The organism is Treponema bryantii NK4A124, assembly GCF_000421345.1.
Lineage (GTDB): Bacteria > Spirochaetota > Spirochaetia > Treponematales > Treponemataceae > Treponema_D > Treponema_D bryantii_B.
Window position 1 is genome coordinate 1 of sequence record NZ_ATWV01000008.1, and the last position, 57,671, is coordinate 57,671.

The following is a 57,671-nucleotide window of genomic DNA, read 5'->3' on the forward strand; positions in this document are numbered from 1 at the left end:
GCGTTAGTTGTTATGATTAAATAATCCGAGAAAAAGTTGTACTCTGAGTTGACGGACTTGGAGAGCCGGTGGAAGGCAGGCATTGCCTAGGGAGATTAAAAAACTCGTGCGTTAGTTTTGTCAAAGCCGGCCATCGTATAACAAAGAGCGGCCTGGGGCAGGACCCCCAGTACCGCGAATAGGAGAACGGTGTTCAACGCACTCGGATTGCTCTCCAGTCCTCATTTTATATCAAAGGAGGACACTTATGGAAGTGGCAGGAAACGCAGCAGGATTAGACTTGGGGAAGAAGACCTATGAGATGTGTCTTATAGGTCCCAACGGAAAGGTAACAAGAACAGGCGGAAAAACTGATTTTGAAGGCTTAGATAATCTGTGTAAAAAACTGAACAAAGATGATGTCGTTGCCATCGAAGCCTGTAATCTAGCTTTTAGAATTGAACGCATAATCAGAAACAAAGTTGGTTGCCGAGTAATAATTCTAAATCCAGGTAGACTTGCTATAATCTTTATGAGTACAAGAAAAACTGATAAAGAGGATTCTATGAAGCTGGCAAAATATTTGCGAAGCCATGATGAAAATGAGATGCCGATTGTTACACCTCCAAGTGACGAAGAATGGGCAAGAAGAAAACTCTTGAGCGAATATCGTTCTTTAAAATCACTAAGAACAAAAGAAATAAACCGTCTGCACGCAATCTTTGAGCACAACGGTTATACACAGTTTAAGCGAAAAGATATGTGTGTGCCTAAAAATAGAGATAATATTCTTCCCCTTCTCAAAGGGTATGAAAAAGAGGAAGCAGAAAGACTTGTAGAACGACTTATTCTGATAGAAAAGCAACTAGAGTTGCTGAATCAGAAAATAAATGAAGAGACAAAGTCAGATGAGAAAGTCCAGCGGCTTATGACAGTTCCTGGAGTAGGACCTATAACAGCTTTGTCTTATGTAGCTTATATTGGTGATGTAAACAGATTTGAAAATGCACATCAAGTAAGCAATTTTATAGGATTTGTTCCAAAAGTAGATCGGTCGTGTACGATAAACCGATTGGGACATATAACGAAACAGGGAAATCCGATTTTAAGATCTTTACTGGTACAAGCAGCGTGGTCAGCTACGCGGTCAAAATCAGGCGGAGCCTTAAAAGATAAATATAATTACATGGCAGTTACACGTGGTATTGGAAAAGGAAAATCTATAGTTACTGTTGCCAGAAAAATGGGGGAACTTCTTTATACACTTTTGAAAAATAATCAGGTTTATGAGCCTAGAATATCAATAACTCCTGATGCATACATTTCAAAACTTGCTGAAGAAGCTCTAATTTCGTGAAAAAGAGGGCTGGAGAATAAAAGAATCATAATTCTTTGTTGACAAAAATCATAGGAAAGGCAATGATTCGTGTCTGGTCTGCAATATCATTAATGATTTTAACAATTTCCCAGATGCCGCTGATTTTTTCACCCAGCTCACGGATTCCAGAAATTGTAGAAACGTTGGCATCTGTAATTTCTGTCATCTTATCCAGATTAGACTGCAGGGTTTCAAAGCCGGCATTTACATTGCTTTCTGTACCCTCTGCAACTGTAGTTACATCTGCAATTTTATCTACGATTGTACGAGTCTGGCGGTCTGTATCTTCCATGGTAGCAAGAATCTCTTTTACACCGGTAGACTGCTCAAGCGAAGTTGAAGCTGTACTCTGAGAAATTGCAGTAAGCTCATTCATAGGCTCTACCATTGTCTGGCCGATTCTTCTTATATCATCAAGAATAGAACGGAAGAGAAGAACGATCTGATTGATAAGATAAAGATTATAAGAAACCTCAGACTCAAAATCAGTTGGTACAAGACTTACTGTAAAAATATCATTCTTGATTATGTGAATCATAGAAGTCTGCAGCTTATCAGAAGAAATAAGAATACTTCTAAGGAAAGAATAAACAGAAGCAATTCCTACTGCCGCATTAATTATAAGAACGATGGCAATACGAGGCAGTTGCATTTTTCTAAGCCCCATTCCCTGATGGTCTGCCGGCAAAAAGCCTACTGTAGAAGGAACATTATTGTAGTAATAAACTACAAAAAGAAGAATCGCAATCACAAAGCCCCAGATTACAGGAACTGTACAGTAAAGTGAGAAAGTTTTCTGATAAGATACACCAAAATATTTTTTCTTATTCAGAATTTTTGAATCGATTCCTTCTTCTACAAGCATGCATTCATATTCATTACAGATTGCCCGGGTATTGGCAAGAGCAAGAAGTCCTGCCACATAAGCACCAAGAACACAGCTGAAAAGACTTACAGCGTTAATGCTTGTATTTACCTTATAAATAAAGTGATAAGCAGCGGCAAGCATAACGGCACAAATTGCAAAATAAGCAAAGGCTTCTATTGCTTTTCTCATAGGACACTTGTGCAGTGAAAGAAAAAGTCTTGTGCGTTCCTCTGTAGTAGTACTTTCATTTTCCCAGCGTTCTACTTCTTTGGAAACGTTTGCAAATAAAATATGATTAGTAATTGGAGAAACACAGAACTGGGCAAATAAAACTCCAAGAATTACAATAATAATCAGTGGATAATGAGTTGAAACTTTAAGATTCAAAATAAATACTGTATACAAAAGTAAAACTATTCCACAAAGGACATCAGGAAGATGACTTGCTCTGAGAATTCTTCTTTCCAGTGATAAATACTTTTCGTTCTGTTTCATTATTGTACCTCTTTTGACATTGTCATGGCTTCTACGATTGCATCAACTGCAGCCTGTGCGCTTTCATCTTCACCGGTATAATCTTCAAGATCTTCAGGCTGAAGATTTTTAAGGTTAGTAGAGATAAGACAGAGATTCTGAGCAGAATCGCTGATTTTCTGAGTTGAACCAGAGAAACTTTCTGCGGCTTCTGAAATCTGTCGCAGAGTAATTACTATCTGTGCGAAAGAAGCTGTCTGCTGCTCGATAATCTTTTTGATATCCTCAGAAGCATAATTCATTGTTTCAGAAGATATCTTAAGTTCCTCAAACCTTGTTTTCAAATCATTTATAATCTGGTTTCCATCCAGAATCTTTTCACTTCCGTTCTGAGAAGCTGCAAGAAGTTCATCAGAAGAATGCTGAATTTCAATAATTCGTTTACGGATTTCTTCTGTAGACTGAATTGTATTATTTGTAAGGCGGCGGATTTCGTTTGCTACCAGAGCAAAGTTTTCACCAACATCGCCGGCACTTGAGGCTTCAAGCTCTGCATTAAAGGCAATAATGTTTGTCTGGTCTGCAATGCCATTGATGATTCTTGCAATATCCGAAATACCTGAAACCTTTTCTGTAAGAACCTTAATACCTTCTACGGTTACATCGTTAGCACGTCTGATTTCTTCAAGCTTATGCATATTCTGCTTGAGGATATCAAAACCTTCATTGATATTATCTGTAGTACGGCTTGCAACAAGTGAAACCTCACCTATCTTTTCGGCAATGCTCTTTGAAAGTGTATCAGACTCTTCCATAGCAGAAAGCAGCTCTTTTACTCCGGAATTCTGTTCAAGAGAAGTAACTGCCGTTTCGCGGGAAATAACAGAAAGCTCATTGCTGGATTCTACAACCGACATACTTATGCGCTGACTTTCCTTTAAGATTTTCTGCAGAATTTCTACGATTGTATTAATGAGATAAACATTAAACATAAACTCGTTCGAAAGGTCTGTATTTGCAGCCTTTACCTTATGCAGGTTTTCTTTATTAATTCCGGACATCAAATCGTGCATATTGTTTATAGAGCGCATCATACGCTTAAAGAGAGATGTAGAAAAAAGATAATAAAGAATAATGCTTAAAGAGCCTACCAATATGAGTCTAAAGAAAACAATGTTTGAACTTGTATAGGAGGTGTAGGTTCTCCATGCAAGAACAAAAATAAGGGCTCCAAGAATCAGAATAGGAGCAAAGATATGAAGTATAGTTATAACGGTTGAAGTAAGTCCAAAGTAATGTCTCTTTTCAACCTCTTCCCGTGCAATACCTTTTCTCACAATTGCAGAGGCATGCTTTGAACAGATTTTCTGAGAGACATCTGTAACTGCATATACCGAAACAAAGTAAGCCCCTACATACAACATACAAGAACTTAGAATTACTGAATTTAAATTAAGGGCACCTATGTTTTTATAAAAGGCAAGCCAGACAGCTCCGGTAGTCATAAAAAGAGCAAAAACAACGCCACCGATTCTTCCCGGCATAATCATAAGCTGCTTCATAAGTCTGGTACGTTCTTTTTCTGTAGTTTCATACAGATAAAAAGAAGTAACATCTTCTGTTATTCCCTGTGTTATCAGCATATTTAACATACCAAGAAATAAGAGATGCAGGCCAATACAAATAACAAGGCCCAGGATAATGATTTGCGTATACTTCGCTAAACGCGTATTTTCCCAGGCAATTGCAATACAGCCAGCCATTGTCAGTATTTCTGCAAGCACCACTGGAAATACCAGTTTTGAAAAGACTTCATTGCCAAAATGAACGTCTTTTTCCGAAGCCTTTTTTAAGTTGATAAACTTTTCTTTTAGACTCATATTAACTCCTATTTTGATGTGAGTGTAATCGCACCATCCCAATTATCCGGTTTATTTACTGCAAATTCTCTGCAGCGTTCAAGCATAAGTTTCGCAGTTTTATCCTGAGGCAAAAGTTTTACAGATGTCTCAAAATAAGGAATTGCAAGACTAAATGCTCCTTCGTTATATGACTTAAAGCCCTTTTCGTATGCCTCAACAAAGTCTGCAGGCAAAGGCTTTTCATCTACCCTGTAAATGAATACAGCTTCTTTTTTACCCTTTACTTTTACTGAATCCAGAAGCAGAAGATTCAATGAATCATCTTCCCCTATCTCTTCACGAACAGCACCAGAAATTACAATCTTGGCACCGTAAATCTTGGTAAGTCCTTCCAGACGGGAAGCAAGGTTTACTGTATCACCGATTACTGTATAGTTTGTTTTATCGGCACTACCAATCTGTCCAACAATTACTTCTCCGTAATGAATACCAATACCAATATCAAGCTTTATTCCTTCCGGGAACTTAAGCTTTTCACATGGAATTTCAGCCAGCTGTGCATACATTTCTGTTGCTGCCTGCACCGCCCTCTTTGCATTATCGTTATAGCTGATTGGTGCACCAAAGAGAACCATAATTGCATCGCCGATAAACTTATCTACAGTTCCGCCGTATTTTTTTACAATATCTACCATGTGGGTAAAATATGTATTCAAAAAGTTTACGACATCTTCCGCTTTATTTATTTCACTTATGGAAGTAAAGTTTCGGATATCGCACATAAGTACAACGACATTTCTTTTTTCGTTATTATTGTTCAGCTCTCTTTCTTCATCTGAATTCAAAAAGTCGTTAATAACTTCTTCCGGTACAAATTTTGAAAAGGCTGTACGCAGTTTTGATTCCTGCAGGGCAAGCTCCGACCGCTGCAAAGACTCCTGCAATATATCTGCAAGAGAAGGCAGAATAAACTCTATGGAAGACTGCACCTTGTAATTAAAAATCTTTTTGCGGCAGGAAGCCAGATGCAAGGTTCCGACAAAACCGTTTTTATTTTTTATTGTAAAGGCACGGTAAGACTCAAACTTTTTGTCTGAAGGAGCAGAAAGAACTATATTTTCGTAATTTTTTTCTTCATAAGTAATTGTATGATTTTTCTTTGCCTGCTGCTCGTATTCAACCTTACAGATATTCCAGAATTCATCAACTACAGGAACTTCAAAAAACTCTGTACCAGTCATAAAGACTTTTGCCGGCTGATTGTCCAGAATAAGGGCCGCAATATCATAAGAGCAGGCACTGTAAATTAAAACAAAAATCTGTTCTACAAGAGTATTCAGATCTTTTACATCATCATAAAGCCTTATGATATTTTTTGTCATATTCAGGAAGAAGCTGCTTTTCTGCAGGGCCTGTACCATCCATGATGCGAGAACCTCTTCCTGGACTTCTTTTTCAGAAACTGCTTCTTTCTTAGAAGACTCTATATCTTTTTCAAAAAATTCTTCAGATGTAACATATTTATAATCAATAAGTTCTTCTGCAGTTTTTACCAGATAATCTATATTCTCATTATTTATCAGTACAACCCGATTTGCTTCCATTGAGCTGATCCAGAAATCAAAAACAGAATCATCTGCAGAAATAAGAATAAATGGAATTGCATCTCTGTTTGAACCAGTTTTCAAGATTTTGCATAATTCAATTCCACCAATCTTTGCAAGGTTATTATCTGAAATAATGAGATTTGGAGACTGGACAATAACTTTCTTCAACAAAGTATAGCCGTCTTCAAAAAGTTCAACCTCAAAGCCCTTTTCTGCAAGAGCCGAAGTTATCATCTTTGCGAGAATCTTTGAAGGCTCTGCCAGATAAATCAAAGGCTTTACAGATACTTCTGCTGATGCAGTTGCTGCGGCTGTTGACGTGACAGAGTTTTTTTCTTTTTTACTTTTACTCATGCAGCAGCTCCTTTACCTTTGCAGTAAGGCTTTCTCGTTCAAAGTCAGATTTAACGATATAGCCCTGGGCACCAAGATTTCTTGCCTTTTCCAGAGTATCGCTTTCGAATACAGAGGAAACCATAATAACCGGAATATTTTTAAGTTCATCTTTGTGACGCATATTATGAAGAAGAACAAAACCGTCCATACGAGGCATCTTTACATCAGTTACAACCAGGTCAAACTTGTACTGCTTCATTTTTTCAAGGGCATCAATTCCATCTACTGCAGTTGAAACATTATAGTTTTCTGCCTCAAGAATAATCTGCTCAATATGACGGGTTGTATGCGAATCATCTACAATGAGAATAGAATGAATCTTTGGCATCTTGTGAACTTCAAGATTTTTAATTTCATAAACATTAACAACCCTGAAGCGGCGGATAGTATCAGGAATATTCAAAACCGGAATAATACGGTAGTTTTCATCAAATACAACTCCCTGAAGTGCATTGAAGTCCTTGAGCAGAGGAGGAACCGGTTTAATTACAACTGTTCCGTAATGCAGAATCTTATCCACCATAATTCCTATTTTCTTATTCAGATATTCAAGAATTACTACAGAAATTTCGGTCTTTGTATTAATCTGCTTTTTGGAATTAGGATTGATGATGTCAAAGTCAAAGAGAGGAACCAGCTCGTTGTGAACATTCAGAACAGGTCCATGCTGCAGCTGTAAAAAGTCATTTCTGTTTACAGTAAGAATCTCTTTGATATAGTGAGAAAGAATAAGATATGAGTTGTCAGAAACCGTTACAAAAAGACCGTCCTGGGTTGCAAGAGAAGCAGGAAGAGAAAGTTCAAAAGTTGTTCCCTTGTTGAGTTCGGTATAAACGGTAATCTTTCCTTTAAGTTTATCCATTTCGGTGCGGACAACATCCAGACCTATTCCGCGGCCGGAAAGTTCTGTCTGTTCATCTTTTGTAGAAAAGCCGGATGTAAAAATAAACTGCAGTAAATCTGTATCGTCTGCCGAAAGAATTTCTGCTTCCCGATCCGGGAAGAGTCGCAGTGCCTTGGCACGGATTTTTTCATAATCGATACCGTGTCCATCATCCTTTACGTTTACAAAAATGCGGTTAGAAACCTGGCTTACAGAAATAGAAATTGTTCCCTTTTCAGGCTTACCAAGCTTTTTACGTTCTTCTTTTGTTTCAATTCCATGATCAATTGAGTTACGAACCAGGTGAATGAGAATTGCCGGAAGCTTTTCGAGAATGAATTTATCAATTGTAATTTCTGACTGAGGAATATCGAAGTCTATATTCTTACCGGTCTTAAGAGCTTCGGCAACAATTGAGCGCTTTATAGGACGCAGAATCATGTCGAAAGGAAGCATTCGAAGGGCGATGATATTTTTCTGAATATCTACACTCTGATTTTCGAGTACAGAAATATTTTCTGAAAGCTCCTGGAACTCCTGGAATTCTGAAGCTTCGCTTTTATCCTTTAAGACTTCAATTTCGTTCTTAAGCTTTATCTGTCGCATTATAAGCTTATCGAGAGACTGAAGGATTGAATCAATCTGGGAAATCTGAACCTTGATGGTCTGGGAATCGTGGAAGAAATCTGAATTTTCTTCCTGGATTTTATCATCCTGATTTTTTTCTTCTTCATCAGCGGCAGCCTTATCCTCTTCAGACATTTCTTTGTCAGAAGTAAAATCAGTAATAAAGTTTTCATCTTCCAGAGCCTGATCTATATTTTTAAGCACATCTTCGTACTGTTCAAAAGTACCGTCGCTGCCATCTTCTATATCATCTATAACCTTATGAATAAGGTTTGTTACGCCCATTAAAAGCTGAATTAATTTATTTGAAATTTCTGTCTGATTATTCTGAACATTTTTAAAAACTGTTTCCAGATGATTTATGACCTTTTCAATCTGGACATATTCCATCATGCGGGAAGAGCCTTTGAGGGTATGCAGAAGTCTCAGAATTTCATTGAGGCACTGGCCATTACGTTTTTCTTTTGTTGCCTGAATTGCAACATCATCAAGAGAGTCTAATATCTCGCGAGCTTCGGAAATGTAATCTGTCTTGAACAAGTTTTTATCCAGATTCATTTATCGTCCTCCTCCCGTAGAAAATGTTTCGCAAAGCGAATATATGTATGACGGACTAAATTCGTCCAGAGTAAAATCATAAGGCACACTTCCTGCCTGTCCCTGCTTTCCAAAATCAGCAATAAGAGACTTACATTTTGAAAAGCAGTTCTGAGCAGTTTCGTCCCGTCCCATATCACGCAGCACCATTCCATGATAGAAAAAGGCCGGCCAGAAATCCGGGCAAATACTTTCGGCAGAAGCAAAAAGAGTTTCGGCAGCAGCACGATTGTCTGCATGATATTCTACATAGCCCTGCATAAAATAGGCATACTTTTTTGTATCGGCTCCGCTGATTGCCTGGACAAGAGTTCGGGCTTTGTCAAAATCACCTCGGTTTATTTCTGTGCAAACTTCTTCATAAGTTTTTTTAGCATCAAAGGCTGGTGCAGCGACAGAGATTTTTTCCGGCTCCTGAGGTTTTCTTTCTTCGGTGAATTTCTGAAGCTTTACCTTCTCTACTTCCAGACGCAGCTTTTCTTTTTTCTTTGCATGTTCTTTTTCTTTAAGGCTGACTTCTGAAGGAGTAACAACTGCATTAGATTTTGAAGACGCCGAATCTTTTACAAAATAGTAAACACTTTCGTAATTTGTTTTATAAAGTTCTTTTGGAATTACAGTATGATCAATTGAACCAATCTCGTTCATTGAAAATAAAAGCATTCCCTGATTTTTTAAGCGCTGCGTTATTTTCTTTGTAACATTAATTCTTGTTTCTTTATCAAAATAAATAAAGACATTACGCATAAAAATAATGTCTGCATTTTCAAAGAAAGGCAGTGAAGAAAGCTCGCTCTGAATCAGATTAAACTTAAAGGCGTGAATGCTGTTTATAAAATCCTTATGAAAAAGCAGACTACCTTCTGTTTTTGTATAATATGGTTCCAGGAGTTTATGATATTTTTTTCCATCACTTCGAAGCGAAAAATCTGAATAGTGGCCGGCCTTAAAAAAAGCAAGGGCATCATCATCAATATCAGATGCATAAATTGTGAGATTTACATTCATGGAACGGGCAAGAGCTAAAAGCGAAAGCGGCTCCTCTCCTGTTGAACAGCAGCAGGTCCAGATTGTAAGATTCTTTCCTGCGAACTTTGGAAATACTTCCTTCTTCAAAAAGTCGAACTGTTTTTCTTCCCGGAAAAAGTAAGTTTCGTTAACAGTAACAAGATTAATTACTGCATCAAAGTCCGGAGTATGCGGCGCAAGATTCCTGCAGAATTCCTCCGGTCTCATACCGCGTGCTTTTGCCTCTTTTTCAATATGAGCTTGTAAAGCAGGCAGCTGCGACTCCGCCACATATATTCCAGAATAGACGAGTATCTTGGACTTTATCTGCTCAAGCAGTTCGTTGACCACTCTCTCCATCAACTAGCTCCTCTCCACTCCCATAAGATTCCATAAACGTTCAGAAATCTGCTGTAAAGGAAGAACCTCGCAGGAACCTCCGTTTTCATAAGCAGCTTTAGGCATTCCATAAATTACACTTGTTGCTTCATCCTGTGTAATTGTATAGGCTCCAAGATTTTTAAGATGAAGACATTCCTTTGCTCCGTCTGCTCCCATACCTGTAAGCACAACTGCGATACAATTTTTTCCCAGAACCTTTGCAGCACTTTCAAACATTTTATCTACTGCAGGGCGAAGGAAATTTACCGGAGCATCATGATTAAGCACCATTCTAAAACCATCATCAAGAGACAGGGCAAAAGTAAGATGTTCATCTGACGGTGCAAAATAAACGTGACCTTCAACAGGCTTGGCATTATTGCGGGCAAGCTCTACAGGAACTTTTGATTCGCTGGCCAGCCAGTCAATAAGGTTCTTATCAAAAAATGAATCTATATGCTGGGTAATAAAAATCGGGAGAGGAAAATTGCGGCCTATTCCCTTTAAAAATTCCAGGAGGGCGCCGGGACCGCCTGTTGAAACACCGACAAGAACTGCCTTATAGTTATGGACAGGCAGATCCTTTGGAAGAGGCTTTAAGGCTGGCGCAGAGGAAACTTCTTCGAGCCCTATATTTACCGGTAAAGACGGATGATTTTCAAATAGAACATTGCATTTCATATCTAAAATGCACTGTTCAAGCCTATGAGAATATTCCGTAATTTTTTCAGAAGAAAAATTCATAAAATCAGGCAATTCACGGAATATTACATTTTTAGAAGACAGATGTCTTTCGTCGCCCTTCTCATGAAAAATAATTGTTGGAATCTCAGTAGTGCTGCAGTAATCAGAAAGTGTACTGATTCTGTCTGCATCAAAAAAAGTCTGAGTTGCAATTATTACATCCGGCTTTAACTTTTCTGAAGCAGGCTTTAGTTCATTGTAAGAAATTACCTCTCCTGCCCAGTCGAGTTTTTTTGTTTTTAAAATTATTTCTTTGAGAGTAGAGCGAAAAATTGCAGAAGAATCGGCTACAAGAATATGAATCATAATTCCTCCAGAAAGCAGTCATTCATATAAGAAATAGTTTGTTTTACATCCATCAGGATTCTAAGCCGGTCCTCTTTAAAGCAACAGGCAAGAAAGCCAAGTTTCTGGAACTGTTCAGAATAAAAATCAGAAAAAAGTCCGAACTCATCTAAAGAAATTGAGCACACCTTGCATTCCTGTGTAGTTACAATTGAAATATGATTTAAGCCGTCATCTTTTAAAGCTATCATAGTTTTAATATCAGCTTCTCTTGGTATCTGTATAAACTGAGAAGCAATTTCATCAAAGTCAAAAATACCGGAATCCTGATCTCTGAGCAAAGAAAGATTCAGGTCTTTTACACCAACACTCGAAGAAACATAAGCATTTGGAATGAGAAAATCTACTTGAGAATATGAAATGCAAATAAACTTTTCAGGCTGCTGCAATTTCTTTTCCCACTTTTTCAATAATTGTCTGAACCTTAAGAACGAAGACACTCTGACCGTCTACATTAAGAGTTCCTTCGTAGTAATCAGAAAGCTCTGCTTCCGAAAAGTGAATTACATCTTTTTCGGTTGCAGTAAAAAAGTCTTTTACATCTGTAATTCTAAGACATGAATGGCTTTCATCATTAAGAACGATAAATAGAAATGATTCCTGCGGTTTATTACCTTCCAGTACCGCAGAATCAATTACTACATAAGGATCACCGTATCGGTTCAAAACGCCATTAACATAAGGTGGAACAAAAGGCAGCGGGAATACTGTTGCATCACGCAAGATTTCTTTTACCTGATCGGCAGGAATTGCAAACTGTTTTTCGCCAATGGTAAAAAGCAGCCAGGTTGATTTTTTTTCTTTAACTTTTTCTGATGTCTTTCCAGACTTTTCACTTTTAATAAGCGATAAAATTTCTTCATCCATAATGTTACTATTATACAGTACAAAACAAGGTATCGGCAAGAAAAAAAAGACCCCGAAACAAGTTCGGGGTGACGGCAAGAAAAATATGGATTGCTTCGCTACGCTCGCAATGACGTAGCATTGTCATTGCGAGGAGCCCGACAGGGCGACGTGGCAATCTACTTTACTTCGACCTTTTTCAAATGCCAGATGTCACGAACGTAGTCTTCAATTGTACGGTCGCTTGAGAACTTGCCTGCGTTGGCAATGTTCTTCAATGCCATCTTAGCCCAGCCCTTCTTATCCTGATAAGCCTCTGCAATGCGCTCGCGGGCCTTGCAGTAAGAATCGAAGTCTGCCAGAACGTAGTAAACATCCGGGCGCTGACCTTCTACGCCGTAAATCAAAGAGTCGTGAAGCTCCTTGAAAAGCTGATGGGTCGGGTCATAAGTTCCGTCAACCAGCTGCTCAACAACCTTTGCAAGAGCAGGATTACGGTCCAGATATTCCTGTGGGTTATAAGAGTGCTCTGCTTCCATCTTCTTGATTTCTTCTGTAAGAAGACCGAATACAAAGCCATTTTCTTTTCCAGCCTCTTCAAAAATCTCGATGTTAGCACCGTCCATTGTACCGAGGGTCAAAGCACCGTTGAGCATGAACTTCATGTTTGAAGTTCCCGAAGCTTCAAGACCTGCTGTAGAAATCTGCTCAGAAACATCAGCTGCAGGGAAGATTTTTTCTGCAACAGAAACGCGGTAGTTTTCTACGAATACAACACGAATCTTTCCGCGGACACGGCGGTCGTTGTTGATTCTCTCTGCAACAGTATTAATCAGCTTGATGATAGACTTTGCACGGCGGTAACCTGAAGCAGCCTTTGCACCAAAGATGAAAGTGCGAGCCGGTGGGTTATAACTTGGATCTTCAACCAGGCGGTTGTAAAGGTACATTACGTGGAGAATGTTCAAAAGCTGTCTCTTATACTCGTGAAGACGCTTAACCTGAACATCGAAAATACTTTCAGGGTCAAGGAACTCATTCTGTGCGTGCTTGAGGTAGTCTGCAAGAGCTTCCTTATTTTCTTTCTTAATGCGGATAAGCTCGTCGATTGATGCTTCGTCGTCGAGGAACTTTTCCAGTCCCTTAAGCTTTGAAAGATCCTTTTCCCAGCCGTGACCAATGCGGTCTGTAATGAACTTTGAAAGCTTAGGGTTTGCGTTCAAAAGCCAGCGGCGCTGAGTAATACCGTTTGTCTTGTTGTTGAACTTCTGTGGGTAAAGAGCATACCAGTCTTTGAGCTCGGCAGTCTTCAAAAGCTCTGTGTGAAGCTCTGCAACACCGTTTACGCTGAAGCAGGCGTGAATAGCCATCCAGGCCATGTAAACCATGTTGTTATGGATGATTGCCATGTGCTCGTGCTTGTAGTAGTCGTTAGGGAATTTCTGGCGAAGCTCAATTACAAGGCGGCGGTTGATTTCTTCAACAATCTGATATACGCGTGGGAGAAGTCCCTGAAAGATTTCGATTGGCCACTTTTCGAGAGCCTCCGCAAGAATTGTGTGGTTTGTATAAGCGAATGTATGAGTTACTACATCCCATGCTTCGTCCCAGCTTACATTGTATTCATCAATCAAAATACGCATAAGCTCAGGAATTGCAACTACCGGGTGAGTATCGTTGAGCTGAATTACATGAAGGTCTGCAAACTTAGAAAAGTCTGTTCCGTGGTCTGCAACGTAATGGCGAACCAGGTCCTGCAAAGAAGCAGAAGAGAAGAAGTACTGCTGCTTGAGGCGGAGAGCCTTTCCGCTAGGGCCGTTGTCGTTAGGATAGAGAACGCGGCTGATATTTTCTGCGCTGTTCTGACGCTCTACGGCACGGTTGTAATCCATGCTGTTGAAGAGCTGAAGGTCAAAACCATTTGGTGATGATGCCTGCCACAAGCGCAAAGTATTTACAGTCTTTGTATCAAAACCGATGATTGGCATATCGTAAGGAGTAGCGGTTACCTCTTCTGCGTTTTCAATAAAAAAGCGAGGGTTTCCTTCCGGAGTTTTCCCGTAAGCGATGTTTCCGCCAAACTTTACTGTTACGGCAAGGTCTGAACGTTTAATTTCCCAAGGGTCGCGGTGCTGCAGCCAGTTATCAGGATATTCAACCTGATATCCGTCTTCAATACGCTGCTCGAACATACCGTATTCATAGCGGATTCCGTATCCGTGTCCAGGATAGTCGAGAGTTGCGAGAGAATCGAGGAAGCAGGCTGCAAGGCGGCCAAGACCACCGTTACCAAGACCAGCATCAGGCTCTTCATCTTCAATCATATTGAAGTCTATGTTCATTTCTTTAAGAACTTCGATTACAGATTCTTTAATTCCACAGTTGATGAGGTTATTGCTGAGGGCACGTCCCATCAAAAATTCTGCAGAAAGATAGTAAAGCTGTTTTGTAGGCTTCTTATCATATTCGTTACGAGTTGCCATCCAGTTAGGCATGATTAACTCAAGGGCAGAAGCAGAAACCGCATCAAAAAGGTCGTGCTTGTTAGCCTGCGAAATGTCCTTTCCGTACTGACGGCGAAGTCGGGCAGAAAGATTTGCCTTAAATTGTTCCTTATCAAATTCCATAAAATCAACCTCCGGAATTTATTTGCTCATTAAAATCACGGTAGCCCCGGAAATCAAAACATAGCGTTTCTGTTCCCTAAGGAGCTCCTCTTTTCCTTTTTCTAATATATCATCAGGACTCTCAAAGGCCGTATCCGCAACGCGGTGCCATTTTTTGTTTCCTGCTAATGACGGTAAAGTAATTGTAAGGTCATACTGGTCCAGATTTGTTGCAACATAAAAATCGCTGTCAATTTCAAGACCGCTCAGCTTAAAGGCAAGGAAGTGATTCATCTTTGCCCAGTCCGGAACCTTAGCATTAATATCATACCACAATATCTCAGGGATTGCATTTGTCTCGTAGGTATCGCGGAAAAATTTGATTCTGCTGAAAATATTATGAGATTTACGAAGTTCTATCAACTGCGAAGTAAAGCGGATCAAGCCTTTGTTACGCTCTGCCAGATTCCAGTTGAACCAGCTGAGAGGTGTGTCCTGGCAGTAGGCGTTGTTGTTGCCGTTTTGTGTACGGCGCATTTCATCGCCGCCCAGCAGCATTGGAACGCCCTGAGAAAGAAAAAGATAAACCAGGAAATTTTTGATTGTGCGCAGGCGGGCCTGTTCGATTTTTGGATTTGTGCACTCCCCTTCAAAGCCGTTGTTGTAGCTGTAATTGTCGTCGGAGCCGTCGCGGTTGCACTCGCCGTTTTCCTCGTTGTGCTTGCAGTTGTAGCTGACAAGGTCGTTGAGGGTAAAGCCGTCGTGAGCCGTAATGAAGTTTATAGAAGAAAGCGGCCCTCGTCCGTCGTGGTTGTAGCAGTCTGAGCTTCCGCTTACACGGGTTGCCGCTGCCGTAGAAAGATGCTCGTCTCCACGGAGGAAGCGGCGAATGTCGTCGCGGAAGCGGCCGTTCCATTCGCTCCAGCGGTTGTTAGGGCCGCCCGGGAAGCCGCCAAGCTGATAGAGGCCGGCACAGTCCCATGGCTCTGCAATCAGTTTTGTCTTCGACAAAATCGGGTCGTCATTAATTGCGGCAGTAAGAAGAGGCATGTCGTTAGAAATCGGAGCCCCGTTCTGAGCACGTGTTAAAATAGAAGCAAGGTCAAAACGGAAGCCGTCTACATGCATTTCTAAAACCCAGTAGCGAAGACTGTCCAGAATAAAGGCAGCAGTAACAGGATTATTACAGTTCATGCTGTTTCCGCAGCCGCTGAAGTTCATATAGTAATTTTTGTCGCTGGCAGGAAGAGAGTAATAGACATCATTCTGGAGACCGCGGAACTCAAAAGTGTAACCGCGCTCGTTACCTTCTGCCGTATGGTTGTAAACGACATCAAGAATAACTTCGATGCCAGCCTTGTGTAGAGTCTTTACCATCTGCTTAAACTCGCGCACAGGGCCCCCCGGTGAGCGGTCTGCGGCATAACTTGTTTTTGGCGCAAAGAATCCGATTGTACTGTAGCCCCAGTAATTTACCAGAGTCTCTCCGGTACGCGGATTCGTATTGGCATTTTCATTTTCATCAAATTCAAAAACCGGAAGAAGCTCTACTGCGGTAACACCGAGGTCGCGCAAATAGTCAGCCTTTTCTTCAAAGCCACGGTAGGTACCAGCAATCTCCCGTGCCACGCCCGAAGTCTCCGAAGCAGTAAAACCCTTTACGTGAGTTTCATAAATTACAGTCTGCTCGAGCGGGCGGTTCAGTGGCTTATCGCCTTCCCAGTCAAAGCCGTCGTCATCAACAACAACGCACTTTGGAAAATCAGAAAGATCCTGAAGCTCGCCGCCCATATTGCCGTCAAAGCCCTGCTTCCACTGCTTATTGTAAGAGCGGAAAACTGAGCCCGGCGTAAAGGCCTTTGCGTAAGGGTCAAAAAGATATTTATTGGAATTAAAACGAAGTCCCTTTGGCGGAACATAAGGCCCATCCACCTTGTAAAGATAGAGAGCCCCCGCTCCAAGTCCTTCTATATATATGTGCCAGATGTCGCCGGTCCTGTTGGCATGCGGGTCAAAATCCACCTCCTTCGCCGGCTTCTGATCGTATTCACTGTCAAAAAGCACAAGGCTCACTTTGGTTGCATCGCGGCTATAAATAGAAAAATTAACACCGCCCCCAGTAAGCACCGCGCCAAAGCCCATAGGCTTTCCGTTATGAACCTTTATATCAGTCATAGTTCTAATATTTTAACACAGGAATAACAGAATTTCTATAAATAAATTCGCAAGATTGGAGATTTTATTCCGGGCCCGGCATTAAAGTCCAAGGCGCCTTCCGCAGCTCCCTTACGGTCGGCCTCCTCGCCCCCGCCGCTCCGCGGCGGTGTCTGCGGTGGCTGCCTCCGGCACTGCTCCACGCTTGGGGCGCATCACCGGCTCATAAAATCAAAAAATACATATTAACCACAGATTTTCCCTCAGTTAATATGTATTTTTTCCGTCGTCCACCCTCATCCTTCCGAATAAATACATATTTAAAGGCAAAAAAACACTGGTTAATATGTAATTTTCTTGCTCGAAAAACTTTTTAAATCCTTTTCTAATCTGTTTTTCACAAAAAAATACATATTTAAATGCCAGTTTTCACTAGTTAATATGTATTTTCGCTTTTTAGAACTCGCGGATGGCACAGACTTGCCAGCCATTTGTGTCTCTATTCCATGAAGCGGTCGTTGCAGAAACTCCTGTCATTGGATTAAATGTTGGTGACATTCCTCCACCTGTATTAGATGTCCAGTAATAAGTCTGTACTATTTCTGCTCCACCAATTGCTTCCAAAGCATTGTTAACAGTGTATTTTTCTACACAAATCATAGCACCTTCCGCTAATGTTGGAAGATACCAGCCACTTGCAAATACTCCTGAATAATTATATTGATTTCCATATCCGTTTACCCATTCCCAGGCCGGATAATTACCTGCAACATCTGTATCATCACCACCATTTTCTGCAAGGAAGTCTTTTAATATCTGCCAGTTGTTCGAGCCATTTATATTACCAGAGAAAGTTGTACCACTACTATCAATTTCATTACCATTACTACAAGACCCCTCAAGATCAGAAATTGTCTTTCCTTCAAATACATTCGAAACTGGAGTACAGGCATTTGAAGTTCCAAGACACCAGTACTTTCCATAAGTCTGTTTTAATCCGACACCAAGAGTCCTTTCTCCAAGCTTACCATTTTCAGTGCCTTTATAGAAAATTACACAAACCGCGTTTGACTTCTGGGAATCAGTAAAGGTAAGGCCGCTGGTATACCCAACCGCTGAGCCATCATTGAATACAATATCACCTACTGCATCAGGTGCAGATTTTTTAACACGAAGTTTTCCGCCACCGTCCAGCATGTAGTTTGTTGTTACACTATCTACTACTTTTGGCTTTATTGTAAACTTACTAAGTATTTCATCAAAACTTGTTCCGGCACCATTTGAAACAGAAATAATCTGATCTCCTTCATAATAAGCAAGTGATGAAGATCCTGTGCTGGAATCCACACTATAAAAGGCGATTCTTGCAACTGTGCCACTTGTAGTAAGCGGACCAGAAACTGTTACTACTGTTGGAATTGTCTTTCTTGTTCCGTCGATATAAATAACCGTTACTTCATTATCATCTTCAACTTGAACATTTCCACTGATTTTGAAAAGGCCTGTTGAGGATGCCGGACCACCGAATGTGTTACCGCTATAAGTATAACTGATCATTACTCCACTTGCTTTTCCATTAAGTGAAGTATTGCCGCCAATAACGCCCCCCTGCATATCAAAGGTTGCAGAACTGCCTATGCGAACACCTCCACAACCACAACCATTATTTGATTTTATTTCTCCACCCTTCATGGTAAAAGTGCCGGCCTCAATATCTACTCCACCAACACCATATTCAACCATATTTTGATAATAACCGGTTTCATTCCCACTGATTTGGCCACCATTCATTTCGACTGTTCCCTTAGAATAAACTCCGCCGGCGCCAGATTTATCTCCAGTACAGTCTGTAATGCTGGCATTATCATTCATAGTTAGTTTTCCATAACTGTCTACATCAACTCCGCCTGCACTGTAACGGTTATTGGTATTATTAATCATACTTCCTGTACAAGCTGTTATTAGAGAATTGCCGTTCATTGTAACAATTCCGCTACGCATGTCTGTTCCAATAACATAAACGCCGCCACCTATATTAGCAGTACAAGACTCAATTGCCGCATAGTCATTCATAGTCAAAGTAGCGTTTGCAGCACTTGATCCGCTTTCACAAACAATATAAAGACCGCCACCGTAGCTTCCAACTCCGTAGGCATTAGATTGGGCAATACCTGTGCAGCCCGAAATTTTGGAATGGCCATTCATTGTTACAGAACCGCTGTATACATAAACTCCGGCACCGTACTTCGACTGGCAATTATAGATTTTTGCATTATCATACATTTCAAGACTGCCTTTTCCAACGTATACACCGCCGCCCTGACCATCACCTATAGCAGTCTTGCAGTCATAAATTTTTGAATCATCCTTCATAACAAGACTTGCGCTGACACCCTGCACATAAACTGTATGTCCGGAGGTCTGCTTAAAGCCGCTGATTTCAGAACTGCCCTTCATAACAATTGAGCCCGAAACATACACTCCATACGAACCAGTACCTTCTGCGGCGGTACATTTGATTTTTGAATTACCGTCTAATGTGAGAGTTCCTGCATGAATGTTTGCACCAATGTTTCCATTTGCCATAACAGTAATATTTTTGAGACAAATATCCTGGTAGCTTTCTAAAGGATAGCCGGCAACTCCATCACCTGTAATTTTACTTTCCACCTCGCCACCATCTCCTTCAATCATAAGATGGGCTGCAGGAATGTTCTGTATAATAAGGTTTTCTGCAAAGGTACCGCTTGTAATGATTTTATAGTTTTCCTCGGAATTATCCAGACTCGTGATATAAGCAAGTGCATCGGCAATTGTAGCAAAAGGAGCTTCTTCCGAACCATCACAAAGTTCATCGGCACCTAAAGTGCGGGCTGTAGCATAAATATCAACATAAATTATTTCAGGTTCTGAATCACTTTTCTCCAGCTTCAACGCAAGCTGGTTTTCGCCTGCAACCACTGTAATTACTTCTGATTTACCAGTATAAAGAGTGACTTTTGAATCTGCTTCGTTTTTATAAATTTCTGCTTCTGCCCATAGTTCACTTCCTACAGGAATGTCTTCAAAAGAAAATCTTTTTTCTTTACCCAGCAGAATTGTTTTACTGTCTTCAAAACCGCCCTTAAGTGCAATATCGAAATAGAAATTTTCGTCTTCTAACGCAAGAGCATCTCGCGAAGTATTTGGAAGAATTTGTCTGCTCTCTCTTGTATTGAGCTTGTTTGTGAAATTATCAGGAATCTCAAAAACTACACTGGCAGTATTCTCTTTATCAAAATCAAAAAAAGAGCAGCCTGCAAATAAGAAAAGTGAAATAACAAGAAAAAGACAGAATCTACCTAATTGATTGATTGATTGATTGATTGATTGATTGATTGATTGATTGATTGATTGGCGCATTCATAAAACTCCCCAGACTCTTCATTTCAACCATATTATAACATATTATCATTTAATTAAAAACACAGTTGCGGGGAAAAAATTCTACTGTTATAATTATACAAATATGAGCGATGAAATTAAATCGAACGAAAACCAGCCTCTCCGCACAGCTGTTGTGGCAATCATTGGCCGCCCGTCTGCAGGTAAATCAACCTTTTTAAATACTGCCTGCCAGGAGCCGGTGAGCATTGTTTCGCCAATTCCGCAGACAACCCGCAACGCAATTAAGGGAATTGTAAATACATCTTTTGGCCAGCTGATTTTTATTGATACCCCCGGCTATCATGATTCTGAAAAGAAATTAAACCTTCGCCTTCGCAATGTTACAGAAAGCCAGCTGGAAGGAATTGATTGTGTTCTATATATAATCGACTCTACCCGTGCCCTTGGAGAAGAAGAGGTTCACACCGCTGCCCTGCTTAAAGACTTGCAGGCTAAAACTGTTGTTGCAATCAACAAGTGCGACCTTCCTGCCAGCAAGCCCCTCCCTATTCGCCAGTTTATAAGCGAGCAGCTGCCTCAGGTTCCTGCCAGCCGTATTCTGGAAATGTCTGCCGAAAAAGACACCGGCATCAACGAGGTTCTCAAGGCCCTTTACGATATTTCTCCGGAAGGAGAGCCTGTTTACGACGAAGAGCTTTACACAGATCAGGACCTCACCTTCCGCGTTTGCGAGGTAATCCGTGGAGAAGCAATCAACCGCCTGCAGGACGAAATTCCCCACGCAGTTTATGTTGAGGTTGCAGATGTTGAACACCGCAACGAGGGCAAAAAACTCTGGATTCGTGCCTTCCTCTGTGTTGAGAGGGAAAGCCAGAAGGGAATTGTAATCGGTAAGGGTGCTTCAAAAATCAAGGAAATAAGAACTGCTGCCGTGCGCAAGCTTTCTGAAATTTATATACAGAAGATTGACCTGGACTTGCAGGTTAAAGTTGATAAGAACTGGCGTCAGAGGGATTACACTCTCAACCGCCTGATTCCTTCGCAAAAGTAACGAAAGAGAGGAGCTTTATAGATAATTTAATATGCTGTCTTTAGAGAAAGGTATGAACCAGGTCCACCATGTTCTTAATGCCGACCAGATGGCGAATATCGCTTTGAGAATGCTTGCCTGCATAAACAGGGAAGTTGTTCTTCACAGCGTAAGGACAGCATATCTCGCTTACAAAACCGTATGCGTACATCCGATGAATAAGCAATGTATACCGGAAAAGCTGGTCATGCTTGCAATCTTCCATACAATCGGATTTTTCCGCGAAGACATTCATTTTAATTATTTTCCGCATGATGCAAACATCGACTACTTTGCAAATGAAAAATCTGTAGAAAGCAAATATGTTTTTGCCTGCTACTATCTTGAATACATGACCCCGCTCAAAGGCGATGCGGTAGGCCTCCAGAATTTTTTACAGCCCTATAATAAAGATTTGCGGCAGTACGTTTATCAGGAAGAATACAAAGACGTAATTTACCTCTGCGCAAGAATCAGCGATTATGTAATGAAAAATCCTGACAAGCCCCTTCCTTCTGATTTAAACGAACTTGCTCCCGGTCATTTTGATCCTGAATATGTAGCAGCTTTTTCTGAGGCTAACAAAAATAATGTGCTTACTGATACTATTAAAATAGGAACTCATTTTGATGAAATTACAAAGCTGGTTTCCACAATTCAGCTTTCTCCTGCAGAAAACAAAATGCTTGAAAAGATGCTGATTCACCTGCTGGATTTTAAGAGCACTTCGACGATGAAGCATTCCATCAATACTTCCAGTTATGCACTCTCACTCGGTCTGAGAATGAACCTCACTGACCATGAATTAACGGTTCTCTATAACAGCGCTTTCCTTCATGACATAGGTAAAATGGCAACTCCGCAGCGCATTCTGGAATCTCCCGGAAAGCTTTCGCCGGAAGACATGGGTATTATGCACCATCATGTAAATCATTCTAAACGCATTCTCAGCGGATTTGTAGATGATGAAATCCTGGAAACAGTTTACCGGCATCACGAAAAGCTTAACGGTCAGGGCTACCCCCATCATGTAGAAGGAAAAGACCTTACGCTGATACAGAGGATTCTCACGGTTGCAGACATCACAAGTGCCCTCAACGACAGCCGCAGCTATAAGGGTGAGTTCTCTAAAGATAAAACCATTTCCATTATCAAAGATATGACAGACAAAGGCGAGCTCGACCCTAGAATTACAAAATTTGTAATTGAAGATTTTGATGAGCTGGTAAAAGAGCAGCAGTTTTTCCAGAGCATGCTTGCAGTTGATTTCAGTAAGGTTATCATCAATTATAATAATTATATTTATGAAGATGTTGATATGTGGGTGGAAAACCTTATGAATGCCACGACAACTTATAACGAAAATACAGAAGATATTGATGACATTGAAGAACTGGAAGATTTAGAAGAGTTGTAACATACCGTCACCCCGAACTTGATTCAGGATGACAAAAAAAGCCCTTTTCATTATATTATATAGTATGCAAATAACTTACAAAACTCAGGGCGTGTGCGCACGCTCCATTACTTTTGATAAGGACGAGAGTGGTAAAATCACAAACATCAGCTTTGAAGGCGGCTGCAACGGCAACCTCAAGGCAATTTCAAAGCTCTGCGAAGGCATGACAGCAGACGAAATTGCAGCTAAGCTTAAGGGCAACACCTGCGGCTTTAAGAGCACAAGCTGCGCCGACCAACTGGCTATTGCGGTGAGTAAATAATTTTTAGAGGATATATATGGCACTTGAATGTGGTATTGTTGGACTTCCAAACGTTGGAAAGTCTACTATTTTTTCGGCTTTGACTGCGGCCCCTGCTGCGGCAGAGAATTTTCCTTTCTGTACAATCGACCCTAACATCGGTATTGTTGATTTGCCGGATGAACGCCTGGACTTTCTGGCTTCGATTCACAATCCAAAAAAGAAGACACCTGCAAGCGTAAAGTTTGTTGATATTGCGGGTCTCATTAAGGGTGCAAGCAACGGCGAAGGTCTTGGAAACAAGTTCCTTGCAAACATCCGCGAGTGTTCGGTTATAGCCCATGTTGTACGCTGTTTTGATAATCCTGATATTATGCACGTTCGCGACAATGCAAACGAGGCCGCTCCGATTGACCCGGAAAGCGATATTCTTACTATTAACTGGGAGCTCTGTCAGGCAGACTTGAACACAATCGAAGCCCGCCAGGACAAGGTTACCCGCGCAATCCGCTCACTCGGAAAAGAAGAAGAAAAGAAGTACGCACCTTGGATTTCTGCCGTTGCAAAAATCAAGCCTCTTCTTCAGGACGGAAAATGTGCCCGCACCGCAGACCTCACAGACGACGAGCGCGCTGCCCTTTACGACATGTTCCTTCTTACAATGAAGCCAACAATTTACGTAGCAAATGTTGATGAAGATTCTATTGAAGCACAGACTAACAAATATGTTGAAGTTGTTAAAAAATATGCCGACGAAGAGCACAGTGAGGTTGTTGTAATCTGCGGAAAGTTTGAGGCAGACCTTGCAGAAATTACAGACCCGGCTGACCGCAAGGACTTTATGGACAGCGTTGGTCTTAAAGAAAGCGGACTTGCTACCCTCGCCCGCAAAACTTATCACCTTATGGGCCTCCGCACCTTCTTTACAGGCGGACCAGATGAGTGCCGTGCCTGGACAATTCACGCAGGCGACAAAGCTCCACGCGCCGCCGGTGTAATCCACACAGATTTTGAGAAGGGCTTTATCAAGGCCGAAGCCTATACCATCGATGACCTCCGCCAGTACAAGGACGAAGCTGCAATCAAGGCAGCCGGCAAGTACCGCCAGGAAGGTAAGGAATACGTGGTTCAGGACGGAGATGTTCTCTTCTTTAAGTTCAATGTCTGATCATGCTGACACGCAGGCGTGCAGCATATCTGGAACATATCAGGACGCTGCGCGCCTGATAAATTAATTTCGTGTCGACAAACTCGCTTCGCTCGTTTGCGACACAAATCATAGACTAACAAAAAAAAGCTTGCTTCGCTCGCTTTTTTTATCGGAGATCCTATGAGAATCAAATCAAATCTTTTCAAATCACTTACAATTTTAATTCTTTCAACCACAATCACTTTCACAACTTTTGCACAATCAAAAAAAATCAACACTTCCCTTTCTGCAATGGATCTTGCAAAGCAGATGGAATGCGGCTGGAACCTTGGAAACTCACTGGATGCCCGTGACAACTGGTCTGCACAATCAAAGAAGTTTCCTTTTAATCAGGGAGTAGGTTCTGAAGCCGTATGGGGCGAAGAGATTACCACAAAAGCAATTATCGAAACCGGAATCAAAAACGGCTACAAAACAATCCGCCTTCCGGTAACCTGGTGTAATCACTTAGTAGATACTAACTACACAATCGATCCAAAGTGGATGGCCCGCGTAAAAGAAATTGTAGACTGGTCTATCGATGCAGGCTACTACGTAATTCTGAACGAACATCATTCTGTTCACGATGACATGAGTAATCCTCTTAAGCACTGCGAAGGCTACATTGTCCACACAGGCGACGAAAAAGAATCAAAGGCATTTTTACAGGCAATCTGGAAGCAGATTTCAGAAACCTTCAACGACAACTATGATGAACATTTGATTTTTGAAACAATGAATGAGCCAAGAAACTCTGCTCACGAACACTGTTGGAATCCACAGCCAAAAAGCTGTAAAGAATGCAAGGCTGATGTTCAACTGCTAAATGAATTAAACCAGCTGATTCTGGACACAATTCGTGCAAGCGGAGGAAATAATGCAAACCGCTTTGTAATGATACCGGGAATGGGGACAAGCATTTCTACCGCGCTTGCAGATTATTTTGTTTTACCAAAAGATTCTGCAAATGACAGACTGCTTGTAACAGTTCACTTGTATCCACTTGATGCAGGTGGAACCAGAAACGGTTCACATCATTTTAATTCACAGACAAGAAATGAAATTATTACAAATTTCCGTCTTCTGGATAAAAAGTTCTCTTCTAAAGGAATTCCTGTAGTCTTAGGTGAATGCGGAGCTTCGAGAATAGGCGGCACTGTCTGGGAAGGTAATGTTCAAAAGCAGATTACAGATTACGTTGTAACTTACGAAGACCGCCTCAATTGTTTTTCTTTTCTGGCAAGCCAGACAGGAAAATACACAATGCCTTTATTAAACTGGGATTGCGGCGGAACAGACTATATGGCAACAATAGACCGCAAAAACTGCAAAGTTGTTGAAGCAGAATACAATGCTGCCGTTATCAAAGCCTGGCAGGATGCAAATAAAAATCCTGCTGCAACAAATTCTTCTATTGAGGATGAATCTATTTCTCTCGAACACATAACAGCCTGGGACAAAACAAAAGTTTCTTATGACGAGAAAACTAAAACCCTCAATCTTAAAGGTTCATGGCAGGGCTGCGATATCTGGCTTGGATCAAAAGATATTTCCGAGTACTCTAATCTTATTCTTAAATATAAAGCTACGGCTTCTTTTACAGTTGAAGTAAGATATGCAGATGAAAATGAAGGAAAGAAAAGCAAAGCTGCATCTGGAACAAAAACTCTTAAGATTCCGCTTGATAAATCAAAAAAAGTAAAACAAATATTGTTCATGTCAGAAAATAGTGCTTCAAAAATAACTTTTGAAAGCATTGTTTTTTCAATAAAATAGGAGCGTAAAATGAATTTAAAATGGATAATTCTGACACTTGCACTTGTTATGTACCTGCTCGTAATCATCTTTCAAAACAAGAAAGTATGGATGACAAGTGCTGCAGCCCTCATCACAATCGTACTCGGTTTTTTAGCTCAGGGCGGAGCGCTCGCAGGAAATGTTTTTGAGCCGCTCGGGGGACTTGGCGAACTCGCACATCATATTTTCCTCGAGCTCATCAACTGGAATATTCTTATGATTTACGTGGGCTCTATGATTATTGCAGCCCTCTTTATTTATTCTCGTGTTCCGGCAAGAATTGCCGACGCCCTTGTTACAATTTCGCCAAGCACAGGAATTGCGGTTATTCTGATTCTTGCAATGACAGGCATTATTTCTATTTTTGTTGAAAACGTTGCAACTGTTCTTGTAATGGCACCGATCGCCCTTGCTCTTTCTAAAAAACTCAAGCTTAATCCGGTTCCATTTATGATTGGTCTTGCCCTCATGTCAAACCTGGAAGGAACTGCAACCCTCGTTGGCGACCCTCCAAGCATGATTTTTGCAAGCTACGCTCACTACACCTTCAACGACTTTTTTGTTCATCAGGGAAAGATTTCTATCTTCTTCTTTATTCAGGCTGGTCTTATTGTAGGCTGTATTTTCTTTTACTGCTTCTTCAGCAAGGCAAAGGAAAAGGCAAGTGTAGACAAAGAACCTGTAATTTCTTATCTGCCACTCTGGCTTCTTTTGATTATGATTGGTGGCCTTGCTGTGATTTCATTTCTAACTCCGGAGCTTGGTTACAGCTCGGGCTGCTTTGTACTGGGACTTGGTTTGCTCGGCCTTCTCTGGTACCGTCTTTCACAGAAAAAAAGCCCGGCAGAAATCTGGACTCTTGTAAAAGAACTGGACTGGGAAACCATCGCCTTTTTGATTGGAATCTTTGTAGTGGTAGGAGCCATCAGCGAGACTGGCCTGCTCGACGATTTTGCCGGATGGCTTGCTCACATAACAGGCGGCAGCAAATTCGCAGGCTTTATTTTGATTCTTGCCTTCTCTATTTTGATTTCCGGCTTTGTTGATAATGTTCCTTACATCATCGTAATGCTGCCGGTTGCAGGTTCACTTGCCACAGGCCTTGGAATCCAGAAAGAGCTTTTGATGTTCGCACTTTTGATTGGTTCCTGCCTTGGCGGAAACCTCACTCCATTCGGAGCTTCAGCAAACGTCGTTGCAATGGGAATCCTCAAAAAGGAAGGCCACCCTATCACCTTCCCAGGCTTCCTGAAAATCTCCGCTCCTTTTACAATTTTAACTACAGCCGCAGCAGCAGCTTTGCTATGGGCTATATGGGCATAAAATTATGACAGATATTAATAAATTTCTTTCTGATGTAGAAAAAACACTTAAACACGACCGACAGAATAATGGCGGCAAAAGTTCTTACGACCGCGTAAAGGGAGACTTGCGCCGCCTTTTTGAACGCAACGCCGCAGCTGTTGGCGAACTTGCAGATTCAATTTTTGAATATTGGGAAAACGAATATATTTACCGCTCTACTGATTTGACCTGGGAGCCGAGTTCTGAGAATCAGAACCGGCTTGCGGCTTATCTCGCCTTTCTTGAAAACAGCGATGAATACCAGGAGCTGATTTCTGATGCCGACTGGGAAGAATTTGGCCGGCTTGTAAACTTTGAAGCTGAAGATCTGGACGTTGATGTTTTGCAGGATTTGATGAAGATTCTTGTAAGCAAGGGCGCGTATTAATGTATACAATCGAGCTCTACAAGCAATGCCGCCAGTGCCCTAGAAAGTGCGGAGTCGATCGTACGGCAAGTACGGTGGTTGAGTGCCCGCAAGGGCGTATCGAAACCACCGCAAATTACAGCATCGGCTTTTGCCGCGAACCTGCTGACCTTCGCATTGCCTTTGCGGGCCTTCACTTTGGCGAGGAACCTCTTGTAACAGTTTTCGGGGGCAGCGGAACTATCTTTTTTACCGGCTGTACTCTGCGCTGCGCTTTCTGTCAGAACTATCAGATTAGTCAGGATGGATTTGGGCGGGCTGTTGACTGCGCCGAGTTTACTGACATCTGTTTACGCTTGCAGGCTGCCGGGGCAGAAAACATAAATCTTGTTACGGGAAGCCATCACATTCCAAAAATCGCAGAGTACCTTCGGGCTGCAAGAGATGCTGGTGTTACTGTGCCCTTTTGCTGGAACTCTTCTGCTTATGAATCTGTTGAAATGCTGGAACTTTTGAAGGGGCTTGTTACAATCTGGCTGCCGGATTTAAAAACTATGGACAGCGCCTTTTCAAAAAAACTTTTTGCTGCGCCTGACTACCCCGATGCAGCCACCGCCGCAATCAAATGGATGATAGAAAATAACCCGTTGGAAATTGCAGAGATTCCCGAACCACCGAATGCAAAGCCCGCAGAATGGGCAGAGCCGGGTCAGCCCCGCGACAAAATGATGTCTGGAGTAATTATCCGACACCTTTTTATGCCAGGCCACTTTGCAGAAACTGCAGATGTGCTTGCCTGGCTCAAGGAAAACGCAGACGGCCGCGCCATCATCAGCCTGATGAATCAATATACGCCGGTACCTTTTGAAGAAGATTCCCAGAAGCTGGCTGCCCGCACTGTCGCCCTTTCATCAATTGAAAACCGCCTCGTCACCGCCGAAGAAGACGCCGACATCCGCGACCTGATAGAAGCCTACGATTTCGAATACCTCTTCTATCAGGAGCTCACCGACGACACCAGCTGGCTGCCGGACTTCCGCCGCCCGCAACCGTTTAGTAATAAACTTGCAACGCCGGTCTGGCACTGCTAAAGAGCATTAATCGCACTATCGAGCCAGCTGAAACGTTCATTGCACCAATCAATAAGATATTGAACCTCACTTTGATAAGTAGTTCGATTTTCATAACCTGCAGCATTTGGCCAGACATAGATTCCTAAAATTTGCCATTTTTTAAAATTATAATCTGCAGACGCTTTATTTTCATCTGCAAGCAACTGGATTTTCGTATTAACAGTTGTGTACAAGTCTGATTTCTTTTCATTCCAGCGTGCTTTCAAGTTAGTCACAAATAACGGATCCTGGAACATACGTGAAATCCATGCAGCATTTTTTATCCAAAAACCTTCTGTTTTATCACAATTATTATAGTCAATATTTCCACAAGAAATATCAAAATCCCAATTTGGCCCCATATGTAATTTTGAAGTTTCTGGATTATAGTACAAATATACTGAAGAAAAGAATATTGCATCATTATTCTTTGTAAATTCATTAATGATATACCAGTCTATAACTGAACTTTCATCGATGTATTCTCGCCATCCATTATCCACATCAGTAAACCCATCACCATAAAGAGCATTTTCTGTAGTTTGGATTATATTATCTACATGGTTTTTAATTTCCTGCGAAACTTCATCTGGGTCTTTTAATACAAAATTTTTACCGCTTATACTACCTTCAACATAAATATCTTCTGCTGTGATTCTGCCGGCTGGATCAATCTCAAGCACAAAACCTCCGTCACTTAAATCTTTTACACCGTCATTATTTGAATCAACTACTTTACCAGCCTTATTTGCAGCTAACTTTTCTTCAACATCCGAGATATCTTGAATATCTATTCTTCCGCTTCCAATTGAATTCTTTTCACTTAAAGTGTAATTACCAATATACTCTCCATTTAAAACTACTTCGACACTCACATAAGTTGGATTCCATTCTTCATTAAATATTTCCGTTCCTAAAACTGATGCAAATTTATTTCTAAGTAATGTCTTATCCGAATAATTTGCAATTATGCACCATTTTTTTGATTCAGGTAAACCGAAGATACTCTGTTTTTTGTCAAATTTAATATTATAACCTTTTTTTGGCATTCCCCAGCTCGAGTTTCCACGACCTTTTATTCCTTCTTTTACTACTCCATTTTTAATTTTTTTAAATCTATATTCTGTAATACCGTAATCTTCTGTAACAAGTCTAAAATTACCAGTACAATAAGAATCTTTTGTAATTGAAGATGTAGCAACATCTCCTGTAGAAATATACAATACAGGTAGCCCCGTGCATGCGACACTAAACGGTATTATTGAATAATCTGTTTTTTTCCCACCATCTCCATTGTCAAAAAGATGCTCTGTTACAAGACAATAATAATTCTTGATTCCAGTTGCTGTAAATGTGGGTGTTGTATAAGTTGAATAAACCTCATTTTCAAGCAAAGTACCATTTTCAGGCTCACCCTCATACCATTGATAAGAAACAAATGAATCTTTTTGTGAAGGTTGTGCTCTACAAACCAACTGAACAGCCTCTCCTTTAGAAGCAACATTCAATTCATAAGATTGAGAATTGATCAAAGGTAATCCAGCATTCTCAAGTATAACTTCCTCTTCATCATCTGAAGAATGCTGACATGAAGTTACCATTAAGCAAACAAGAGAAAATAATATTATTGCTTTTACAAAGAAAAAATGATTTTTTTTCATATAAACCTCTATTAGATAATAGTCTAATATTACAATACTTTAGTATTTAGTTAATGTCAAATTATCAAATACAATAGTATTAATTATTTTGACGGAAGACATAATGCTATTAAACGAAAGGATAAAACAGCTACGTACAGATAGAGGCTTAAGTCAAGTTGAACTGGCTCAAAAACTTGGCGTCTCAAAGCAAAGTGTTTCGAATTGGGAAAATGATAATATCCAACCGTCAATTGAAATGCTTCTAAAAATATCTCATGTATTTTCCGTAAGTACTGATTTTTTGCTCGGGGAAGATAAACGTCAATTTCTAGAAATCACAGGATTAAACCAAAAGTATATTCCACACATACAGCAGATTATTGATGACTTAAAAAAATAAAGCTGACTAATACTTGATTGCCTCAAAAATAATTCTTATGTTACAATAATCATACTTGGACAAAACAATGAAAAAAGTAAAAATCCGACAGGCAACCACAAGTGACATTCCCGCAATGAATGAACTTTTTCAAAAGGATCTTGGATACGCAGAATGTAGACTTGAAATTGTTGAAAAGCAGTTTGCAGGCCTGGACAATTCGCGGGAAGCGGTTTTTGTGGCTGAGGCAGATTCCGGTCGCATCGCAGGCGTAATCCACGTAGAAAAATATAATGTACTCTACTTCCCAACTATGGCAAACATTCTGGGGCTGGCTGTAGCTGCGGATTTCAGACGGCAGGGAATCGGTTCTGCTTTGCTGAAACGCGCGGAAGAATGGGCCCGCGAAAATGGTGTCTGCAGCATGCGCTTAAACTCCGGTGAAAGTCGAAAGCAGGCCCACGAGTTTTACCGCGCCCAGGGCTATATTGATGATAAAAAACAGCTTCGGTTTATAAAAGAACTATAATGTCATGCTGAACTTGTTTCAGCATCTTGTGCAACACAGAGCCCGAACCCTGAACTAGTTTCAGGGTCGGAATGACAGAGGAGGATTTTGAAAATGTCAGACAAACCTACCCCACCCTGGGCAAACGAGATTCCTGAGGGAAGTTTTATTTCATACGCGCCGACCTATAAAGTTGGCGAATACTTTGACCGCTTTCACAAGACTTCTTATGATAATATAAATTATTACTATTTTGACCCGACCGAACACGGTTATGAAAAAGGAAAAAAATATCCGCTTCTTGTTTTTATGCACGGCTACACAAATGCTCTTGAGGGAGATGTCTGCATAAATTATACGGGCGCAGAATTTTATTCAAAAGAGGATTATCAAAAAACTCTGGGCGGCGCTTATGTGCTGGTCCCTCTTGCAAATGAATATCGCGGTGACGATGGAAAAGTTCATGGCAGCTGGGATGATTCTTATATTCCCCGGGTTTATGATTTAATCTGCGACTTTATAAAAAATCAAGCTGAGCCAAATGGCGGAATCAGTAAGAAAGTTATTTTTGGAAATTCCCGGGGCGGAACAATGAGCATAAGGATGCCTGTCCGCTATCCTGATTTTTTTGACATTGCAATTCCTGTTGGCGCAGATGAAATTGTAGAAGGAAACAACCTGGATGTTTTTGAAAAGAATAACATTGGACTTTTTCTTGCACTCGGAAAACGAGATGAAATTAACAGCTACGAGGAAAGAATCAAACCGCTTTTACCTCGCCTTGAAAAATTGAAGAACTCTTTCATTTTTACGCCAGACTGGGTTTACAACGGTGACCACGGAATTGCTTCCATCAATTTTGGATTCGAAATGGGACAGCACTGCATTACAAATGCGATGCACTGCAACCTCATGTTTGATGACGGCACGCCGATGGAACCACGTCTTCCAAAAGGTGTAACCGGCTGGCTGGCAGAGACGCTAAAAAAATAATAAAAGGAGATTTTCAAATGCAGGAAAAAACAAAAATCAGATTAGGCTTAATCGGGCTCTGGGTAGAGTTCGCAGCATACTTTTTCATCTATATAATTGCAACAAAAAACTTTTTTACTTTTACGGCAATATGGAGCAGCGGACTTGCAATCTACCTTCTTATAAGACTGAAGCTGCCTTCTGTAAAATATTTTTTGATTTCCCTGATTTTCGGAATTGCCGTTTCACTTTGCTATCTTGCAGTCCAGATGAATGTCATGGTTGTTGTTCATCAGGGCTTACTGGCAGGCTTACCGACTCTTCTTTCTTCTCTGGCAGTTTTTGTGGTAATGGAGAAAATTGGAAGTGAAAATGCCAGACCTTATTATCTGATTCGAACTTCCGGCAAGCGCCCTTTCTATCAGGAGCTTCTTATAAGCCTTGCAATTGCGATTGGGTCGGCTGCGGTGCTTGCAGTAATTAATTTCTTTTTATCAAAAGCTCACTCAACTGAAAACTTTGCAATCACCTGGCAGCGTCTTACAATCTGTCTGAGCCCTGCGATTTTTGAAGAGATGGCCTGCCGGGCAGTCTTTATGGCTTTCTGCGTATATCTTTTCCGTAAGCCGACAAAGTTCCAGCTTTTTACAATGTGGTTTATGATGATTGTCCCGCACACGCTGGCTCATCATTACAATCTGTTAAGTTCTCTTTTACTCTGCGTAATTTTCGGACTTCCTTTCGCCCTTCTTCAGAGAAAGCGTGATTTAACTTCTGCAATGATAAGCCACGGCCTTGTTGATGCAATCCGTTTTTGCATCTTTGGATTTTAACAAGCTGATGGTCCGCGACTTTTACTAGGTGATAAAATGAAAAACTTCTCTCCAGATTTAGAATTAAAAACTCCACGACTCACTCTTCGCCCAGTTCGGCTTGGTGATGAAAAAGAGATTCACGAATATGCCGGCGACAAAAGCATTACCATGATGTTCTGGCTGCCCAATGACACTTTTGAAGAAACTCTTGATTTTGTAAAAAAATATTCTGCTGAATGGGAAAAGTCTGAGCCGGAAGATTTTGAATTTGTGATTATTTATGAAGGAAAGATTATCGGTGGCTGCGACTGCGACCTTAGCCACAGTGAAGATCATTCCTATGCCACTCTTGGCTGGATTTTGCACAAGGATTACAGGGGCCGAGGATTTGCAAGTGAGGCTGCGCGAGCCCTTGTAGACTTCGCCTTTTCAAATCTTGCAATATCGCGGGTGCTTGCCCAGTGTGATTGTAGAAACCCTGCTTCCTTCAATGTTATGAAGAAAATCGGTATGAAGCTGATTGACGACAAGGGCAGCCGCACCTATCCAAAAACCGGAATTACATCCGGTGAGTTTACTTGCGAGCTGAAAAGAGAAGATTTTCTGATAAATTTCTAATCATTTTATTAAATATTGTGCTATAATATGCGGGCTATGAAAAAGAGATTGACGGGCGTGGCGGTTCCGCTTGGTGCCCTTTATACTAAAGATAATTCGGTTATTGGTGAGTTTGGCGACCTTAAGCCTTTTGCAGATTTTTGCAAGGCGGCGGGCATTTCGATTATTCAGCTTCTGCCGGTGAATGATACCGGAACTCAGTCTTCGCCTTACAGCGGGCTTTCGGCTTTTGCCCTGCATCCTATTTACATCCGGCTGAGCGATGTACCTGGCTTTGACGCACTTTATAAGAGTGACGCCAAGTTCAAAAAGGCTTATGATGATTTTATCAAGAGCCAGAAGTATGCAGCGCGCTACAACTACGACGCTATTTTAAATGGTAAAAATGCCCTTCTCAAAATGCTTTATGATGCAAGTGATGAGGGTAAGACCGGCGAAGCTGGCACTGAGCTTTCTAAGTGGATTCGCGCAAACGGCTGGGTAAAATCGTATGCTGTTTATAAAAATCTCAAGTGGAATTACATGCAGGCAAGCTGGAAGACCTGGCTTGATACAGACCGCCTTAAGACTAAGGAAGAAATTACCGCCCTCTGGAATAAAAAGGCTTTTAAGAAAGAGCATCTTTTTTATGCCTGGTGCCAGATGGTTGCAGATGCACAGTTTAAGGATGCAGTTGCCTATGTTCACGAAGCCGGCCTGCTGCTCAAGGGCGACATGCCTATTTTGATGAACGAGGATTCTGCTGACGCATGGGCCTGCCCTGAAGTCTTTAATCAGGATTTGCGTGCTGGTGCGCCTGCCGACGGAGACAACCCGACCGGCCAGAACTGGGGCTTCCCTACTTACAACTGGAAAAATCTTAAGGAAGCTGATTACGGCTGGTGGAAAGACCGCCTGAAGAATGCTTCGAAATATTATGATGCCTACAGACTCGACCACATTCTGGGCTTCTTCCGTATATGGGCTATTCCAGAAGCAGATTTGAATGCACTTAATGGCCACACAGAGCCTTATGCTTCTATAAAAAAGACTGAACTTTACGAGCTTGGCTTTGATGATGACAGAATCCGCTGGCTTAGTCAGCCTCACATTCCGACTAGTGCTATCGAAGACATTACCTGGAACCACGATAAGGCTCATCAGATTCTTGCGATTTTCTGTGACAAGATTGATGGCGAGGAGTTGTGGAGATTTGCGCCGGCTGTGCAAGGCAGCAAAGCTATTGAAGAAGCTGATTTGAGCGAACTCTGCGCGCCTGAGGCAATCGGCCGGGTAAAGCAGACTCTTGTTGATTACTGGAGCAACCGCACCCTGATTGAGATTTCGAAAAACAAATATGTTCCTCTCTGGACTTACGGACAGTCTACTTCCTGGGGCAGCCTGAACGAAAAGGAAAAGACTGCGCTTACAGAATGCTTCGACGACCTGAATAAGAAAAACGAAAAGCTCTGGAAAAAGCAGGCCGACGAGATTTTTGAAGCAATCACAAAGGTTGTAAAGATGATTCCTTGCGGCGAAGACCTTGGCGTTGGAATTGAATGCGTGCCAAAGACTATGGACGCTCACAAGATTCTGGGGCTCCGCGTTGTGCGCTGGTGCCGCGAATGGGCCGAGGCCGGACAGCCTTACGTACCTTTTGCAGATTACACTCCACTTTCGGTTACCACAACTTCTGTGCATGACTCAAGCACTTTGCGCCAGTGGTGGGAAGATGAAAAAGAAAGCGTAAAAGCCTTTGTTATGGCAAATGCAGAATACTTTGGAATTGAAACTGGTGCTGAGGATGGCCCTTTGTTTACTGTGCCAAAGGAAGAGATTGAAAAGAAAGCAGAAGCCGTTGCAAAAGCCGAGTTCTCACCAGAACTCGCCCAAACGCTTCTTAAGGCTTCCGCCACATCTGCAAGCCAGTGGTTCATTCCGCCGCTCCAGGACTTCCTTTACATGGACAAGTCCCTCTGGCTGGACAAGGCCGCAGACGAGCGAATCAACGTGCCGGGAACTGTTACCGAGTTCAACTGGACTTACCGCCTGCCTTGCACACTGGAAGACCTGAGCAAAAACACAGCCTTGATTGAAAAAATCAAAGCCGTGTCACAGCGCTAGTTGACTAGAGCTTATACTGCATGAAGTTTCCGTTGTGAACAAAGCCGTATGCAGTATAAAGCTTTACACCCATATCTGAAGCCGTAATCTGAACGGCCCCGCAGCCGTAAGCACGGGCTTCTTCCACAACGCGGTGCAGCAACTCTTTTGCAATTCCTTTGCGACGGTAATCAGGATTTGTAAACATACTCGAAAGCAGCCCCAATCTCCCAGACGGACAGCCAAAATAAGGCGGCTTTTCAACAAAGGACATTCCGCTTGTACCGATAATCTTTTCGCCGTCCAGAGCCAGCCAGGAAACAAAAGTCCCGTCTGCGAGGTGGCGTTTATAATAATCCTTAAGGGCCGGCACAAGGTCGAAATCCTCTTTTGCGCCCTCTTCGCGCAGCTGAGTGATACGCATTTGGATGAAGGTTGGCAGGTCAGCCTCGGTTAGTTTTCGGTATGTGATTTTGCTGGTAGATTCCATTATTTGTCCTCAAAAGCTTTGATGTCTAAGTTATTATAACCTGATTTCAAGTAAAATTCCGAAAAACTTCTATATTATTCGCATATTCAGTAAATCCGTGGTATAATTATTTTATTACAAATATTTGTCAAATTTGACTGATTGTAACGCCGGGTTTTAGGGGTGCAACCCCTAGGAGAAGGGGTAGCGAGCAACGAAGTGCGAGCGAGGGGGAGACTTCCCCCTCCTTACCTATAAACTAAAAGTAGGAGTACAAAATGAAGATTTCACACAACGAATTTCATATTTCTAAGAAAATACGAGACCTTTGTAATTTTGACGGCGGGCTTTTTGCTTCGAGCGGAAATGTAGTTTTTGCCAATATGCGGAATGTGCGCGCCTTTCAGCTTTTGATTAACAATGTGTTTGAGAGCCGTGGGGAAGAAAATAAAAAGCTTTCAGCCGGTCAGCTCAACGCTATGGGGCTGATTGATGAGATTCTTCATTATGTGTGTATGCTTTACCGCCGCGACAAGGTGCTGACTTTTATGGACGACCTGCTGGGCTCGCTGGACAAGGAGTTTGGTCGCGCTGAGGTGGACGGTCTGCTGCTGGATTTTATCCGTGAGTTTCCGCCGGTTGCGGTTTATAAAGAGAAGATTTCTGCGCAGGATTATCTTGCCGCCACAGAGCTGGATGCGGGTACCGGAGTTGAACGTACTAACCGGGCCCAGACTCTTGAAGAGCTGATTCTGCTTCACCTTGCAAATGAAAACAAGGCTTTTGAGCCTTTTATGATTATGTTTTCCGACAAGGAGCTGGCAAAAAACAAGCTGTATGCCAAGAGCTGGAAGTCTATTCAGAAATACGCTGCCGGACAGCCGGTCTTTGGACCTTTTAATCATGATTTGATTACACTGCTCCGTGAGCCTCAGGTTTATGCGCCGGACAGTCTTCGCGGTCAGTTAGAATATCTGCAGAAATACTGGGACACCTTCCTTGGCGAATGGCTCAAGCGCATTCTTGCCGGCATGGATACAATCTCCGAAGAGGAAAAAGCTGCCTGGCACGGCTTTGGCGGCGGCGACCTTCCGGACATGCAGCCTTACAGTTTTGAAAACCTCATGAACGAATATGAACGATTCAGCGCCGACAGCGAATGGATGCCAAAGGTTATTTTGATTGCAAAGACTGTTCTTGTCTGGCTGGATCAGCTGACAAAGCAGTACGGCTACCCTATTACTAGACTGGACCAGATTCCGGATGCCGAGCTTGATAAGCTGCGCGATGAGGGCTTTACCGGTCTCTGGCTGATTGGTCTTTGGGAGCGAAGTAAGGCCAGCCGCCGCATCAAGCAGATTTGCGGTAACCCTGAGGCGGCCGCTTCTGCCTACTCTCTTTATGATTATAACATTGCTTCGAATATCGGTGGCTGGGATGCCCTGGCAAATCTGCGTCAGCGCTGCTGGCAGAGGGGAATCCGCCTTGCTTCTGATATGGTGCCTAACCACACCGGTATGGACGGCGACTGGGTTATCAATCACCCGGACTATTTTATACAGCGCCGCGATAATCCATTCCCTCAGTATACTTTCAATGGCGAAAACCTTTCGCAGGATAGCAGAGTGTCCCTTTTCCTCGAAGACCACTACTACAGCAAGGATGACTGTTCTGTAGTTTTCAAGCGTGTTGATAATCAGACTGGCGACACCCGCTACATCTACCACGGAAATGATGGAACCGGTCTTCCCTGGAACGACACTGCTCAGATTGACTTTTTGAATCCGACAGCCCGCGAGGCTGTTATGCAGGAGATTCTGCATGTTGCCCAGAACTTCCCTATTATCCGTTTTGATGCAGCTATGGTTCTGGCAAAAAAATCTATCCGCCGCCTCTGGTATCCGGAACCGGGACATGGAGGAGATATTGCAACCCGCAGTGAGACAGGATTGAGCACCCAGCAGTTCAACGACGCAATTCCAAACGAGTTCTGGCGCGAGGTTGTAGACCGTGTTGCAGCAGAATGTCCTGATACTTTGCTGCTGGCCGAAGCCTTCTGGATGATGGAAGGTTACTTTGTTCGCACTTTAGGTATGCACCGCGTTTACAACTCGGCCTTTATGAACATGCTCAAAAAAGAGGAAAATCAGAAATACCGCGAGACTGTAAAAAATACAATTACCTTTGATCCACAGGTTCTTAAGCGCTATGTAAACTTTATGAACAATCCGGATGAGGAAACTGCCATTGCCCAGTTTGGCGACGGCGACAAATATTTTGGTGTCTGCACCCTGATGATTACAATGCCGGGTCTTCCTATGTTTGGTCACGGCCAGATTGAAGGCTTTACCGAAAAATACGGAATGGAATACACTAAGGCTTACAAGGATGAAAAACCGAGTCAGTATCTTGTAGACCGCCACTGGCATGATATCTTCCCGCTGATGAAAAAACGCTACCTCTTCTCCGGCGTAGACAACTTCCTTTTCTACGACCTCTGGGAAGACGGCCATGTAAACGAAAACGTGTTTGCCTACTCTAACGGAGCTGGTGACGAACGAGCGTTAGTTTTCTACAACAACAAATACGACCGCGCTGCCGGCTGGATTAAACAGTCTGATCCTTATGCAGTTAAGACTGGAAACGGGGATGAAGTTGTGATGAAATCGCGCAGCATCTCCGAGGGACTTAATTTGACAGCCGAAGACGATAAATACTGTATCTTCCAGGAACACAGAAGCCGCCTCTGGTTTATCCGCAAATCCAGTGAGGTTTGCGAAAAAGGACTGTTTGTAATGCTCAACGGGTTTGAGTATCAGGTTTACCTCAATGTTCATCAGGTGAGCGACCAGGCTGACCACCGCTATAAAATCCTATGCGACTTCTTAAACGGCCACGGCTGCGAAGACATCGAGACCGCATGGCAGGAATTGATTTATAAAGACCTCTATGCTGATTTGCACGCTTATGCAGCTAAGGTGATTTCGCCTCTTTTTGAAACCTTTGGTTATGAGAAGATAAAGGATAAGAATGAGGCGGAAAGTGCCGCTGTTGCAGAGGTGGAAACTTCACAATCAAAGAAGTCTTCAAAATCACCGAAAACCGCTGCCAAAAAGCCGGCCGCCCTCACAGCAAAAAAAGTGACAGACATAATGACTGCCGCAAAGAAGGAGCTTACAGCCTTTGTAAAGACCGCTTCCAAGTTCGCGGGCAAGGACGTAAAACTCGACGCCTCAAAAGAAGCAACAGAAATTACAGGTCGCCTCAAGAAGCTTGTTGCAATCCACAATCTTAAAAAGGCAAAGCAGCCAGCAGATTTGCAGAAAGCTTTGTTGAAGGCCGCAGACGCAAGTGTTTTTGCAAGCCTCATGGAAGGGGCAGATGCCGGCCTCGAAAAACAACTTTTGTGCTGGGCCCTCTGCGGAAGTCTTGCAGAAAAAGGCTGTGCTTTAAACTTTGCCTTTGGCCGCAAGTTCAACGAATACCTGCACGAAGAAAAGTTGATTGATAAAGACGAAAGATGGAATCTTACAAAGCTCTTTGTTCTCGCCACTGCAACCAACACAGCTGCAATTAAGAAGGATTCAAAGGCAGCAGCTTACGAAGTAACAAAGCTTTTGATGCAAAGCCACTGGTGCGGACTTTTAGCCGGAACTAACAGCTTTGACAATATCCGCTGGTTTAACAAGGAGCTTAGCGACGACAGCCTGAACAAGACAATTCTGCTACTGGCCCTGACCGGAAAAGCCGCAGACTTCGCAAACATCCAGAAGTTCAATAAACTCCTGACCTCCGCTAAGACCAAGGCTGCCTACAAGTGCGAGCTTATGCTCAAGGAGTTTGAACCGAAGGTAGTGGCAAAGAAGACAGCGAAGAAGCCGACAACTACAAAGAAAGCTCTGGCAAAGAAGCCTGCTCCTGCGAAGAAAACTCCGACCTCAAAGACGACCGCAGATAAGAAGCCGGCTACCAAAAAAGTTCCGGAAAAGAAATCTACAAAAGGAAGTACTTCGAAGAAATCAACAAAGAAATAAAACTATACAGATAATTCATTATTTCTTAGAATTGATTACTATATAACATTGTAGTACAATTCAGCTATTGGAACACCGTAGAAAGGGTGGCTGTCTCCTAATCTTAATATGATGGGAGATTGTGCAGACATGACAAACTATGAAAAAGCAATCATCGTTATTGCTGTTCTGACTTTGCTTGTAAATGCACTCGCTCTCTTCAAGTAATCTTGTAGAAAGCAAAAAATAAAGCCTACCCCGTGGTCAAACTCGGTAGGCTTTTTGAAAAATTGCCAAGGAGACAACCACACCTCTGCGGTGTTCCTTTAATTTAAATATAACACATTTATCTCAAATGTCAATAATCTTCACTCATGGATTCAATCTTTCTTTTTGGCTTTTTAATCAATGACAAATAGAAAAATGAAGAAACTGCCCAAAATAAAGCCCCAATTATTGCCCAGTTTTTTGTACTCTGATTATTTTTTGTACCATCTCTGAATCTTCTATCCTTCTCTTCTTTCTTTAACGGAAATCCCATTATTAAAAGCATAAGTAAAGGGGAAAAAATCAGAAGTGATATCTTTGTCATAAGAGATATAATTGAATATAGTAATGGTCTCTTTGTTCCAAGGTTATTCATTATCGAAAATATCAGTGCAGAAATGAAGGAAATAACAAATGAAATAAGCCATACGTACAAGGTGATTTGTGATTCAAAAGTTGCAAAACTGAGAAAAATCGGAATTATAATAGGTAGAATCAATAAAATGATTTCTTTTACTGATGAAAAAATAACACATTCTGTTTTCTTCGATAAAACTCTACCCACTATGTATATAACCACGACAAAAATACAGTAAAAAATCAAGAAATAACCAACAGTATTTTCTGGCAACTCCTCAAAAATTGCTGATACTATATTCTGATTCCTAACTGTTTTTCCTCTCAGTAGTTTTTCAATTGTCTTTTCTGAATAGTTTTTATGAGAAAGACCTAATTGCTCTTCCTTTGCAATTGCATACAAATAATATTTTTCATTTTTTTCATCTGCCTTTTCAAAAACATAAGCAGCAGCGCTATAAAAAGACAAATATTCTTTCTTGGAAGCACCTATCTGTTCCATACTGTATGCATATCTATAAAAAATTGTCCCATCATATGTCTTATCTTCGAAAAGCGTTTTCTTAAAATATTCAACCGCATTCGGGTAATCATCTGCATCATAATACTTATTTGCTAAATCAAGATTTGTCTGAGCAGAAATAAAACTAACCCCAAACATGAAGATAATTGTTGTAATAAAATATTTCAAAGTCTTTGATATGAACATTTTCTTTTCCTTTATTGTCAGCTTGATTTCCACGTCTTATAAATATCAAGGATTTGCTTCTGATATGATTCATCTGTCATATGAGCTCCAGGATGCCAATAATTAATAAGCAGTTTTTCTGAGTTTGAAGCGTAATCAACTACATAATCAAATTCAGGTCTAAAGTCATATTGTTTTTTTGACAGGTTATACATTTTACAAACATCATTGAATAATCTATTTACACGACTACAATTAATAATCACATCTGGAGCAATGCCTTCTATCTGTTGCAAAAGAATTTCTTTATGCTTTGTATAATTCTCCTCTATTACAACAGGATTTGCCATTGAGCCGCCTCCATTCTTGTTTACATTAATTAAAGCGATTTTATTCAGAACATATTCATTGTTTATAGGTGCATCATCATTTAACACAGGTAAATCTTTATATGCCAGATTATGCAGAATTCCGTACGTAGGTAAAATTATGTTCTTATATGTAGCTTTCCATCCAGAATAATAATTTGACACATCTGTGTGAAAATCACGATGATCGCGCTCTTCCTGTTCTGTATTTTCATTCCCTTCTTTTAATATCCAAAGAATTTTAACAGGAGCTTCTTTATATTCACTGATTTTTGTGATTCCGTCATAAACAACAGGAAAGCCCCATTCCTGTTTTATGATTGAATCAAATTCATATTCCGTATTAAACATTATACCTCCTATATTTTTAATTTTTTTATTCATCATTCACTATATAATAAACAGAAAGACCATATAGACTGTTCATCGGTAACATTGCATTTTCCCCATTCATCGGGCCAACATAAATATTACGCTCTTGAGTATAGCTGTCATCACGATACCAAATACTTTCAGTATCCTCGAAAACAAGTTTTAAACCGATGTTCGATATAAAAGCTTTTATATCTACAGTTTTTACGCTCCTTGGAATAGTAAGCTCAACATTTGGAGCAAAGCAATACTCAAATACCCTTTGATTTATAATTGTTAATCTCAATGGAATATTAATCTGTTTTATATTACTACAATGCGAGAAAGCTGCGATTGCAATGCTTGTAATGGTATCAGGCAGATTTACAGAAGTTAAACTTTTACAGCCGTAAAAACTTGATCCGCCTATGTCAGTGACACCTTGTGGAATATTTATTTTATTCAAGGAAGTACATCCCGAAAATGCAGAGTCCCCAATTCTAATTATAGAATCGGGAAGAATAACTTCCATTAAACATTCACAATTCTCAAAACAGTTTGATGGAACTACATCCATTTCTGAAATTCCAGACAAATCTAAAATCAGTTTGATATTTCGTGAATGTAATGAGTTTTTAATATTTTTAAGCAAAGTTTCATTGTAAGCACCAGAAACAACAACCTTCCCGTTATAAGTCATATTATTCAACTTTTCTGCAATACTTTCTAAAGTTGTATAAATTGTTTCTGAACATAAAGTTTGAATACTTGTCCCATTACTCTCATTCCCTACTCCATCTATAGTTTTTGCAAGTACATACATAATACTATTTTCGTTTTTTCCTGCAGCAATAGGAATTGAGACTAACTGCTCGCCTGAACCAACAGTTATAATTCCGTTATCCGAATCCATTTCATTATTATCATAAATGTATTTGAATTTTAGTTTATTTAACGGGCTATCATATTGCCCCTCATCTAATGGATTTGTCCATGAAAGTATTATGCAACCATTTTCACATATAGCAGAAAAATTAGAAATCTCATTCAAAGGTGTTTTATCAATCGTCTTTACCTCAACTTGTTCCCATTCATAACGACCAGCAATATCTTGAGCAACAATATCATACCAGCCATTTTCTGTTACAGTAAAAGTGCCAGAGGAATTTGAATCAAGCAATAGTTGATGTGAATTACTATCTGCGAAAAATGACACAGGTTTTACACCTATTCCTTTTGATCCTTTTTTCCACATTACTTTTTCTATAGAATCAGGACCTGTAATTTTTACATTTACCGGAGCAGAATCATTTGTAAGCTTTATATCGGCTCCATTATCATTTGGTAATGAAGTTTTAATAGATATTAATCCATATTTAGGTGATGCAGAACCTTCTCCCTCCGATTTTTTTTCTACTTCAACCTCTTTCTCAATTACCTCAGGTTGGCAAGAAATCAATAAGAATAAGGCTGGAACCACAATCTTAATTAATTTTTTCATATATCGCTCCTCCATAATCAATTACCTTTATCAAGGTATATATTTTATCATATAACTACTTTCAAGGCAATTTTTAAATATTATTACCCTAATAAGAGTATTATTCTTTTATGGGCTTTAGAGAAAACTTAAAAGAAGAAATGGAATATCAGGGAATCACCACTAAAGAACTCGCAGAAAAATCTGGAGTTGGCAAAAGAACCATAGATCATTACCTTATGACTAATCCTCAGGAACCTGGTGTTTACAATGCACAAAAAATTGCAAAAGCTCTAAAAGTATCTGTTGAATATCTTGTTACAGGAACGGAATATAAAAATTCTATTGTAGTTACTGGTGATAAACTAGAGCTCTTTAATTCATTTGATAAACTATCCGCAGAAGATAAAGTTCTTATAATCAAGCTTGCACAAAAATTGCGTAAATAATCAAAACCTGTATATTTACTGTAAATATCCAAACAAAAATACTTAGTTTTATTATTGCAGTTATCTAATAATTCATTAGTATCAACTTTTTCTCTATTGCGTGTTATATTAATACTAGATTGTTTTAATCACTGAAAAATTAAAAATAATAAAACCTGGAGATTATATGACCTTCGGCTTTTCCTACATTGGACTCATCTGGTTGCTTATGCTGCTTGTTCCCAATTTTATCTGGACTAAAAATCAACCCAAGGATTATGAAAAATATGCCGCAAAGGAAAACAAAGTTTTGCTGGTTCTCGAACGAAGCGGCGAGTTTATAGTAACTCCTATTGCCCTCATCTTTTCTGATTTCAACTTTAAGGGCTGGAACTTCTGGCTGACAGTACTTGTGATTTCGTTTTTGTGCATGATCCTTTATGAGATTTACTGGATCCGCTATTTCAAAAGCGAAAAGACCATGAAAGATTTTTACCGTGGTATTCTTGGAATTCCGGTTGCCGGCGCTACCCTTCCCGTCATTGCCTTTTTCCTGCTTGGAATCTACGGCGGAAACATTTTGATGTTAGCCGGCTCTTACATACTCGGTGTCGGCCACATCGGCATTCATCTGCAGCACAAAAAAGAAGTTTATGAGGCACCAGAGAAAAGAAAGCTTGCCACGAGAATCACTCTTGGTATTTTTGAAGTGCTTGGCATTACTCTCGCAGTTCTTGTCTGCGGAGCCTTCACCTTCTTCATAGCCGGCAGGAATATCAAGCAGATTAAAAGGGCTGTCAGTTATAAAGATGGCGTAAACGAGCAGCTCTATCTTCAGCTGACAGACCAGAAAGAATACATCACCATCGCAGGCAAATCAAAAGAAAATCCGATTATCATTTCGCTTCACGGTGGGCCCGGTGCTCCAACTACTTACGTTGATTACTACTGGCAGGACTATCTGACTGATGAATACACTATTGTATGCTGGGATGAGAGGGGCGGCGGCCGTTCATACTATCCGAATGCGGCAAAAGACCCGGACAATAAAAGCCTCACTTTTGATAAGCAGCTTAACGACCTTGATGCCCTTGTAGATTATCTTTGCGAACGCTTTAATCAAAAGCAGGTAATAATTCTCGGTCACTCTTACGGCACCATGCTTGGAAGCAGATACGCGTTTTCTCACCCCGAAAAAGTTTCTGCCTATATTGGAGTTGGCCAGTGCGTAAACGAAAAGAATTATGCCGGCGAAGTTTATTCTTATGAAGACGCCATAAAGATTGCCCGCAGCAGAGGCGACGACACAACAGCGCTCGAGGCCGCTTACAAAAACTTTATGGCAGACATGAGCCTTCAAAATCTCTTTACCCTGCGAAAGCTTGTAAGTCCATATCATCCGCAGACAGTCACAAAAGACCTTTCAGTTTTCGCAGCCCTGACAAGCCCGATTGCTGGCATTGACGACATGCGCTGGTACTTTATGCAGCTCTTTAACATGAACCGCTTTATAGAACTGATTTCTCCCCTCGAAGAATATATGAATAACTTCAATGCACTGGAGGCGTCCGACAATTACCAGATGCCTCTTCTCCTGATTTCCGGCTCCTGCGACTGGATCTGCCCGGTAGACTTTGTAAAGGATTACACCGCAAAACTGTCCGCCCCAAAAGTAAAACTTGAGCTGCTTGAAGGCTGCGGTCATTCGCCACAGATACAACTGCCGGAAGAGTTTAGTCAGATTATTATTGATTTTCTTAAAAAGTAAGAACTTGGGAAGAAATTACATATTTAAACAATTAAATCTCTTGTTAATATGTAATTTCCGTAAAAATCAAAAGGTTCTTGTTGTAGCAGAAGTCATTTTATTAGTCAAATTACATATTTAAACTGAAAAAAACTCAGTTAATATGTAATTTCAGGCAAAAGCAAAAAGTTTTTTCTAATGCAAAAGCCTTTTTACTGAGCAGATTACATATTTAAACTACTAAAAACCCGGTTAATATGTATTTTCCGTCAAAAGCAAAGGCTCTTGTTGCAGCAAGAGCCTTTGTTACAGTTCGATTTACATATTTAAATCACGAATATCCGAGTTAATATGTAAACCCGGCGAAAGATCTTATTTTACCCAGTAAACATAATTCTCTTTGCGTGGCGCTGCAGGCTTTACGCCGCCTTCATCCACATAACCGAGTGCAACGTGGCCGATTCCTTCGAAGTCGCCTTCAATTCCAAGGTCTGCAAGCAGCTTCTTTCCGAAGTCGCTTTCGAACTCCTGTTTTGCCCGGTGAATCCAGATTGAGCCGATCCCCAGCGACTCTGCGGCGTTCATAAGATTTCCCATAACAAGGGAGCCGTCGTAGATGTAGTTAGGACTTTCACCCTTGTTAGCGAGAACTATCAGAATTACTGGAGCCCCATAGAAGGGGTCGAAGCCCTCGTTCCAGCCGCCGATTTTTCTGTTTTCTTCGCTGATTTTGTCGCGGAGTTCTTTGTTTGTAACGGCAATTATGATTGGTGTCTGTTTATTCATTCCGGTTGGCGCAAAGGTTCCGGCACGAATGATTGCGTTCAAATCTTCTTCGCGCAGCATTTCGCTTTTGAACTTGCGGCAGCTGCGACGGCTTTCTAATACTTTAAGTGTTTCGTTCATTTCTATTTCCTCCAGAATTTAAAGCGGGTTTTAGGGCGGCAGCCCTAGGCGAGAGGGTAGCCCGCAACGAAGTGCGGGCGCAGGGGGAGACCTCCCCCTCCTTATTTATTCAAAATCGGTCTTGCACAGTAAACATTAAAGAACTCGATAAGCGGGCCCATAAAAAATGCGGTAATAATCGTTCCAACACCGGCAATTGTAATAATGTCTCGAGCAGCCCCGCCGGAAATCAAAAAAAGAGCCACACCAAGAAGCACACAAACCACATCAGTAATGATTCTGACATACTGGAACTTGCCACGCTTCCAGGTGTTTACGATAATCAGGGCAACGGCATCGTAGGTTGAAACTCCAAGGTCGGCGGTCATATAAAAAGCGGAACCAAAGCAGATAATCACAACGCCCACAACAAGGCAGAGCACTCGAACCCAGATGGCAGGCTCAACAATCACTGTCTGCAAAAACTCATAAGTAAACTGAGTAATATAGCCCAGTAAAAACAAATTGATAAAGGTTGCAATTCCGATGTAGTGACGGTCGAAAATCAACATGAAGATAAAAAGCACTGCATTCGCAATTACATAAAGAGTTCCAAACTTAATCGGCACGAGGGCGTCCAGGCCGGCCATAAAGGACTGGAAGGGATCTACACCAAGGGCAGCAATCTTAAAAATTCCAACACTTATTGCACAGATAATTACACCAAAGAGCGACATCAAAATGCGCTTAACAAGATTCTTCTTTTCCATGGGAATTATAATAACCCGACACCAGGGAGCACCAAATAACAGAGGTTTACAAGAATTGAATAAATCTCTTTAGAAAAAAAAGATCCCGACCTACGTCGGGATGACAGTTATTTTGTCGGGATGACAGTTATTTTGCCGGGATGACAGTTAGTTCCACAGTCCTTCTACAATCTTTCTGAGTTCTGAAGCTCCACTCACAGATGGGCGCTTCAATTCTACAGGCACAAAGCTTGCTTTAATTTCCTCAGGCATTTCCGGAGCCTCGCCAATTACGTGGCGGCAGTAATCAGAAGAAAGAGACGGATGATTATACGCAGTCAGAATAAAGGCGCCGTCTTCGTCATAAACTTCGCTGCAGTTTTCTTTCACCACTGCATAAGCCGAAGCCGTATCCTTATCTGCAAAAATGCCAAATTTCATGTAAAGCTCTTTGGCAGCAGCATCGCGCTGAGCCTCGCTTACATCACAAGGATAAATGAAGTTTCGCATCATCATTTCGTTTTTGCCAAAGAAAGATTCCAGACGTTCAAGGTTTGCAGGAACCGCAGGATTTGTTTCACCGCGCTTTTCGAGTTCTACAATAGAATCAAGAACCACAGGTGCACCATTGGCACTTCGCGCAAGTGCTGCTGTAGATGGAACATAAAAACCGTTTACAGGAAGGGCAAAACGCCAGCTGTAGAGCCCTGCAATCAGGGAACCGTAATTTCCGGCACCCATTGCGTAATAAAACTCGCCGTTGAACTTATTCTTTACTTGAGCAAAGGAATAAGGGAAGAAGAAAATCTGTCCGAGAAGTCGGCAGACATTTGTTGTATTAGCAACTGTGAGTCCATGCTGCTGAACAAAATTGCGGTCTGCAAAGACTTCAGAAATAGCAGCCTTAATCTCTGCCTCACTTCCTTCCATCTCTACCGGGTAAATATTTCCGCCGTTCCAGGCAAGACTGTCTTCATCAAGACCGCGTACAGTTCCTTTTTTATAAACCAGCACTGCCTTAATATTTTTCTTCCCCTTAAGAAGTTTAGACATAAGGGCACCAAGGCCACCGTGGGTAAAGTCAACAAAGACGGCCTTACCCCCCTTAAGCTGCAGGGTAGTTTCCAGATAAGAAACCAGATATGAAACACCATAGTCGCGGTGACAGCCGGTAAAGCCATGGTACATTTCCATCATAAAAAGACTGCCGTCCAACTGGCGCACAACCGGTGCTACTGGGAAAGCGGCAGTGGCAATAGTTTCACAAATAATTGGAGAAAATTCTTCGTGCATTAAAGCAGAAGTCAAAGAACCTGCTATAGAAGCAAAAGGTGTAGTTTCATCAATATAATAAATCCAGCGGCGCATATCTTCGATAGAAGATGGTACAAAAACACCGCCATCGTCCGGAATACAATCCCGAACAGCCTGAGAAAAACTCACCGTTAAATTATTGTTACGTGTACTTGTAAACTGCATGAGGTAAGTTTAACTGAAAAAAGGAAATCTAACAATATGGGGGAACTTTAATCCTCAATCCCCGGAATATGTTTCTTGAGTTTTTCCATGAACTCGTCGCCGGTAACGCCTTCGCGCAGGCAGGCAAACATACAGTTGTCGCCGGCTACGGTGCCGAGAACCTCGTCCATATTCAGATTATCAATTGCATTGCAGACAGTATTTGCATGGCCCGGGAAAGTTTTGATAACAACAATGTTTCCTGAAAAATCAATGCTTACGTAGCCGCGCAGAAAATCCTGAACGTAAATCGCCTCGCTTTCGCCGTTTTCGTCCTCACCAGGCAGGGCGTACTTGTAGCCGTTCTGTCCGTCCGGCACCTTACCTACCTTCAAAAGCTTAAGGTCGCGGCTCAGTGTTGCCTGAGTAACCTCGTAGCCTTCCTTTGTAAGCAGAGAAAGCAAATCATCCTGACTTTCGATAGTATTATTTTTGATGAGATTTTTTATGGCCTTAAGGCGAGACTGTCGTTCCTTCATAATGTATAAATATACACTTTTTATGCATTTTCTTCAAGTTTAGAAAAATCAGCGAAAAAGTCAGCGGATTCTTATATCCGTCAAAGCAACCTGGTCACCGGAAAAAGCAACAAAAATATCTTTATTTCCGCTTTTTACCCTTGTAGTATTCTGTATGAAGATGCCTTTATTTTGTGTTCTCAGCACTACTTCGCTGCCATTTTTCATAAACTCAATCTGGCATTCATAACCTGCTTTATTAATCTCCTCCCAGTCTTCCCAGCTTGTAAAGCTTTCGGTTTTCTTCATAATAAAATCATTTTCTGCATTTTCATTTGAACCGTTTTCTTCGCCATCGAATTTAACCATTGCATATTCACAATAATTGTTTCCGTAGACCTTTCCGTCATCTGAATAATAAAGAAGAATGTAAGGGCAATGCCATACAAGATTTGCATCAGGAAGGCTCTGGGCATGGAAGAAAATCTTCATATTATTTTTTACTTCAACTCCCTGAGTAAACTGACCAAGAGGTTTTACAATCTGAACATTTGGAATATCAGACTCAATTCTGTTTATATAATTCAGTTTTTCAGCAATGCGAGGAATATCATTTTCTCCTGCAAGCTGGCTTGTATGCTCAATTTTAATATTGCTGATATGTACATTCTCGCCGGTAATTCCGACAAAGGCAGATTTTGATGCACTAGGCAAAGCAACAATTGTCTCAAAGCTTTTTGCAGGCCCCTGCATTTTCAGTAACAGATGATCTTCAAAACGTCCAGCTGTAATTGTATAAAGATTCGGATTTTCTGCTCCACCTTCTCTTTCATTCCTGATTTCCATATTTCTCGCACTTGTAGAAATATAATGGGCATCAAACCAGACTTCGCCGTATTCAATATATTTGTGCGATTCAATTGTCTGTTGAGTTTTCTGAACCTTTTCATCTGAAGAATCAAAAATAATTATTGAAGGCAGAGAAAACCTTGCATCTTTATCGAATACGCTGCAATCGAAGCAAATCTCTGTAACATTCTGCAGAACAGGGATTCCAGAAGTAACCTCTTCACGATAATTATGACACTCCAGTTCCGTCTGCATTTCTTCATCAGCTTTTTCAAAAGTCCCTTTATTTGTTTCACTGTCTAAAAGCTGTACTGTAAGCTTTGCATAAAGAGGATCATACTTTCTGCCTGCTTCCCGTATAAAATAATCGCGCACATAAAAAGGCGGTATAGTAGGATCATTAATCATTTTATCATAATCCTTTGCAACCGTTACAATTCTTGAATATTCAGGCTGGCTTTCATCATAATCTTTGCCGACAAACTGCGCCGTCTCCCTCAAGTATGGAAAGGCCTTAATAAAACTAAGAGCCTCTTCTCCAGCATCAAAGCAACATCCTGCATAATAAACCTTATCGCACTCATCTTCGCTTTTACCATTTCGTCTGGCCAGTTCTCTTGCCGTAAGTGCAATACGCTCTGCACGCCCCTTCTGGGCACTGTTATTCTTCTCTAACACACTGGCCATAGCCTGAACTGCCTGTCCAAAAATACTCTTCATTTTTTCCTGTTCAGTTTTGAAGGATTGAATTTCAATTTCATGAGCCTTATCAACAGCTGCGTTAACATCGAGATAAGCAAAGAAGTAAAGAAAAACAGAAACCAGAACCATTACCATATTAACAATGGAAATTCCGTATGTGAAAATCTGGATAATTCCTGTAATCAAGGGAAGAAAAATAAAAAGAGCAACTGCCGTAAAAATAAATTTACTGAAGCTTTTTCTATGTTTAATAATTGCAGTGTACTGAATCAGAGGGCAAACCACAGGAATTATGTAGGCAATCAGAAAGCCCTTTCCCCGGTGATAACAATTCATATAATCAAAATAATAATACAAATGAGTGAAAGCAGAAACAATCGCAAGCATCATTCCTGCAAAGGCTGCAAAACCGGTAAAGACAAGACGACGTGGAATTTTAGTAAGCTGCCCCTCGTTTAATACTAAATCAATAATATAAAAGTTAAATACAAATACTGTGGTACTGGTCAGGAAAAAGACCATGAAGTTTGAAAGACGAACCATTATATAGCCAATTGACTCCGTATTACCGGCATAAATATAGGCCAGTCTGTCAAAGAAAAGCAGCAGGGTTGCCACAACCTCAATACATATTAAAATCCATTTACGACGGGTTGAAAGAAATTTTGTAAGAAAGAGCATTATGGTCATTGTTGCACAGGCAGCGCAAAGACAGAGCATAATATTCATCTGATGATTACGAATAAAATCAAACATCTTCATTCCTCTCTTATTGCATTTTCGGATTTTCCATCATCTCTTTTGGAAGATGTTTCATAATGGTCTTCTCCAGAAGCTCCGGATCAACCGGAAGAGCAATTGTTCCAAAGAAGCCCTTCTCTTTATAATAGTTTTCATCAACAGAAGAATTTTCTGTAATGATATAAATCGGAAGCTCCGTCTTTAATTCTTTTATCTTGCTGATAACTTCATCAACCTTGTTTTCATCATTTTCAAAAAGTAATTCATCTATGAAGGCGATATTGAATGATGTGTCACGCAGCTTGTCTGTAAACTCCTGGCGGCTGTAGGCACGGGTTACAAAAACCTTAGTTGCCTTCAGAAGATTATCAAGTACATTGAGATTATCAAGATTTTCGCTGGCAACCATAACGTCTGCATCAGGCGCAATAAACTCCGGAACATAAGTTCCTCTCTGAACCGCTTCTTCTGATTCAATAAAGGTTCCGATAGGCTTTGCATCTATAATTTTTTGTGTAAGAGTAAAAATAAATGTAGAGCCTTTTCCTACCTCACTTGTGCAAACAAGCACACCGCCCATAAGCTCTGCAAAGCGTCTTGAAATATCAAGTCCAAGACCTGTTTTTAAGTGAAGTTCTCTTGCATCTTTTTCAAAGGCACCATAAGCATCAAAAATAGTTTCGATAATCTCCGGCGGCATTCCTCCTCCGGTATCCTTTACAGTAATGCAAAGATCGCAGCTATCGTTAGTACGGCCTTCCATAGAAATCTTAAAATCAATATGGCCTGCCATTGTATACTTAATTGCGTTTATAAAAAGATTCAAAAGAATCTGCTTGATTTTTCCTACATCGCCGTAAAGACGGCAAGGGAGCATCTGATCTATATCAATATTTAAGTTCAGGCCTTTTGAAAGATTTTTCTGGCGGGCCGGAATAATTACAGAACGCAAAAGATTCTGAACATCATATTCGGTTTCGCGTACAGTTATTTTTCCAGATTCAATTCGAGATATTTCAAGTAAGTCATTAACCAGAGTCAAAAGAGCTTCTGCTGCTTCGTGAACGCTGATACCATAACTCATTATTGAAGAGTGATAGTTCTTCGGAACATCCTTAGAATCCTCGCGAAGAATCATCTCATTCATTCCCATAATCGTATTAATTGGAGTTATGATTTCCTTAGACATGTTTGAAAGAAAGCGGGACTTTGTTTTGTTTGCACGCTCTGCTTCAGCCTTTGCATTTTGCAGCTGTCTGTACTGATTCAAAATGACTGTAGACTTCATAACCCGCCATACAATAAATGCAGCAGCAAGAATAAGGAGCACAATGAGAATAAACTTAAATTCCATAAGCTCCGTTAGACGGAAGCGCTTAATGATTGAGAAGGTATTGTCCAGCAGAATATCATTTTTATTCTGACTAAGAACCTGAATATGGAAAGTGTAATAACCATAAGAAAGATTTGTGTATTCAAGAGATGAAAGCTCATTACGGTTTACAGTTATACCATCGTCTTTTGCCCCCTCAAGATAAACCCTTACAGGAGGATTTGACATGGTATAATCCATAACAGAAGCTGTAATTTTTATTCGCTCATCTGATGCAGGAATAATGTATGTGCCGTTTTGTGTTGGAAGTATTTTTTTGTTACCGCAGTAAACGGACTTCACCCCTGTTTTAATCTGAATTTTCTGTTCAAGATAATTATTTATATTTACACAGGAAACACCTTCGCGACAGGAAAGATAAAGATTTCCATTTTCATCTAAAGCACTATAGGAGTTACTGGTAACAGAACTCGGAAGTCCGTTTGCAAGTGTATAAAGTTTGTAATCACTAACAGAATCTGAAAGTAAATCATCTATATTTGCAGTATAAATTCCGCAGGAAGCGAGAACCCACATTTCATTGTTATCATTCTGATAAAGATCGTAGTTATTGTTATAAGGGAAGCTGTTTACCGATTTTACTCTTCCTCCCTTCAGATACTGAATTGAGTTAGAAGTAACTAACCAGATAACATCATGCTTTTTATCCTTTTTGATGCGCATTACTACATCGCTCGTAAGCCCGTCATCGCGCCCGATTCTTTGGATAATATTTCCGGTAACAACGTAAATTCCGTCGCCATCTGTGCCCAGGTAGATTTTGCCGTCTTCAGCTTCTTCAACCGAAAGAATTACTGAGTTTTTAATAATTTCATTTTTACCCAGAGATGCTATAACTTTTTGATTTTTGATAATTGAAAAACCGTCGTTCGTTCCGCAGAGAATTGTGTTATTTTCTGCGACCTTTATAGCTCGTATCTGATTATTTGCCATTCCTTCATTTGTTGTAAAGGCGGTAATCCTTCCATCCGGGAACTGGCAGACAAGTCCTTTATTATTTGTAAAGGTTCCAATCCAGAGATTCTTATCATGATCTTCTACAATACAGCGGATTCTTGAATCACCTATATATTCAGTAAGAGAATTGTTAATTACATTTTTGTTTTTATCCAGAATTTTGAGCCCCGACTCTGTTCCAATATACAAAAGCCCATTATGCAGACAGGTTGTATTTACAGTTTTTTTAGGAAGCTTTGCCTCTTCTGTTATATTTACAAAATTATTTGCAACAATTTTCATTACGCCCTGTGTTGAAGAACAGGCCCAGATATTACCCTGATAATCTGAAGTAAACATTTCTATTGAACCATTCATTGGCAGATTAGAAACGACGTTCACTTTATTATCCTGATCAAGATATGCAATCTGTGTTCTTGAACAAATCCAGATTCTGAAACAGTCATAAGAAATCCACTGAACACTTTTTATCGGCGAAATATCTATTTCCTGCAATTCACTGCTTTTCTTTCCAAAGTCACCATAATAGATTTTTCCGCCTTCACAGCAAAGATATACCTTTCCTTCATTTACAGGGTCTGCAAGGAGAGTTGTTATTTTAGGCATATCAAGCTCGGCACTTGTATAGATTTCAGAAACATTTCGTTTCTTTACAGAGAAGACAATTCCGTTTGTAGTGTGTCCGTAAATTGTTCCACTTGAATCAGAATCAAGTTTTAAGATTCTTTCTGTATTTAAAACTGCATCAGAAAGATGATACAAAAGTCCATTTTCTTTGATAAAGGCAAGACCGGAGGTTGTGGCAATAAAAATATTACCTTCTTTATCTTCAGCAAAATTTCTAATGGAAGATGAAGGAAGCCCATCTTTATAGGTGTACTGACGGATATCTTCACCATCAATTAAAACAACACCGTTATCATTTGTTCCAACCCAGATGCGTCCTTTACTGTCTTCATAAAAAGCGCGCCCACTTGTAAGGCCGTTTGCAGTTGGCAGGCGCTCAAAGATATTTCCGTCATAACGTATAATGCCGCTGTAACCACCAATCCATATATTACCGGTTCTGGAACCTAAGATACAATTTGCATCTGATGTAGGGAGTCCGTTACTTGCATCATATATCATGCTTGTATAACCAAGGTCAGGATACTGTTTAATTACAGCATAACCTCCGCCCTGAGCAGAAACTGATGATACAAGAGCTGTAAAAAACAGACATATAAAAAAATATTTAAGAGTACTGAGACGGGCTTTAGTCAGCAAGGTTGCCTCCATGATATTTCTTCAGAATCATTTTAACTTCATCAAGAGAATCCATAAAAACTTCTACGCATTTTGGATCGAACTGACTGCCGCTACCCTCCTGCAAAATTGCAAGAGCTTTTTCGAGAGGAAAGGCCGGCTTATAAACACGGGGAGAAGCAAGGGCATCAAAAACATCAGCGACTGCCATAATGCGGGCAGAAAGAGGAATTACCTCTCCATGCAGTCCTTCCGGATACCCCTTACCATCCCAGCGTTCATGGTGGTAGGCCGCCATATTGCGGGCTTCCTTAAGATAGTTTTCACCTTGAACTGTAGAAATTGCCTTTTCGAGAATTTCCTTACCGGCTGTTGTGTGAGTTTTCATTATTGCAAATTCTTCGTCGGTAAGTTTTCCAGGTTTATTTAAAATGGTATCTGAAATATTGATTTTTCCAACATCGTGAAGAGGTGCAGAACGCACTACATCTGACATAAACTTTGGAGTTATTTTCTGAGGATAATAGCCCTTTTTCTTTAAGCCCTCTACGATAATTTTTACATAAGCGGAAGTTTTTTGAACATGGGCACCTGTGTCCGAGTCGCGGCTTTCAACCATATCTGCCATTGTAATAATAAGGCCGTCCTGCATTGTCAGGGTAGATTCAGAAAGTCTGCGGATATCGCGGATCTGTTCTGTCTGGCTCAGGGTCATACGACAAATTGCATCGTAGAGTTTCTGTATTTCGTCTCCGCTTTGAATATTAAGCGAACGGATAATCTTTACATTTTCTTCAAGAGTTTTCTGATCCTCGGCAGAATCTGAAAAGCGGTCTACGCAGGCAGCAATTGCACTGATTGGGAAAGACATATTATTTCCAATAGACCAGATTGTGTAAGAAATAATAAGAATAAAGAAGCCTGCCATAATAAGGAAAACTTTTACGATGAAGACTCCTGTATATCCTGCAACATATCTCATAGAAACATCTGCACCAATATAACAGACAGTTTTTCCATCTTCATTTGCAACAGGTTTGTAAATACTAAGCAGCCAGCCAAAAATATTATCAGACTCTACCGGAGCGATTTCTTTTCCTTCAAAAAGTTCCGGAAGATACTGCCCGAACTCTTTATCAAAAGAAACAAGTTCTCCAGGTGCATAAGGCTCTTCTTCATCGGTATCAAAAATAAAACGGCAGCCATTTTCTTCAATTCGTAAAACGTAAAGATAAGTAATATCATCAAAGCCTTTCAGTATTTTAGAAAGCTGCTGCAGTGTTTCATTATATCCGTCTGCTTCTTTTCCATATTTCAGATAATCGTCTATTCTCTCTGTATCAAGATAATCTGCTGCAAGATTTACACAGCTATAGGCTCTCTGAGTCTTTTCTTTTTTAGTGGTATCAAAATACAGACGCAAAGCAATTGCTTCTGTTAGGAAAACAAGAATCATGGATGCAATAACAAAGGTCAGAACTATTTTTGTATGAAGGGGATTCTTCACATTTCTGTGATTCTCTGCAAGATATTGCCTTGCACTTTCAGAGAGGTCACCATCACTTGCAATAATTTTTTTAGGAATAAAGAGGCGAAGAAGAAAGACAAAAATACAGATAACCCACTTTTCCAGAAAGTAGAGCATGAAGTTTGTTATACAAAAGGAAAGCAGATATGGCACAGATGCAGCAGAAGAAAAAGCCAGTGCATTTTTTGCTATAAGCGAAGTATCATCCAGACCGTTAAGGCAATATTGAATAATTGACACAGAAAGGCTTGATATCAATGCTGTCAAAGGAACATATATAAAGAGTTTTCCAATCTGCTTAAATGAATCTCTTCTTAAAAAGAATAAAGTGATAACTATAATTACAGCATTAAATGATGAAAAGTACATTGCCGGCCAGTAAAAAAATGAACAAAGGACACTGGTAATAACTGCCGTACAGATGGCCGGGAAAAGAGCTCCCGTAATTGCGACAACCGCAATGGTTCCGATAGTATCTAAAAACAAGGGCAGCCCAAGCCTGTACATTATATAAGAAAAAATTACATTTACTATAATTCCGCAAATCGAGATGATAAAACGTCGGGAGCGGAGTGTCAGTTTTGTTTTAGCAAGCTTATTCATCGTAATTCATTAATTATACCACCACTAATATAATTCTACAAAATTTAAAAAAACATAAAAAAAGCGGATGCTTAATACTTAAGCATCCGCTCTAGATTGTCGGGTCAAGCCCGACAATGACATTTATTGTCATTCCCG

Annotated in this window: 41 protein-coding genes; 18 read left to right on the forward strand and 23 right to left on the reverse strand. The window is 40.8% G+C overall.

The features are described from left to right. The first annotated feature begins 247 nt into the window (after window positions 1–247). Window positions 248–1,336 carry an IS110 family RNA-guided transposase gene (locus tag G626_RS0109050; RefSeq protein WP_022932464.1) on the forward strand — a complete coding sequence of 363 codons (1,089 nt, stop codon included), beginning with the start codon at window positions 248–250 and terminating at the stop codon, window positions 1,334–1,336. A 25-nt stretch (window positions 1,337–1,361) separates the two neighbouring features. Here G626_RS0109050 and G626_RS0109055 read toward each other — a convergent pair whose 3' ends face one another. From G626_RS0109055 to G626_RS0109105, 11 genes are all read right to left on the reverse strand, one after another. Next, window positions 1,362–2,720 (reverse strand): methyl-accepting chemotaxis protein, encoded by a 1,359-nt coding sequence (locus G626_RS0109055; protein ID WP_022932465.1) that lies wholly within the window; start codon window positions 2,718–2,720, stop codon window positions 1,362–1,364. Further along, entirely contained in the window at window positions 2,720–4,579 is a 1,860-nt protein-coding gene (locus tag G626_RS0109060; RefSeq protein WP_022932466.1) for a methyl-accepting chemotaxis protein, read from the reverse strand. The genes G626_RS0109055 and G626_RS0109060 overlap by 1 nt, the downstream gene beginning before the upstream one ends. An 8-nt stretch (window positions 4,580–4,587) precedes the next feature. Next, the gene (locus tag G626_RS17485) at window positions 4,588–6,522 is read right to left on the reverse strand and encodes an adenylate/guanylate cyclase domain-containing protein (RefSeq protein WP_022932467.1); all 1,935 of its coding nucleotides are present in this window, start codon (window positions 6,520–6,522) and stop codon (window positions 4,588–4,590) included. Next, window positions 6,515–8,632 (reverse strand): hybrid sensor histidine kinase/response regulator, encoded by a 2,118-nt coding sequence (locus tag G626_RS0109070; protein WP_022932468.1) that lies wholly within the window; start codon window positions 8,630–8,632, stop codon window positions 6,515–6,517. Before G626_RS0109070 ends, G626_RS17485 begins: the two co-directional genes overlap by 8 nt. Beyond that, entirely contained in the window at window positions 8,633–10,039 is a 1,407-nt protein-coding gene (locus tag G626_RS0109075; protein WP_022932469.1) for a CheR family methyltransferase, read from the reverse strand. Window positions 10,040–10,042: 3 nt separating this feature from the next. Continuing rightward, on the reverse strand, window positions 10,043–11,110 hold the full coding sequence (locus G626_RS17490; protein WP_022932470.1) for a CheB methylesterase domain-containing protein: 1,068 nt from the start codon (window positions 11,108–11,110) through the stop codon (window positions 10,043–10,045). Continuing rightward, on the reverse strand, window positions 11,107–11,538 hold the full coding sequence (locus G626_RS0109085; RefSeq protein ID WP_022932471.1) for a hypothetical protein: 432 nt from the start codon (window positions 11,536–11,538) through the stop codon (window positions 11,107–11,109). The genes G626_RS17490 and G626_RS0109085 overlap by 4 nt, the downstream gene beginning before the upstream one ends. After that, window positions 11,525–12,016 (reverse strand): chemotaxis protein CheW, encoded by a 492-nt coding sequence (locus G626_RS0109090; protein WP_022932472.1) that lies wholly within the window; start codon window positions 12,014–12,016, stop codon window positions 11,525–11,527. The genes G626_RS0109085 and G626_RS0109090 overlap by 14 nt, the downstream gene beginning before the upstream one ends. Window positions 12,017–12,174: 158 nt before the next feature. Continuing rightward, complete coding sequence (locus tag G626_RS0109095) at window positions 12,175–14,622, reverse strand: glycogen/starch/alpha-glucan phosphorylase (protein WP_022932473.1); 2,448 nt, start codon at window positions 14,620–14,622, stop codon at window positions 12,175–12,177. Window positions 14,623–14,640: 18 nt separating this feature from the next. Continuing rightward, entirely contained in the window at window positions 14,641–16,776 is a 2,136-nt protein-coding gene (gene glgX / locus G626_RS0109100) for a glycogen debranching protein GlgX (RefSeq protein WP_022932474.1), read from the reverse strand. A gap of 435 nt (window positions 16,777–17,211) precedes the next feature. After that, window positions 17,212–20,157, reverse strand: a complete 2,946-nt coding sequence (locus tag G626_RS0109105; protein WP_022932475.1) for an autotransporter outer membrane beta-barrel domain-containing protein — start codon at window positions 20,155–20,157, stop codon at window positions 17,212–17,214. A 106-nt stretch (window positions 20,158–20,263) separates the two neighbouring features. Between G626_RS0109105 and era the strand changes: the two genes are divergently transcribed. From era to G626_RS0109145, 8 genes are all read left to right on the forward strand, one after another. Further along, window positions 20,264–21,193 carry a GTPase Era gene (era, locus tag G626_RS0109110; RefSeq protein ID WP_022932476.1) on the forward strand — a complete coding sequence of 310 codons (930 nt, stop codon included), beginning with the start codon at window positions 20,264–20,266 and terminating at the stop codon, window positions 21,191–21,193. Window positions 21,194–21,245: 52 nt separating this feature from the next. Continuing rightward, window positions 21,246–22,628: an HD-GYP domain-containing protein gene (locus G626_RS17495; RefSeq protein WP_051142218.1), complete on the forward strand. Its 1,383-nt coding sequence runs from the start codon at window positions 21,246–21,248 to the stop codon at window positions 22,626–22,628. Between the two features lie 64 nt (window positions 22,629–22,692). Beyond that, window positions 22,693–22,932, forward strand: a complete 240-nt coding sequence (locus G626_RS0109120) for a TIGR03905 family TSCPD domain-containing protein (RefSeq protein ID WP_027727080.1) — start codon at window positions 22,693–22,695, stop codon at window positions 22,930–22,932. A gap of 16 nt (window positions 22,933–22,948) precedes the next feature. Further along, on the forward strand, window positions 22,949–24,079 hold the full coding sequence (ychF, locus tag G626_RS0109125; RefSeq protein WP_022932479.1) for a redox-regulated ATPase YchF: 1,131 nt from the start codon (window positions 22,949–22,951) through the stop codon (window positions 24,077–24,079). Between the two features lie 162 nt (window positions 24,080–24,241). Then, complete coding sequence (locus G626_RS17500) at window positions 24,242–25,876, forward strand: glycoside hydrolase family 5 protein (RefSeq protein ID WP_022932480.1); 1,635 nt, start codon at window positions 24,242–24,244, stop codon at window positions 25,874–25,876. Between the two features lie 9 nt (window positions 25,877–25,885). Further along, window positions 25,886–27,220 (forward strand): ArsB/NhaD family transporter, encoded by a 1,335-nt coding sequence (locus G626_RS0109135; protein WP_022932481.1) that lies wholly within the window; start codon window positions 25,886–25,888, stop codon window positions 27,218–27,220. 4 nt (window positions 27,221–27,224) lie between these two features. Beyond that, window positions 27,225–27,629 carry a hypothetical protein gene (locus G626_RS0109140; protein ID WP_022932482.1) on the forward strand — a complete coding sequence of 135 codons (405 nt, stop codon included), beginning with the start codon at window positions 27,225–27,227 and terminating at the stop codon, window positions 27,627–27,629. Then, complete coding sequence (locus G626_RS0109145) at window positions 27,629–28,699, forward strand: radical SAM protein (RefSeq protein ID WP_027727081.1); 1,071 nt, start codon at window positions 27,629–27,631, stop codon at window positions 28,697–28,699. Before G626_RS0109140 ends, G626_RS0109145 begins: the two co-directional genes overlap by 1 nt. On the opposite strand, the gene G626_RS0109150 is transcribed toward G626_RS0109145, so the two are convergent. Beyond that, window positions 28,696–30,381, reverse strand: a complete 1,686-nt coding sequence (locus G626_RS0109150; protein ID WP_022932484.1) for a CotH kinase family protein — start codon at window positions 30,379–30,381, stop codon at window positions 28,696–28,698. The genes G626_RS0109145 and G626_RS0109150 overlap by 4 nt on opposite strands. Window positions 30,382–30,484: 103 nt before the next feature. On the opposite strand from G626_RS0109150, the gene G626_RS16035 reads away from it, so the two are divergent. The 6 genes from G626_RS16035 (at window position 30,485) to G626_RS0109180 (ending at window position 35,758) form a co-directional block, all read left to right on the forward strand. After that, window positions 30,485–30,763, forward strand: coding sequence for a helix-turn-helix domain-containing protein (locus G626_RS16035; RefSeq protein ID WP_022932485.1), 279 nt, complete (start codon window positions 30,485–30,487; stop codon window positions 30,761–30,763). 67 nt (window positions 30,764–30,830) lie between these two features. After that, window positions 30,831–31,271, forward strand: coding sequence for a GNAT family N-acetyltransferase (locus G626_RS0109160; protein WP_022932486.1), 441 nt, complete (start codon window positions 30,831–30,833; stop codon window positions 31,269–31,271). 93 nt (window positions 31,272–31,364) lie between these two features. Then, window positions 31,365–32,243, forward strand: coding sequence for a hypothetical protein (locus G626_RS0109165; RefSeq protein WP_022932487.1), 879 nt, complete (start codon window positions 31,365–31,367; stop codon window positions 32,241–32,243). 17 nt (window positions 32,244–32,260) lie between these two features. Next, window positions 32,261–33,055 carry a CPBP family glutamic-type intramembrane protease gene (locus tag G626_RS17505; RefSeq protein WP_022932488.1) on the forward strand — a complete coding sequence of 265 codons (795 nt, stop codon included), beginning with the start codon at window positions 32,261–32,263 and terminating at the stop codon, window positions 33,053–33,055. Between the two features lie 36 nt (window positions 33,056–33,091). After that, entirely contained in the window at window positions 33,092–33,655 is a 564-nt protein-coding gene (locus G626_RS0109175; protein ID WP_022932489.1) for a GNAT family N-acetyltransferase, read from the forward strand. Window positions 33,656–33,691: 36 nt separating this feature from the next. Continuing rightward, window positions 33,692–35,758: a 4-alpha-glucanotransferase gene (locus G626_RS0109180; RefSeq protein ID WP_027727083.1), complete on the forward strand. Its 2,067-nt coding sequence runs from the start codon at window positions 33,692–33,694 to the stop codon at window positions 35,756–35,758. 4 nt (window positions 35,759–35,762) lie between these two features. Here G626_RS0109180 and G626_RS0109185 read toward each other — a convergent pair whose 3' ends face one another. After that, the gene (locus tag G626_RS0109185; protein ID WP_022932491.1) at window positions 35,763–36,227 is read right to left on the reverse strand and encodes a GNAT family N-acetyltransferase; all 465 of its coding nucleotides are present in this window, start codon (window positions 36,225–36,227) and stop codon (window positions 35,763–35,765) included. A gap of 257 nt (window positions 36,228–36,484) precedes the next feature. Between G626_RS0109185 and G626_RS16045 the strand changes: the two genes are divergently transcribed. Then, window positions 36,485–40,240, forward strand: coding sequence for an alpha-amylase family glycosyl hydrolase (locus G626_RS16045; RefSeq protein ID WP_022932492.1), 3,756 nt, complete (start codon window positions 36,485–36,487; stop codon window positions 40,238–40,240). 337 nt (window positions 40,241–40,577) lie between these two features. Here G626_RS16045 and G626_RS0109200 read toward each other — a convergent pair whose 3' ends face one another. Genes G626_RS0109200 through G626_RS0109210 form a run of 3 tightly spaced genes read right to left on the reverse strand, consistent with a single transcriptional unit; the run spans window position 40,578 to window position 43,751 of the window. Further along, a complete protein-coding gene (locus G626_RS0109200) occupies window positions 40,578–41,552 on the reverse strand; it encodes a hypothetical protein (protein WP_033421744.1) in 975 nt (324 codons plus the stop codon). Window positions 41,553–41,569: 17 nt separating this feature from the next. Continuing rightward, on the reverse strand, window positions 41,570–42,286 hold the full coding sequence (locus G626_RS0109205) for a hypothetical protein (RefSeq protein ID WP_156003280.1): 717 nt from the start codon (window positions 42,284–42,286) through the stop codon (window positions 41,570–41,572). Continuing rightward, window positions 42,276–43,751 (reverse strand): leucine-rich repeat domain-containing protein, encoded by a 1,476-nt coding sequence (locus G626_RS0109210; RefSeq protein WP_022932496.1) that lies wholly within the window; start codon window positions 43,749–43,751, stop codon window positions 42,276–42,278. Before G626_RS0109210 ends, G626_RS0109205 begins: the two co-directional genes overlap by 11 nt. 110 nt (window positions 43,752–43,861) lie before the next feature. Here G626_RS0109210 and G626_RS0109215 point away from each other — a divergent pair, with 110 nt between their 5' ends. After that, window positions 43,862–44,179, forward strand: coding sequence for a helix-turn-helix domain-containing protein (locus G626_RS0109215; protein ID WP_022932497.1), 318 nt, complete (start codon window positions 43,862–43,864; stop codon window positions 44,177–44,179). A gap of 166 nt (window positions 44,180–44,345) precedes the next feature. Next, window positions 44,346–45,926, forward strand: a complete 1,581-nt coding sequence (locus G626_RS18215; protein ID WP_022932498.1) for an alpha/beta fold hydrolase — start codon at window positions 44,346–44,348, stop codon at window positions 45,924–45,926. Window positions 45,927–46,277: 351 nt separating this feature from the next. On the opposite strand, the gene G626_RS0109225 is transcribed toward G626_RS18215, so the two are convergent. From G626_RS0109225 to G626_RS0109255, 7 genes are all read right to left on the reverse strand, one after another. Further along, a complete protein-coding gene (locus tag G626_RS0109225; protein WP_022932499.1) occupies window positions 46,278–46,811 on the reverse strand; it encodes a nitroreductase in 534 nt (177 codons plus the stop codon). A 101-nt stretch (window positions 46,812–46,912) separates the two neighbouring features. Continuing rightward, a complete protein-coding gene (locus G626_RS0109230) occupies window positions 46,913–47,560 on the reverse strand; it encodes a YczE/YyaS/YitT family protein (RefSeq protein WP_022932500.1) in 648 nt (215 codons plus the stop codon). Between the two features lie 147 nt (window positions 47,561–47,707). Beyond that, window positions 47,708–49,018, reverse strand: a complete 1,311-nt coding sequence (locus G626_RS0109235; protein ID WP_022932501.1) for a PALP domain-containing protein — start codon at window positions 49,016–49,018, stop codon at window positions 47,708–47,710. Between the two features lie 47 nt (window positions 49,019–49,065). Then, entirely contained in the window at window positions 49,066–49,536 is a 471-nt protein-coding gene (argR, locus tag G626_RS0109240) for an arginine repressor (protein ID WP_022932502.1), read from the reverse strand. A 60-nt stretch (window positions 49,537–49,596) separates the two neighbouring features. Beyond that, on the reverse strand, window positions 49,597–51,822 hold the full coding sequence (locus tag G626_RS0109245) for an MFS transporter (protein WP_022932503.1): 2,226 nt from the start codon (window positions 51,820–51,822) through the stop codon (window positions 49,597–49,599). 13 nt (window positions 51,823–51,835) lie between these two features. Then, on the reverse strand, window positions 51,836–55,435 hold the full coding sequence (locus G626_RS16055; protein ID WP_022932504.1) for a hybrid sensor histidine kinase/response regulator: 3,600 nt from the start codon (window positions 55,433–55,435) through the stop codon (window positions 51,836–51,838). Next, window positions 55,413–57,533: an HD-GYP domain-containing protein gene (locus G626_RS0109255; protein WP_022932505.1), complete on the reverse strand. Its 2,121-nt coding sequence runs from the start codon at window positions 57,531–57,533 to the stop codon at window positions 55,413–55,415. The genes G626_RS16055 and G626_RS0109255 overlap by 23 nt, the downstream gene beginning before the upstream one ends. Window positions 57,534–57,671 lie beyond the last annotated feature (138 nt).

Excerpts from the sequence above, each read along its gene's own strand:
- G626_RS0109255 (WP_022932505.1), bottom strand. The coding sequence starts at position 57,533 with ATGAATAAGCTTGCTAAAACAAAACTGACACTCCGCTCCCGACGTTTT.
- G626_RS0109150 (WP_022932484.1), bottom strand. The coding sequence starts at position 30,381 with ATGAAAAAAAATCATTTTTTCTTTGTAAAAGCAATAATATTATTTTCT.
- G626_RS17505 (WP_022932488.1), top strand. The coding sequence starts at position 32,261 with ATGCAGGAAAAAACAAAAATCAGATTAGGCTTAATCGGGCTCTGGGTA.
- G626_RS0109210 (WP_022932496.1), bottom strand. The coding sequence starts at position 43,751 with ATGAAAAAATTAATTAAGATTGTGGTTCCAGCCTTATTCTTATTGATT.
- G626_RS0109165 (WP_022932487.1), top strand. The coding sequence starts at position 31,365 with ATGTCAGACAAACCTACCCCACCCTGGGCAAACGAGATTCCTGAGGGA.
- G626_RS17500 (WP_022932480.1), top strand. The coding sequence starts at position 24,242 with ATGAGAATCAAATCAAATCTTTTCAAATCACTTACAATTTTAATTCTT.
- glgX (WP_022932474.1), bottom strand. The coding sequence starts at position 16,776 with ATGACTGATATAAAGGTTCATAACGGAAAGCCTATGGGCTTTGGCGCG.
- G626_RS0109145 (WP_027727081.1), top strand. The coding sequence starts at position 27,629 with ATGTATACAATCGAGCTCTACAAGCAATGCCGCCAGTGCCCTAGAAAG.
- G626_RS0109205 (WP_156003280.1), bottom strand. The coding sequence starts at position 42,286 with ATGATGAATAAAAAAATTAAAAATATAGGAGGTATAATGTTTAATACG.
- G626_RS0109185 (WP_022932491.1), bottom strand. The coding sequence starts at position 36,227 with ATGGAATCTACCAGCAAAATCACATACCGAAAACTAACCGAGGCTGAC.
- ychF (WP_022932479.1), top strand. The coding sequence starts at position 22,949 with ATGGCACTTGAATGTGGTATTGTTGGACTTCCAAACGTTGGAAAGTCT.
- G626_RS16035 (WP_022932485.1), top strand. The coding sequence starts at position 30,485 with ATGCTATTAAACGAAAGGATAAAACAGCTACGTACAGATAGAGGCTTA.
- G626_RS0109090 (WP_022932472.1), bottom strand. The coding sequence starts at position 12,016 with ATGGATGAAGAAATTTTATCGCTTATTAAAAGTGAAAAGTCTGGAAAG.
- G626_RS17490 (WP_022932470.1), bottom strand. The coding sequence starts at position 11,110 with ATGATTCATATTCTTGTAGCCGATTCTTCTGCAATTTTTCGCTCTACT.
- G626_RS0109105 (WP_022932475.1), bottom strand. The coding sequence starts at position 20,157 with ATGCGCCAATCAATCAATCAATCAATCAATCAATCAATCAATCAATCA.
- G626_RS0109230 (WP_022932500.1), bottom strand. The coding sequence starts at position 47,560 with ATGGAAAAGAAGAATCTTGTTAAGCGCATTTTGATGTCGCTCTTTGGT.
- G626_RS18215 (WP_022932498.1), top strand. The coding sequence starts at position 44,346 with ATGACCTTCGGCTTTTCCTACATTGGACTCATCTGGTTGCTTATGCTG.
- G626_RS0109245 (WP_022932503.1), bottom strand. The coding sequence starts at position 51,822 with ATGTTTGATTTTATTCGTAATCATCAGATGAATATTATGCTCTGTCTT.
- G626_RS0109215 (WP_022932497.1), top strand. The coding sequence starts at position 43,862 with ATGGGCTTTAGAGAAAACTTAAAAGAAGAAATGGAATATCAGGGAATC.
- G626_RS0109235 (WP_022932501.1), bottom strand. The coding sequence starts at position 49,018 with ATGCAGTTTACAAGTACACGTAACAATAATTTAACGGTGAGTTTTTCT.
- G626_RS16045 (WP_022932492.1), top strand. The coding sequence starts at position 36,485 with ATGAAGATTTCACACAACGAATTTCATATTTCTAAGAAAATACGAGAC.
- G626_RS0109225 (WP_022932499.1), bottom strand. The coding sequence starts at position 46,811 with ATGAACGAAACACTTAAAGTATTAGAAAGCCGTCGCAGCTGCCGCAAG.
- argR (WP_022932502.1), bottom strand. The coding sequence starts at position 49,536 with ATGAAGGAACGACAGTCTCGCCTTAAGGCCATAAAAAATCTCATCAAA.
- G626_RS0109140 (WP_022932482.1), top strand. The coding sequence starts at position 27,225 with ATGACAGATATTAATAAATTTCTTTCTGATGTAGAAAAAACACTTAAA.
- G626_RS17495 (WP_051142218.1), top strand. The coding sequence starts at position 21,246 with ATGAACCAGGTCCACCATGTTCTTAATGCCGACCAGATGGCGAATATC.
- G626_RS17485 (WP_022932467.1), bottom strand. The coding sequence starts at position 6,522 with ATGAGTAAAAGTAAAAAAGAAAAAAACTCTGTCACGTCAACAGCCGCA.
- G626_RS0109200 (WP_033421744.1), bottom strand. The coding sequence starts at position 41,552 with ATGTTCATATCAAAGACTTTGAAATATTTTATTACAACAATTATCTTC.
- G626_RS0109175 (WP_022932489.1), top strand. The coding sequence starts at position 33,092 with ATGAAAAACTTCTCTCCAGATTTAGAATTAAAAACTCCACGACTCACT.
- G626_RS0109095 (WP_022932473.1), bottom strand. The coding sequence starts at position 14,622 with ATGGAATTTGATAAGGAACAATTTAAGGCAAATCTTTCTGCCCGACTT.
- G626_RS0109180 (WP_027727083.1), top strand. The coding sequence starts at position 33,692 with ATGAAAAAGAGATTGACGGGCGTGGCGGTTCCGCTTGGTGCCCTTTAT.
- G626_RS0109060 (WP_022932466.1), bottom strand. The coding sequence starts at position 4,579 with ATGAGTCTAAAAGAAAAGTTTATCAACTTAAAAAAGGCTTCGGAAAAA.
- G626_RS16055 (WP_022932504.1), bottom strand. The coding sequence starts at position 55,435 with ATGGAGGCAACCTTGCTGACTAAAGCCCGTCTCAGTACTCTTAAATAT.
- era (WP_022932476.1), top strand. The coding sequence starts at position 20,264 with ATGAGCGATGAAATTAAATCGAACGAAAACCAGCCTCTCCGCACAGCT.
- G626_RS0109050 (WP_022932464.1), top strand. The coding sequence starts at position 248 with ATGGAAGTGGCAGGAAACGCAGCAGGATTAGACTTGGGGAAGAAGACC.
- G626_RS0109160 (WP_022932486.1), top strand. The coding sequence starts at position 30,831 with ATGAAAAAAGTAAAAATCCGACAGGCAACCACAAGTGACATTCCCGCA.
- G626_RS0109135 (WP_022932481.1), top strand. The coding sequence starts at position 25,886 with ATGAATTTAAAATGGATAATTCTGACACTTGCACTTGTTATGTACCTG.
- G626_RS0109055 (WP_022932465.1), bottom strand. The coding sequence starts at position 2,720 with ATGAAACAGAACGAAAAGTATTTATCACTGGAAAGAAGAATTCTCAGA.
- G626_RS0109075 (WP_022932469.1), bottom strand. The coding sequence starts at position 10,039 with ATGGAGAGAGTGGTCAACGAACTGCTTGAGCAGATAAAGTCCAAGATA.
- G626_RS0109120 (WP_027727080.1), top strand. The coding sequence starts at position 22,693 with ATGCAAATAACTTACAAAACTCAGGGCGTGTGCGCACGCTCCATTACT.
- G626_RS0109070 (WP_022932468.1), bottom strand. The coding sequence starts at position 8,632 with ATGAATCTGGATAAAAACTTGTTCAAGACAGATTACATTTCCGAAGCT.